This is a genomic window from Tateyamaria sp. syn59 (genome assembly GCF_007995245.1).
Classification (GTDB): domain Bacteria; phylum Pseudomonadota; class Alphaproteobacteria; order Rhodobacterales; family Rhodobacteraceae; genus Tateyamaria.
Genome location: NZ_VCBA01000011.1, coordinates 57,672 through 115,342 on the forward strand (window position 1 = coordinate 57,672; position 57,671 = coordinate 115,342).

Below are 57,671 nucleotides of genomic sequence, written 5' to 3' on the forward strand. Positions count from 1 at the left end.
CCGGCTACAATGCGGATGAGCGTCGGGAAACGGCGCGCGAATTGGCTCAAAGGCTCAAGCAGTCAGAGGCGCCCGTTCACGTGATCCTGCCAAACCAAGGGATCGAGGAGTGGGATCGCCCCGGCGGTCCTGCGCATGACGCGCCCGCTCTTGCAGCGTTTTGCGATGAGATGCGCACGCAAATGACAGACCCGATAAAATTCACTGAACTGGATTGCCATATCAACGACGCAGCCTTTGTCGAGGCGGCGCTGATCATCTTTGACAGTTGGGTATCCGATGGGACAATACGGACTGTTTGAACCTGGCACGCTGCACACGGTTCCGCGTTGTTAGTTACAAAAGCAACTGATACCCGGCTTTGAAACTCGAACGGCCGCGCGGGCAATGCCAAGCGCTGCAAGCAAGGATGAACCCATGGCCAAGGCTTTCGCGTCCCAAGGGGACATGACGGAAAAGACCATCACCTTTGACGAGATCGGCGAGGGATTGTGGGCGTTCACCGCCGAAGGGGATCCCAATTCCGGCGTCATAATCGGCGATGAAAGCGTGATGATTGTCGAGGCGCAGGCGACCCCCCGTCTGGCTGAAAAGGTGATCGAGAAGGTGCGGTCTGTCACGGACAAGCCGATTACGCATCTGGTGCTGACCCATTACCATGCGGTGCGGGTGCTGGGAGCGTCGGCCTATGGCGCGGATCAGATCATCATGTCGGACATGGCCCGAGGTATGGTGGCGGAGCGCGGACAGGAGGATTGGGACAGTGAATTCCAACGCTTCCCGCGTCTCTTCGAAGGGTATGAGAGCATTCCGGGACTGACCTGGCCGACGACGACATTTTCGGACGCGATGACCGTTTACCTGGGAAATCGCCGCGTCGATGTCAAACATCTGGGTCGCGCCCATACGGCGGGGGATGCTGTCATTCACGTGCCTGATCAGAACGTGATGTTTACCGGTGACATCGTTGAATACCACTCGGCCTGCTATTGCGGTGACGGGTACTTCGGGGATTGGGGCGGCACGCTGGACGCGATCAAAGCCTATGAGGTTGATGCCATCGCGCCAGGTCGTGGAGATGCGCTTGTCGGGTCCGAGATGGTGAACAAGGCCATCGAAAGCACACGAGACTTTGTGGATAGCACGTACCGCCCGGCAGCACGTGTTGCGGCACGGAACGGCTCGTTGAAAGAGGCTTGGGACGCGGTGCGCGCCGAGTGTGACCCCAAGTTCAGCGACTATGCCATCTACGAACACTGCCTGCCGTTCAACGTCGCCCGCGCTTACGACGAGGCCCGCGGCATTGCCCATCCACGCATCTGGACGGACAAGCGAGATATCGAAATGTGGGAGGCCTTGCAGGGATAGGTCATGGTCGATGTGCGGTATGACATAGCGTTCCAACTCTATCCATACGCTCCCGTCTCTGCGCAGACCATGCCTGCGCAGCGGCACCCGGTTATCGTTGTCGGTGGTGGGCCCATCGGGATGGCCCTTGCTTTGGATCTTGGGCGCAAGGGCACTCCGGTACTGGTTCTCGATGACCATGACGGTGTGGGGCAGGGCAGCCGCGCTATCTGTTTTGCCAAGCGGACCTTGGAGATTGCCAATCGGCTTGGCGCAGGCAAACGTATGATCGACAAGGGCGTGGTCTGGAATGTGGGCAAAGTCTTTCATGGCGACACCCGCGTGTTCCAATTCAACCTGCAACCTGAGGGCGGGCACCGCTGCCCGGCCTTCATCAACCTGCAGCAACCCTACTTCGAAAAATTCCTGGTGGATGAGATTCGGGTGGCGCAAGGCGAGGGCGCGCCGATTGAAATCCGTGGGCGCAATGCAGTCACGGCAATGGATCAGCGGGAAGACCATGTGCTCTTGGATGTCGATACACCCGACGGCCCCTATCAGATCGAGGCGGAGTGGCTGATCGCCTGTGATGGCGCGCGCAGCCCGATCCGCGACATGATGGGGCTGAGCTTTGATGGCCGCGTGTTCGAAGACAATTTCCTGATCGCCGACGTGAAGATGACTGCAGATTTCCCGACGGAGCGGTGGTTCTGGTTCGAGCCGCCGTTCAAGGACGCGGGCCAGTCCGCGCTGCTGCACAAGCAACCGGACGATATCTGGCGCATCGACTTTCAGCTAGGTTGGGACATCGACCGGGAGAAAGAGCTGAAAGAGGAAAACATCCGCGCCCGCGTCGATGCGATGTTGGGTGAGGGCGCGGACTACGAACTTGAATGGACGTCGATCTACACATTTCAATGCCGTCGGATGCGCGAATTCCGCCATGACCGCGTGATCTTTGCGGGCGACAGCGCACACCAGGTGTCGCCCTTTGGTGCGCGCGGGGCCAATTCTGGTGTCCAGGATGCCGACAATCTGGCCTGGAAGCTGGACCTCGTCCTGCGTGGCCTCGCAGCCGATGCCCTGCTCGACACCTATTCCGAGGAACGCGCTTACGGAGCGGATGAAAACATCCTGAATTCGACCCGCGCCACTGACTTCCTCACGCCAAAAAGCGAGATCAGTAAGGTTTTCCGCGATGCGATCCTTGATCTTGCCAAGGCGCACAAGTTCGCGCGGCCAATGGTCAATTCGGGGCGCCTGTCCATCCCTTGCGTCTATGACGGATTGTCATTGAACGGGCCGGATCACCTTGATGGGCCCGATCGAACACGGGTTGGCGCACCCTGCGCAGACGCGCCTTTGCAAGACGGGTTCTTGCTGGACAACCTCAGCGGCGCGTTCACCGTTCTGGCCATAGATACCGATGCGCCAGCGTTAACGGAGGTCGACGGCATCGCAATCACAACGCTCGTGCTTGCCACCGAAAAAGACGATCCAACGGGCGCATTGCGCGAACGGTATCTCGGCGATGCGCCTTCGGCCATATATCTCATTCGGCCGGACCAGCACGTCGCCGCGCGCTGGGTCACCGCGGACGCCCCAGCGATCGCAGATGCACTGCGGACAGCCATTGGACGGGGGTGCGCGCATGACACTTAACCTCGACCCCAACATTCCAGATCCGGACGGTTTTTATGATGAACTGCTGGCCGTGCACAAAGGCCTGAGCAAAGCAGAAAGTGACGCGCTCAACGCGCGTCTGCTGCTGATCCTGGCCAATCACATCGGTGATCGGTTCATCTTGTCCGAAGCGCTCGCTGCCGCACGCAGACAGTAAAGGGCTGGCGTCCTTTTGCTACTGCAATGACGTCATGCCCGTCTTGCATTTGATCTTCGCCGCTCAGTCGCGCGTGTACAGTAGTTGCGAATGAAAGTGCTGCGGCCAGCGTGACAGTATGTCCTAAACGGCAGGGAGCGAGATAACCCCGGCAGCAATGATGGCAACTAGGATCGCAAGCACAGCGATAGCGCTGTAGGCGGAGTAATCCGGTCCGGACCATTTCCAAAACGACCACTCAGGTAGCCCATCGAACCACTGTATTTGGGTGACGCGGGGTGCCGCGCGCATATGCTTGCGCGCGCCAATTCGAAAAAGCGCAAGGACCTCTCCTGCAGGAACTTCGCGGGTTTCGATCCCGAAGGTCCTAACCAGCAGCAGGATGCCCAAGGTGAGCCCAAGCGCAATCAGGATTGGCGTTGCATTGGACAGCGCGTCTACCGGAAGTTCTGGAGCTGCGAAGGGCGCCAGCCATATGCCACCCATGGCCAACCCCGTCATCGTGCCCCACGGTGCGCATACCCAGGCCGACGGACGCGCTGTGTGTCCAGTGCCTGCCGCCATGAGCCACAGGAAACGCAACATCAAAAGTGCTGTGCCGACGCTGCTGATGAAAAGCGCGGGGTCGAGCGCGCCGCCCCATAGCCCGGTGGGATCAAGCATCGCGTCCTTCAGCGCCGATTTCGCAACGGTGCCGCTGGTCCAGGGCGCGGCCGCAAGGGTCACTGCCGGAAGCGCCAGAAGCGCGATCGCGATCCCGCGTGTGACTCCTCGGCTGAGGCTTCCGATGGCTGGAACGCCCAGAAACAGCGCAGCTTTGGCAAAGGCGTGGTGCGCGGCAAACAGTGCCAATGCCGGTGCAACCGCGTCCCAGGTTTCGGGCCGCGCGAGGCCAGTTCCGAGCGCCATTGCGACGAGGCCCATCTGAGCGACTGTTGAGTAAGCCAGAACAGCCTTGGGATTGTTTTGCGTAACCCCGATCAACGCAGCAAGCACAACAGACACGCCGCCGAGGACGATGACCACGATACCGGCGTCGGGCATTTGCATCATGCCTAGTGGAAGTATGACAAGCGCACCGAACAGCCCGGCCTTTACCATGGCGCCACTCAGAACGGCACTGGCGGGCGCCGGGGCCGCCGCATGGGCAACCGGCAACCATATGTGCAGCGGCACAACCCCGAGTTTTATGCCGAACCCGATCGCGAGAAGGATCATGGAAAGGCCGCCGAGTTCCGTCTGCTGGACATCGGCCAGCAGCAACGAACCGGCGGTATAAGACGCGAGCGTCAGGCCCGAGAAAAGTGCCAACTCGCCGACAATTGCGAAGGTGATATAGCACCGTCCTGCAAAGCTGGCGAATGGGCTGCGGTCATGAGCGACGAGGCCCCAGGAGGCGAGGCTCATCATTGAAAAGAACGTGTAGAAAGACACGATGTCGCCCGCGAGGATCAACCCGAAATTGCCCGCCATTGCCAAAAGGAAAAGGACGCAGAAACGGCTGCGTTGTACATCCGAATGCAGAGAGACGGCCGCGCACCAGGCCGCCGTTGTCCAGAGCAGGCTGGTGAACAGCAGGAACCCGGCGCGCAGCGTGTCCCACTCAAGCTGGGTTCCCAGAAGCAAGGCCGGGATCTCTTGCGCATGCTCGGATGCGCCGGACAGTGCCAGAACGAGCGCGGGCAGCGGGGCCAACACCGTCGCGTAAGGCAGTGCCTGGCGCGATAGGGGAAGCATCGCAAGCAGCGCGACCAAAACTGGAATTGCGGGTGCGGACAACAGCGGAAGCGAGGTCATTGATACTCCAGTGAAACGATAAAGTGTGTCCAGCTGAGCGGACTGAACGGCGCATTGGCAAAGATGCCCGCGCAGATGACCAGCATTGCCGTCGCAGCAGGTGGCGCCAGCAGCATCCAACCAATCGGGCGCACGGGGTCAGCTGTTTGGTCACTCACCGGCAGGAACCAGGCCCGATAGAGGATTGGCAGGAAGTACGCGGCGTTGAGCGCGCTGGAGCCGAGCAGAATCAGAATGACCCAAGGCTGTCCGGCATCAAGGGCTCCGGCGCCCAGATACCATTTGCTGACAAACCCGGCCAATGGCGGTACGCCGATCATCCCGAGAGCGGCAATGGTGAAGAACGCCATACTGACCGGCATCAGCTTGCCCAGCCCGTTCATCTGGCTGATCTTTTTAATGCCGTAGCCTTCAGCGAAATTGCCTGCACACAGAAACAAGGTGATTTTCATAATCCCTTGGTGGATCAAGTGCACCAACCCGCCAGTGGCCGCGACGGGTGAGATCAGCGCCACACCCAGCGCGATGTAAGACACCTGGCTCACGGTCGAAAAGGCGAGGCGCGACTTCAGATCGTCCTGTGTTAGGGCTCGAAACGAGCCATACAGGATCGTGGCGGCAGCGGCGGCGGCAAGCGGCAGAGCCAGGTTGAGCGACTGTGTCGCTTCGACGCCGTAGACGTCGTAGACAATCCGCATGATGCCGAACGCGCCTGCCTTGACGACAGCGACTGCGTGCAAAAGTGCGCTCACCGGGGCGGGCGCCACCATCGAAACCGGTAACCAGGTATGAAACGGGACGAGTGCCGCCTTGACCCCGACGCCTGCAATCAGCAAGGCAAAGATGACCTTGAGAGTGGCCGCATGGGTCTCTGGCAGCACGCCCAAAACGCCTTGCGGTGTAAAGACAAAGGCGCCCGTCAGGGTATGAAGCCAGACAACGCCAAGTGTCAGGGCAATCCCACCCCCGAGCGTGTAGGCAAGATAAATCCGGCCCGCGCGTAGCGCATCTGCCGTGCCGCGGTGCACGACCAGAGGATAGGTGGCCAGCGTCAGAACCTCGAAGAAAATCAGGAACGTAAACAAGTTTCCGGACATGGCGATCCCAACCGTCGCGGCCACGCACAAGCTGAAAAAGCCAAAGAACCGACTGCGGTGCTGCCCGGCCTCTAGATAGCCGATGGCATAGATCGTGGTTAGCAGCCACAAAAGCGCCGACAGCGCCAGAAACAGGACCGACAGCGCATCAATGCGCAGGATGAAGTCCAGTCCAGGTAGAACGGTCAGCTGCGCCGCGAACGTCTGGCCGTTGATCACCCCGTAGGTCAGCCATACAACCAGCGCCAGCTTCACGACCGCTGCGGTCAGGTTTATCCCGGTGCGAAGTCCCACCGCGCGTTCCGGCAGCATTAGAATGAAGGGCGCGATTGCTAGAGATGTGAAGAGAATTGCCAGAGGTACAAGCTGCTCGGTCATGAGTCAGCCCCGTCTGTCAGTTCGGGAACTGCGGTTTCCGTAAGCGCGGCAGCGGGCATAGGCATGCCAATCTCGATCAGCGCCAGTGGCTGAGCAGAGCCGAGGCCGAGGAACAGCGCCCCCAAAGCAAGTCCAATCGCGACACCATCGCCCAACCGCCAATACCCGGAAGCGTCCGACTGATCGGTCGGCGTCGCCTCACGTCGCAAGAAGCGGCCCACGACCCGCATCATGTAAGCGGTACTCAGCACGGTGCTGAGCATCACGACTGCAACCAAAACCCAGATCTGTCCTGTGATCATTCCTTCGAGCAGAAGCCATTTTCCAACAAACCCTGCTGAGGGCGGCAGGCCGATCAGACTGACGGCTGCAATGCCAAAGGCGAAGGCCGCCGGTTTGGCGCTATTGGGCAGTCTCCGAAGGCCCGCGATACGGTCATGGCCAAGCTCGTCAATCAGCCGACCTGCCGCCAGAAACATCGCGGCCTTTGCGATGGCATGCGCCAGCATGAGATAGACCGCACCCCGCCAGGCGGTTTCCGCGTCGATCGTACCGGTCGTGGCAAAAACCAAGGTAATCAATCCCACCTGGGCGACAGTCGAATAGGCGACAAGCATCTTCAAACGACGCGTCCGGAAGGCCTGGAAAGACCCGAAGAGGATAGCTCCCGCGCCCATCATCCCAAAAAGAACAGGAAGCGCTTGGGTATCCGGCGCGAGGATCAACCAAAGCCGCATCGCCATGTACAGCGCAGCCTTGACCACAAGCGCCGACAGGATGGCGCTTGCAGGTGCCGTAGCGCTGGAATGGGCATCGGGCATCCAGAAGTGCAGTGGAAAGACGGCAGCTTTTATCGCGAGGCCGGCCAAGACGATCAGAAGGGCGATGGTTGCCGGTACCGGTGCTTCACCGACATGAAGGCCACTCATATCGACGCGGCCAAAGGCGCTATAGAGATAGTCCACCCCGAGTAGGATCAGCAAAGAGCCAACAAGCCCCATGATCAGATACCTGAGGGCTGCATGGAGCGATGTGCGGCTACCGGCAAGGGCGGTCAACGCGACCGCAGTCAGTCCGATGATTTCGAGCGTCACGAATAGGTTGAAGATGTCAGTTGTAAGGTAGAGCGCGTTGAGCCCGGCCAACAGCATCATCCAAAGTGGCCAAAAATAGGTCCGTCCGCTGAGGCGAGTGGCCGTGTCGTTTGCCGTCGCAAACATGCCCCACGCGCCGACAGAGAAGAGGCCGACCGCAGCGCCGATAAGTGCTGTCATCGCGATCATAAACACCGATAGCCCATCGGCATAAAGCGCGATCCCAAGGGGCGGTGTCCATCCAGCCAATTGCGTTGTGATCGGTCCGTCGTTGGCCACGGCTGCAAGCAAACCGACAGCTCCGCCGACACTCGTGATGGTGCCGAGCAGACCAACCAGCGCAGAGATGCGCGGAACCAGAAGGCACAGCGTTCCAGCCAGAAGCGGTCCCATCAGAAGTACCGTTTTGGGGTCTAGTCCGAGGAATTCAGATGTCATCGGTGTCGGCCAACTCATCAATGCGGCGAACAAGGCAAAGCGCGGCGGCGGTTGTTGCAACAAGAACGACGATGCCAGTCAGGACGAAGGCTTGCGGAACCGGGTCCGCGGCAGTGCCGCTGCCCCGATAAGCCGAAGCGATCAGGATCGAGCCGACTCCGACTGAAATCACGTTCACGGCGACGATTTGCCAAAGGGCCTGGGTGGAGACGGCGAGCCGGTAAAGGCCCATGCCGATCAAGCCAATTCCGGTGAAGGCATAAATGATATCAGGTGTCATGCCGTGGTTCCTTTCCGCAAAGCGCCGACAAAAAGTGCAGCGAGCGTGGCTGCGACAGAAACGGTGAGGGTCGCTTCGATCATCACGATCCAGGTCTTTTCCAAGCCTTCGGGATAACGCAGCATCTCGCTGGTCAGGATTTGACCGCCGATGGCCACCAGAACAAAACCGGCAAGGCCGATCCCACACACAAGGCGGATCAATGCCCCGTCCCGCGCCCGCGGGTCGTAGTGCTGCCCCAGGATCAGGACGATCCCGCCCGCGGCAAGTACGGCGGCGGCCTGAAAAGCACCGCCGGGCTGCGACGCACCGAGCCAGAGCAGATAGCCTGCGATGATGACACTGCTGGGCACGATAACTTTGGCAAAGGGTAAGAACAGCGGGCCAAGCGGTCTTGGCGATAACGGCTTGCTGCCCAGCATCAGCATGATGGCCAGCGCCGCCGACAGCACCGCGATTTCAAGCAATGTGTCGTATGACCTGAAGTTCAGCAACACCGCCGTCACCGGGTTGGTGACGCCGCTTTGGTCGAGGCGAATGGCGACAGCGCGGTCATATCCCAGGCTCGCCTCCGGTGCCATCAGGAGTGCCGCCCCAAGTGCGCCGACGATGATCAGGGACAAGACACCCGCAACCATTGCGATGGGCCAATGCGGTGCGCGTTCTTTCGGAGCGTGGCGCAAGCTGCTGAGCGTGCGCAGCAACAAGGCACCGGTTATGCCAGCGCCCACCGCGGCTTCGGCAAGCGCCACATCGGGCGCGTTCAACCGCACCCAACTGAGCGATGCAAGGATGCCGAACATCATAAACATCACGATCATTTGGAACGCGGCGCGCGAGGCCAGCGCCAGCCAGGCAACGACAAGCATACCACCCGCCAAGGTCAGGTCGAATGCGATCCACGGGTCTGTCATGATTTATCTCTCAACGCGTGGCGTGCGATCAGATGACCGCCGATGGCGCCGGAGACGGCGATCAGGATCCAGATCAGAAAGAGCTTGGCTGCAGTGAACCCATCGGCGGCCAAAATGCTGGTGCCGAGCGCGATCAAGGCCAGCCCAAGATTGTCGGCCTTGGTCACCGCGTGCAGGCGGCTGAACGCATCGGGAAACCTTAGAATGCCAACGGTGCCCGCAAGGAAGAACACTGTGCCCAGCACCATGATGCCCACGCCCATGATGTCTTGTACGCTCATGGCTGATGTCCCGACCGCGCTGTGGCGACAAAGGCTGCAAGCGAGATGGCTGCGAGGATGGCAAACACGAGCGCGACGTCGAAGAGCGCGGGTGCCTCCGTCGCCACGCCGATCACCAGGAGGATTGCGACTGTCGATGTCCCGATCAATTGCGCTGCCAGCATTCGGTCGGCGGTGGTCGGCCCGCGCATCACGCGGATCAGCCCGACCAGGGCGGTCAGCAGCAGGAACGTGGCTAAGTAGGGAAGGAGGATCATGGCGAAGGGTCCAGTGTGGTCAGTGAAAAGAGATCTCGGATACGGTTTTCAAGCTCTGGCAGGTCCGGTTCGAGATCAGGGTCAATCAGATGGATGGTCAAAGACGCCCCTTTGATGTCCGCTGTCAGACTGCCGGGCAGCAGGGTCAGTGCGTTGCAGAGTATCCAGCGGGGCGGCCCATCCGGCAGACTGGTTTCCCGCGTTACAAAGACCGGCTGCAGGATGTGCCAGGGGTTGAAGGCGCGCAAAGCGACATCAATCGCGCCGAGGACCGTTTGCGTCAGGAAATAGAATGCAAACCGCACCAGCCCCGACAATGAAACATGCTGCGGCGCCGAAGCCGGAAGCACCAAGACCGCTGCGACCGCCAAGGCAACCGTTGGTCCGCCAATAATCCAGCTGAACAGGTCGCCTGGGTTCAGCATCCACCACATCGCCGCAAGCACGATAACCGCAAAAACAATACGTCGCAGCTGGGTGCGGCGCGGTTGCGCAACCACAATGGGCAGCGCGGGCTTTTCGTTGAGCAGATCGGGGGCGGGGGCCGATTGAGCGATGTCCGAGAACTCGGTTTTGTCCTTCTGGGCCATGACATCATCCTGGACAGCGCAGACATGCCTATTCAGAATTCCGACATCACAACCTGCTGTCGAAGGTTGCCAGAGGGGCCCGGACCTGGTGTTCCCCCAGAGTTTTCTGGGTCGGCGGCGCAAGATCCTGTGACCGTGGCCGCCTTTCTCATCACATACGCGCGAGCGCTGGCGTTCATCCCCCAAAAAAATGGACTGCTCCAGAGAACAGCCCAAGTTTGGCGAAATGCAGGCCATGTCGTATGGGCGATCGTGCCGCCGGTTCAGGTGACCTCTGTACCCCCAGGTTTCATCTCGGCATCTGTCGGGGTCGCGTGCGGTACAACCGCCAGCGGCATCACGGTCACCCACCGCTTCCAGAAACCTGCGACGGTCAGAACACCGCCGATGACCACCATGAGCCATTTCACGTTTTCAATCGGCAACGCTGCCGCCGCAAAGAACGGCGCAAGGCCGAGACCGATGCCAAACAGCACAAACCCAAGCCAATCCGTGACGTGTGAGCGCATAAGGCTTTTGACAGCCAGAACCACGGTGACGACACCTAGGAAGTGGGCAGCCTGCGCGACGGGCGGCGCCAATTGCACCGCAAACGGAGCCAGGCCCACAGCAACACCAGCCACCAGCGCAAGGATGACCGGGTGATTTGCCCGGTCGTTGAAATCAATTTTGGTCTTGATCATGTCGTGTTCCTCTTTTCGTGTTTCAGGATATCGACAGACCCGGAATGGCATTTCTCCTGTTTTTCGGATCGGTCATAGGAATTACGCGCAAGCCAACCGATCCATCCCAAAAAGCTTGACTAAACAAGGATTTGTGAGTTGCCGGTGCGGTCAGAAAAAAGAGGAGCGCATGAAAATGCGCTCCTCTGTCCAACTCCAAACTTGGTTTGAAAGCAGGCTAGTTCAACAGCATCGCGATTGCACTTGTCTCGATGGAATTGGACTGAGACACGATTGCATAATCCAAATCGCTCGTTCGCCAATAAGCGACCTGGCGATCAGGATATTCGACGACTTCCAAAGCGCGCAGTGGCAAGTGTTCCGGATGATCGGCAACCACCAGAGACACGCGCGCTCCGGCATCGTCTTCGTAGAGGAACTGCGCGAGCGGACCGGCATCGCTGCCCAGAAGTTGTGCGCCAATAAGATCGAGACCAAGCGATTGCAAACCCGGCACATCAAATGCGTGGCCCGTGTTTTGCATGAACCAACTTGCTGCAAGATTTGCAGACGCAGCGTCAAACTCCACGGGATAGGGTCCGCTTTCGACAAAAACGCGGTGCGCACCAACGGCATCCGAGACATAGTCTGGAATGCGCTCCGCGCCGACGGGCGAGATATAGCCGTGACCCAACCAGCCAAAGCTGACCAGCGCCACCGCCGCTGCGACTTGCACCAAGGGCCGGAAGAACCCACGTCGGGCCGGTTCGGCCGGTGGTGTCGCGCGCTTTTCAAGCGCTGCCACAAGCTCTTGTTCCAGACGCGCGGTGCGTAGGTTGGTGGGGCTGTCATCCAGCGCATCGGCCGCCTCAGCGATCAGCGCCTTGTGACGGACCATCGCTTCGAACGCTTCCCGTTCATCGGGATCGTCGTCAAGCCTGGCTTCCATCTCGGCCGCTTCCTCCGGACCCAACTGTCCGTCGAGATAGGCATTCGGGGACATGTTGTTCTTCTCCATTATTTCCTACCTCTCAGCTTGACGACTTTAGGGTCAGCGTCGTCGGTTTCGTCGAGGATCTTGCGCAAGGCATTTCTGCCGCGGCCAAGGCGGCTATACAGGGTGCCCATGGGCACGTTGAGCGCTTCGGCGGCTTCCGCATAGCTCATCTCGTTCAGCGCGATCATAATGATCGGACGGCGTTGTGCCTCGGGCAGTTGATCAAGTGCGTCCAGCACCTGATTGACCTGCACCCGCAATGACGGATCGCTGCGGTCCACCGGCTCTGGCAGATCCGCTTTGGCGTCCTGGCGCACTTTTGCCTTTCGCAGCGCGCTGATGTGGGTGTTGTGCATGATGCGAAACAACCACACGCGCAGATTGCTGTTTGGATCCCAGCTGTCCGCAGCTGCGATGGCTTTGACAAGCGTTTCCTGCACGAGATCATCAGCTATATCGCGATTGCGGGTCAGGACAAGCGCATAGCGCTTGAGGGAGGTGACGTACTCTTGCATTTTGCTGCTGAGCTCTTTGACGACCGCCATATCTCTTCCTTTCCCTTTAGTAGAACAAACGCACCACGTCCGGAATTCATCCCGCGCATTTGCCGTTTTGTGGCAGTTGGCATTCGGGGATGAATTTCGCTGATCCCGCGTTTTTCCGGCAGCACGCGGGAGATGATCAGCATGACCACTTACGAAACTGATGCAAACGCAGGGGCTGACGGAAAAGACATCCGGTCCAACGCGCTGGTCCCTGTTCCCGCCGATGACGCAGAGGGGAACGAAAGGGTGCGCGGCATACGGCGTATCTGGTCCTGGCGTCGGCATCTGTCGCGCCGCGTCCTGCGGACCAGTGGCATCGTACTGATCACGGCTTCGGTGCTGAATTGGACGGTGGGTGCGGCCGCAGTCCATAACATCAGCACCGATGTGGATTTTGCGCCGCCCGTGCACATGACAGGTGGCAGCGCGGCAGTGTCCATCGCTGCGGCGCTCGTGGATCGTGAGATCAATCAGAACGCCTGGACACCGAACGATCCATGGTTCACCCCCGGCGGATTTCTGGACAACATGCCGAACTACCAGATGGGCATCTTGCGCGCCGTAGGGCGGTTCAGTTTTGAGCTTCTGGACGAGATTGCCCGCACGCGCGGCTCTTCCAGCAATGATCCTGACCTCGAGCGTGCCGCGGGGTTTTTGCAGTTCCCGCCCGACATCTGGATTGTGAACACGAGCAAATCCATCTTGCCCACCATCCCAAGCGAGCAGCAGTACCGCACCGGGTTGAGGTCGCTCTTACGATACAATGAACGCGTGGAACTCGGGCAGGCGGTGTTTGACCGCCGTGCGGATGCGTTTGGGCGAACGATGCAACGGATCGCCGCCGATCTTGGCGCACAAACGGCTGCCATCGAGCGGACCCGTCCGGGCGGCTGGTGGGTGTTCAACCACCAGGCTGACGACCTGTTCTACCACAACAAGGGGATGCTCTACGCTTACTACATGATCCTCGACGCCCTTGGGTCGGACTTTGAAGCGCTCATTCGCGAGCGCGGTGTGACCCTGGTCTGGACCCGCGCGTTGCAGAACCTTGAACGCGCGAGCCAACTGAGACCGATGGTCGTTCTGAACGGTAACAGCGACAGAAGCATCTTTGCCAACCATCTGATGCTGCAGGGTTTCTATCTGAAACGCGCGATTTTGCAGCTCGAAGAAGTCGCCAGTGTTCTGGCTGTCTCATAACCACGACTGTAGCGAAAGGAGACCAAGATGATGTTCAGAACTTCAAATGAAAAGGGCCCTTCCCGTGACCGCTTGAACCGTGGGGGCACTTGGCGACGGCTGGGCAGGGCACTCGGGTTTGCCGCCCGTGAATGGCACCAAGACAGAGATACGTTTGCCATCAAACGCGCTTTGTCGCGCTTGTCAGACCGGAGGCTGCACTTGATCGGATTGCGGCGTCAAACGCTTGAGACCGATGTTCGACGTATGATCTGGGACATCGAGGAAGAGCGCAACATAGGGGCCGAAGTGCTACAGATCCTGGACGACGCGCATGCCCGTAACAGGAACAGTGAGCCGCGGGATCGGTCACCATCCTACCGAAAGCCCACCACCCACATCGCGAAACTCGATCGTGCATGAGCATGCAGAGTGGTTCATTTGATGCCGAAACCTCGGTGTGACACTCTTTGACCGCAAGCCGGATCTTCTCTTGTAAGATCCGGCATCATCTGCGGCTCAGAATTGCGCAAACGCCTCGGCCTCCTGCAGCGTGATCCGTCCGAAACGCCGTTGCATGATCTTGAACGGCGCAGACTGAGGCCGAGACATCAAGACGCTGCTTCACGTTCCCTTGTGCATCCCGCAGCACACCATGGCATCGGTTCATACGCGCTGCCGTCGTTTTCAGTCAGACATCCTGTCATGCCGAGGCACGCTATGCAGCTTGGAAACATCACATATGGCGCGGCCTTGGTCATCATGATCGGTTGGATGCTGTGGATCGGCAAACCCATCCTGCTGCCGGTCATCACTGCGTTGATCTCGGTCTACATCCTGTCAACCGCCGCGACACATATGGAGCGGTATCCGATCATCCAGCATCTGCCGCTTTGGGCACGGCACATGCTGGTCCTGATCGGTTTTGCAGGCGGTGTTGCGCTCTTTTTCATGCTTGTCACCAACAACATCACGCAAGTTATCGCGGCGCTTGTCCGTTATGAGGCGAACCTCGATGCACTTGTGACGCAGTCTGCAGGTCTTTTGGGGATCGAGGACGAACCGACTTGGTCGAACCTCAGGCGCATCACCTTCGATGAGATCGACATCAGGTCCTGGATCGCGCCCGTGCTCGTGTCGCTTCAGGGTCTCGGGACATTTCTTTTTCTCGTGGTCCTGTTCGCGGTTTTCTTCATGGCTGAGCGGGGGAGCCTCGCGAAGAAACTTGTCCTTGTCTTTGACACGAAGGGAGCCGGTGAACGGGCGCTGGTCTTGCTGCAGCGCGTCAATGATCGGATCGGCGGCTACTTGTTTGTGAAGACTGTCGTGAACGTCATTTTGGGTGCGATGTCCTATGCGATCATGCTGGTCTTGGGCATCGAGTTTGCGCTTTTCTGGGCGGTGTTGATCGCCTTTTTGAACTACGTGCCGTATATCGGATCGCTGGTTGGTGTTCTCTTTCCCGTCCTGCTGAGCCTCGCTCAGTTCGGAACACTGTCGATGGCCGGTCTTGTGGCTATTTCGCTGACTGCGGCTCAGATGTTCGTGGGGGGCTATCTTGAACCGCGATTGCTGGGCCGTGCCTTCAATCTCAGCCCGTTCATGATCCTGCTGGCTCTGCTCGTGTGGAGCACGCTTTGGGGTCTTCCCGGAGCGGTCCTTGCCGTACCGTTCACCACCAGCCTTGTTCTGGTGCTGGCCGAGATCCGCTCGACGCGGCGCATTGCGATCATGTTGTCCTCAAGTGGGCGGGTTTAGAGGCGCTTTGTGTTTCGTGCGGGACGGCAGGGCATTGGCCATGGCAAGAACGCTGTGTGGTCCCGTGTTCCGGCCCAACCGTGAAACAGGGACCTGCCGGCTCTCTCATTGGCAGACAGGTGCCCGTCGAATGTGCCGCGATGCTCCCCAGTTGTGATAACCAGACAATCAGGCGGCCGACCTGTTCGAATAACTCTGTTTCTATAGTCGTGATGCTTGGGACTGTTTTGTGGTTTCAGAAGAGCCGATCTTTGGCACACAACACGCCATCAGCGTCCGCATAAAGCCAGTCACCGGGCCTGATGGTGACGCCGCCAAGATGGACTGGACACCCTACCTTACCCCAACCGTCTTTTGCACTTTTGATGGGACTGGTGGCGAGGGCGAAAACAAGCGTTTGCATCTGCGCAATCTCCGCACTGTCCCGGATGGCGGCGTTCAGTACGATCCCGGCCCACCCATTGTCGATCGCAAGCTGAGCGAGCATGTCGCCCAAAAGTGCGATCCGCGTGGACCCGCCCCCCTCTACAACAAGGATACGATCATCGCCAGCCGTCTCCAACTGCGCGCGCACGAGCGTGTTGTCCTCAAAACACTGCACGGTTTGAACCTGTCCGGCAAAATGAGGTTTCAACCCAAACCGCTGAAAGGGCAGGTGAACAAAAGAGAGCCTTTCGGCGTGATCGTCTATCAGGTCTGCGGTCTTCATAATGCCTCACATATTGGGAAAACTGCGGCGGAGATCGGCAACATCGGCGTCAGACAACAGCCGTGTCTTTTGATCCTTGGTCATCATCAACAGCTTTGCTGTCTCCTCAAGTTCTTCGGCGGCATATACTGCCGAAAAGAGGTCCTTACCGCTGACCACCGGTCCGTGATTGGCAAGCAGCACAGCGGCATATTCACCTTTCAGGTCCTTTATCAGAGCACCTGCTTTCGCGTCGCCGGGTTTGACATAGGGCACGCGTTTCACTGTTCCCACCCGCATCACGACATATGGCGTTAGTGGCGGGATGCAGTCGTCTGGATCGACCTCTTCAAGACAGGAAAGCGCGGTTGCCCAAGTGGAGTGCAAATGCACAACAGCACCGCATTGGGGTCGGGTTTCGTAGAATGCGCAGTGTAGGAAAGCTTCTTTCGTCGGCTTGTCTCCCGAGATGTGGTTGCCTTCTGCATCCAGCTTCGCGATCCGGTCAGGATCAATCGCGCCGAGTGTGGAATTTGTTGGCGTCATCAGGATGTCATTGCCGATCTTGGCCGAAACATTACCCGCTGTTCCGACACTGAAACCGCGCTGGAACAGTGATGCGCAGAGTGTCGATAATCGCAGACGGAGTTTGCGTTCCTCTCCCGTCACAGCGCTCCGTCCATTTTGCTCAATGCCTTGACGAAAAAGTCTTCGCTGCCAAAGTTCCCGGACTTCAACGCAATTGCCACGGGGTCATCGGTTCCGACCGTAAGAACGGGAATGCCGGGATCAATCTCGGGACCGATCTTCATGGCCGAGACACCGAGTTGATCAGTCACCGCCCTTGCTACCGCCCCAGAGGTCTCTCCACCGGCCACAACGATGCGGCGATATCCGTTTTTGACCAGCATCCGCGCGGTATCCGCGAACAGATCGTCAAGTTTTGCAGATACGGCTTCACGGCCAAACTGAGATTGTAGATCGTTGACTTCGTCTGGTGCGCCCGAAGAGTAGACCAAGGGTGCCAAGCCCTTGTTGGCAGCAAGAAAGGCAACAAGGTCTTCCGCTGTCAGGCTTCCCGACATGACCGCGGGCACGTCGATTGCGAGTGCCGGGTGATTGTGGCGATGTCGGGCGACTTGTCCACGAGTGGCGCCTGAACAGGACCCGGCAAGGACCGCCTCGGGCCCAGAGACGGGACTGAATTGAACGCCGTCACCTTTCGCCAGGCCTGCCCGTATGAAGTTGCGCGGCAATCCCAGAGCGATACCGGACCCTCCTGTGACAAGGGGCCTGTCGGCCAATGCCTCTCCAAGCACAAGCAGATCGCTATCAGTCACGGCGTCAGCAACGATGAACCGGTTTCCTTTCATCATCTCTGCGGACAGGATGTTTTTTGTTTCATGCGCACCGGTAAGGAATGATTTCAACGGAAGGTGTCCGATCCTGCTTGGTGTCTGATGGCTCAGCCACCGACGAAGATCGGGATCGGTCATCGGGGTGAGAGGGTGGTGCTGCATCCCGGACTCACTCAGCAGCGTGTCGAAGACGAACAAATGACCCTGGTAGACGGTTCGACCTGTCGTTGGAAATGCTGGACAAACAACCACCGCCTGCGCATCCAAAGCTTCCGCCAACGCATCTGCGACCGGGCCAATGTTACCCTCCTTGGTGGAGTCAAATGTGGAACAGTACTTGAAAACGATCTGTTTGCAGCCCTGTTCACGCAGCCATTTCAATGCCGCGAGGCTGTCCGCAGTTGCTTCGTCAATCGGTGCTGATCTGCTTTTGAGAGAGATCACGCCTGCCTCGACCGAAGGATCACAGGGGTTTTGCGGAACACCCGCAAACTGCGCCGTCTTTAGCCCGCCCTCTGGAATAACACCCTTCGCCAAGGTGTTTGCGATATCGCTCGCACCGGTGAAGTCGTCTGCAATTACGCCGATCAGCATGCCGCGGCATCCTCTTGGTTGCCTTCCACCCGGTTGCGCATTTCGTGAATGGCGGCATCAGGACTCGTCAATACGGGGATGTCAGTTGCAGTCCGCACCAAATCTGCTGCGCCCGACATTGAGAACTGGCCAAGCATAATGACGTCCGCGCCAGCAATCCGAGATGCACATTCCGCGATCAGGTGGTCATGTTTTGCATCGTCTCCGTCACGTTTGGCCGCCAACGCGCCTTCGCAAAAGTAGGAGGTGATGCTGGCCGTACTCCTTCGCGCTCTTACGGCTTCACGGAACTCTTGTTCCATTCCAGCGGTTGCCGGTTCGAACGTCGTGATCATGGCAACCCGGTCGCCCTGAGCGAATGCGGCATCGAACATGGCCTCGTTGGGCTTCATCACTGGGATGAGACTACCACATGCCGCATCCTCAATGGCTGTGCCGAAGGCCGAGCAGGTAAAGAGGATGCCCTGCGCGCCCGCGCTTTCCGCATACTTCGTAAGGGTGATGATACGGTCCCGAAGGTTCGGCGCCAGTTCTTTGTGTTTCTGCCGATCCATCGACAACCCCTCGTCAAGCAGCGTCATGGTTTCGGCTTCCGGCCAAAGCCTTTTCGCAGCTTCCTCGATTGGATCGATTGCGACGCGTGTTGCATGGACAAGAGCTATGCGGGGGCGATCGGTCATCTGCCTACACCTTTGAAAAAGAGGGGTGACACCGCCCAAGGACGGCGTCACCAGATGCGCGGAGGGAGGATCCGCGCGGGCGTGTTAGGCAGCGACCGCTTCACGGGCTACTGCATCGGCGACAAGACCGCCAAATACGTCGGTATTCACATCACCGCCCAGATCGCGCGTCCGTTTGGCCGGGTCGTCAATCACGGCATCGACAGCATCGGCAATCGCCGTGCCCGCTTCGATCAGTTTGGACTTGCCGCGCTGCTCACCCAGCCAGGTCAGCATCATGGCGGCAGACAGGATCAGTGAGGTCGGGTTGGCGACGTTCTTCCCTGCAATGTCAGGAGCAGAGCCATGCTGGGCTTGGGCACAGCACAGCCCGGTCTCGGCATTGGCGTTGATTGATCCCGCAAGCCCGAGTGAGCCGGATAGCTCAGAGGCGAGGTCAGACAGTATGTCGCCATAGAAATTGGTCGCGACGACCACATCATATTCATGAGGCTTGCGCACCAGAAGGGCGGCGAAAGCATCCACGATCAACTCTTCGGTCTCGACCTCCGGATAGTCTCTCGCCACTTCGCGGAAGCATTCCAGAAAAAGCCCATCCGTCATCAGAAACGAATTGGCTTTGTGGATCGCAGCGACCTTTTTGTTGCGCTGCATGGCGAGCTTGAAGGCCTCGCGGCAGATCCGCATTGAGCCGTGTCGCGTGATCTTTCGGACAGAGAGCGCCATGTCCGGGTCCGGCATCATCTCACCGATGCCCTTGAACATATTGCGATCCGGGTAAAAACCTTCTGTCGCCTCCCGCATGATGACCAGATCCATGCCCGGGGCTTTGTTGGGTAGAAAGTCGCGTGCGCGCGCAGGGCGAACATTGGCGTAAAGGTCGAGACCGATCCGGAAGCCGGCAGAGACATTGCGACCGCCGTCAGCCACGGGCGGATAGTCCATGTGCGACTGGGTTCCCAAAATGACGCCATCGAACTCTGTGCGCGCGCGATCAAGAACCTCTTCTCGCAGAGTGATGCCGTGCTTCTTCAGGCTGTCGAAACCCGCATCTTCTTCATGGAACTTGAGCCCCAAGCCGAAGCGTTCACTTGCTGCCTGAACAACCTCAAGTGTGGCCGCCATGATTTCCGGCCCGATCCCATCACAAGGCAATGTCATGATTTTCATTTTCTACGTCTCCTCTCGGCCGGTTCACTCTGGGTAGCTGACGCTAATATTGATCTTTTAAATTTAAATATGCAATATGCAAGCCAAAAAATGCAATCATTATGGAGGCTGCTCAGGTTGGTGCATTCTGTTGATGTCCTAAAGATAGGGTTGGGATAGTCCCTTATTCGTGTGTCCTGTGGAGAGCTATTGCATCCCGTTGTGATCAGATTTGCATTTCTTGTTGACAACATGCAATCTACCAACTTATTGCACTAAGTGTTATAAAAATGCAAAGTGATCTTAGGGAGGAAACCATGATCAAGCGCCGCACATTTACTTTGACGGCTGCTGCTGTTGCTTCAATCGCCTTCGCCATGCCAGTAGCAGCCGAAGACTACCCATCCGAGCGATTGACCTACACGATTGCCTTCGGTCCGGGCGGTGGGAACGACCGGATGTCGCGCACGGTGGTCGACGTTCTTCGGCAGTATGAGCTGTATGCAAACGATATCGTGGTCGAAAACCGTGAAGGTGGTAGTGGTGCCGTTGGCTTCAGCTATGTCAGCCGCAAGGCGGGCGATCCGTACCGTCTGACGTCCACGAGCGGCAACTTCATCGGTACTCCGCTTGTGGCTGACACAGATTGGACCTATGCGGATTTCACGCCTATCGGTCTTCTTGCCAGCGACGCCATGCTTCTTGTTGTGCGGTCCGACTCCGACTTCGGTGACGTCGATGCATTCGTCGATGCGGCAAATGCTGGCCGTGTCACCATTGCGGGTAGCGGGTCGGCCGGCCCCGAACGTGTGACGGCGGCTCTGTTCGCCAAAGCAGCCGGGATTGAGTTTGAATATGTCCCGATCGGATCAGGGGGTGAACTGGTCACTGCGCTGACCTCCGGTTCTGTGGATGCAGTTGTTGCCAACCCGTCGGAAGTCTCCGGCCAGCTCGAAGCCGGCACGCTCACCGCACTTGCCTTTTCCGACTCCGCGCGCAGCACGAACAACCCGGATGTGCCGACCTTCAAAGAGTTGGGCTACGATTTCAGCTTCTCGTTGCCACGCGGCATTGTCATGCCAAATGATCTGGATCCGGCCGTGCAGGACTGGTGGATTGCGACATTGAAAAAAGTGATCGAGACGCCTGAGTGGCAGGAGTATCTCGTCACGAACGGCATGTCCGGCAACCCGATCTGGGGCGATGAGTTCGCCGCCTACCTTGCCGAGACAAGCGCGCAGTACCGCGCGACGCTGGTCGAGATTGGTGCCATCACTGAATAATCCGTGGAGTACAGGCAGGGCGGGCGATGCGTCAGCCCTGTGACACTTTGTTTGCATTCGGAAAAGGCCAGATCTGATGAAAAAGTGGTTCGCCGCAGGTCTTCTTGCGTTGGCTATTGGCTACACGGTCTACGGGCTCCACACGCTTACGCTCGTGACATCATCCGGGCGGCCAGCCGCAGGGTTTTTCCCGCTCTTGATAGGTGTGCTTCTGATCGTTTCCTGCACTGTGAACCTTTGGGGCGACGTTCGCGAATGGCTGGAAGAAAAACGGACGGGCATCGTTCCTGTTCATCAGGCAGACCCGGAAGCAGAAGCAAAAGCTGATGCGCTCGGTGTTGATGCGCACGCAATTGACGGTGGTCCGGAATTTGGCCGCGATGTGTTGATCGTTTTCCTCTACATCTGCGGCTTTGTTGCGATCATGAATGTGGTTGGCGCGTTCCTGGCCATGTTGGCTTTCATGCTTGTCTACCTCTTCACGTTCAACCGTGCTCATCCCGTCAGCAATGCAATTTACGCTCTGGCGTTGCCAGCATCCCTTTACGGTCTCTTCAAAATTCTTCTCAACGCGTCGCTGCCTGTCGGCCCGCTGGGCCTTTAACGTCTCGCGAAAGGAACGCACCGATGCTTGCTGACATCGCATCCAATCTCTCACTTGGCCTCAGTGTAGCGGCTTCGCCCGAAGGATTTCTTTTTCTCGTCATCGGAGCGTTTCTGGGCATGATTGTCGGGCTGTTCCCAGGTTTTGGTCCAGCGGCTGGGATCGCGGTTTTGATCCCCATGACCTTCGGGCTACAGCCAACCATCGCAATCATTATGCTGGCCGGGATTTACTATGGCTCGATGTATGGCGGCACGATCACATCCATTCTGATCAACACGCCTGGGGAATCCGCGACGGTCGCCTCCACAATTGACGGCTATCCGCTGGCCCAGAAGGGCCGTGCCGGACCCGCTCTGGTGATGCAAGCCATCGCATCCTTCTTTGGGGGCACCATCGGTGTCATTCTGATCACGGCCCTTGCGCCATCCCTGGCCAACTTTGCGGCGTCCTTCGGCCCGTCCGAATACTTTCTGATCATCGCTGTGGGTCTGCTGATGCTTACCACGATGATGGGCGACAACAAATTCAAGGGGTTCATCTCCGCACTGATCGGTTTTGCAATTGGCACCATCGGTGTTGATGTAATGAGCGGACAGCAGCGCTATACGTTCGGGTCTCCGGAACTGATTGGGGGCGTCTATTTTGTCGCCGTCGCGATTGGTCTCTTTGGTATCGGTGAGCTGTTGCATTGCATTTTCAACGGGCAGCACCGCCAGCCCGCGAAGCGTCTGCGGATCAGTTTCCGTGACAAGGAGTTCTGGCCCTCCCGGAATGATTACCACGAGTCCCGTTGGACCTTCTGGCGTGGCTCCGCCATCGGATTTGTCGCAGGCGTCCTGCCTGGCTCGGGCGCAACCCTTGGCTCGATAATCGGCTATTCCGTCGAAAAGAAGGTGGCAAAGGATCCAGAGAAATTTGGCAAGGGCGAAATGCGCGGGCTCGTCGCGCCGGAAGCGGCCAACAACGCCGCGTCTGCTGGGGCCATGGTGCCGCTTCTATCTCTTGGCATTCCCGGATCAGGCGCGACGGCCGTCCTTTTGGGTGCATTTCTGATGTGGGGGCTGCAACCTGGTCCACTTCTGATCGTCAACGATCCAGAATTTGTCTGGGGTTTGATCGCCAGCATGTACCTTGGCAACATGATCCTGATCGCGATGAGCATCTTTGCCATCCCGCTTTTTGTGAAGTTTCTCGACATTCCCTACGTGAACGTCGTCCCCGTGATCGTGCTGCTGTGCGTGATCGGGGCCTTTGCGATTAACGCCAGCATTGTCGAGACCTGGATCCTCGTGCTGAGTGGTTTGGTTGGATTTGCCATGAAAAAATATGGCTATTCACCTGCAGCGACGGTGCTGGCGCTTGTTCTCGGATCAATGGCCGAAGAGACGTTCTTGCAGACCTATATCATCTCGCAAGGCACGATGAACCTGTTCTGGGAACGGCCCGTATCCCTGGTGTTGTCCATCGTCCTGTTGACAGTCATCGTCACGCCGATCGCACTTTCTATCCTGTCTCGGATCAAGGGTGGCACGTCCAAGATGAACAAAGGAACCCCCTAGTCGAAGTTGCTCAGCTTGGTTGTCGTTCTCCCCCCAAAACAAAGAGCGGACATTCTTGCATATCAAAACAGTAAAAACCGGAAGATGACTTACCTCTTGCATTTGTAAGTGCAAAAGTCGCTACCAGTAACTGGTGTCAGAAAGGCTCCAAAACACTTACAGGGTGAGGCCCAAGCATGAGAACAAGTGATCTTCCTCAACGTATCTCCCGGCGGTTGCTGCAGGACATTGCAGCCGGGAGCATTCAGGCGGGTCACCATCTTGGCGCACAGCAACTTGCGGATCGCTATGGTGTCTCGCGCACACCCATTCGGGACGCCATGATTATACTGGAAGAAGGCGGGTTTGTCGTGCGGCGCGAAAACCGCGGGTATTTCGTTGCCGATGTCGATGTCGATACGCTGACCGAAGTCCTCGAGCAGCAACCTGCGTCGATGAATGATGAATACCATCGCTTGGCCGAGGACTGGCTGACCGGTAGGTTGCCGGAAGAGGTAACAGAACAGTTTTTGCGGCAGGAGTACGGATGGTCGAAATCCTGGACCAACGACCTTCTGGTGCGGGCCGCGCGAGAAGGCTGGGCGGAACGTAAGGAGGGTTACGGATGGCGCTTTCTGCCTGTTGCCAACACGCCAGAAGCTTTTGACGAAATCTACCGCTTCCGCATGGCCATCGAACCGGCTGCGATGCTGGAGCCATCGTTCAAGCTCGACCGCAAGATCCTCACCGAACAGCGGCGCATTCAGGAAGGCATGCTCGAGATGGATTTCAGCACCGTGCCGGCGGAATCCCTCCTTGAAAACGGTGCCTTGTTACATGAGGAGCTGATCAAGTTGTCAGGCAATCCTTACTTTCTCATGGCACTGCAGCGGGTCAATCGGATGCGCCGACTGATGGAGTATCGCGCGGAGGTGAACCACGAGCGCCTCGTTGAGCAGTGCACCGAGCATTTAGAAATCTTGGCATTGCTCGAAGCGGGCAACACGGTGGACGCGTCTTACCGGATGCGCCAGCACCTCAGCGGCGCGCTAAAACGCAAATCACCCGTTGCATGGAACTGGGCGGCGGACAAAGAGGTCGCGCAGCCGATGCGATCCACTAAACGATAAAGATCGTGCTTGTCGGCGAAGGCCGAAGAAAAGTCCGGCGATTGCATAGGCGACGCGGCATGATCCTAAACCGCCCAACCCAAATCTTCTTGAAACAGAGAAAACCGCTAAACAAGCATTCGACACCAAGCCCAAGCGGCCGCGGTCACGACCAAATGGGCGTGCTATCAAGTATTTTGCAGCCACTCGGGCGTGCGTCCTATCTCGTGCAGTAAGAAGTCCATGAAGACGCGAACCTTGGCCGATAGCACGTTCGCTTGCGGGTAAAGCAACCAAAGTGCCGTGTCTGTGACGCATCTGTATTCGGGCAGGACACGGCGCAGAGCACCGGATGAGAGCTCTTTGTGGACGCTCCACAGAGAATGCAGTGCGATGCCGGCGCCCGCCAGCGTTGCCACTTTGTGGCTTAGTCCGTCATCAATGATCAGATTGCAGCGCCCGGCGTTTGGATTGAATTCGGCAATTGTGCCGTCATCTCGGGCAAGTCGTTGTGGTGTATCACTGCCGAAGGCCAAAAGACGATGGTTTTTGAGGTCATCAGTTGTGGTTGGAGAGCCTGCTTCGGTTAGGTAAGCAGGCGACGCGCATAAGACCCGGACATCATCTGCCAGTTTGCGTCCGCGCAATGTGGAATCCTCAAGGACGGCGTTGCGCAGGGCCAGGTCGAAACTGCCATCAATCAGATCGAACTGTTTGTCTGACAGTCGCAGATCGAGGCGAAGTTCAGGGTGGTCCGCCATGAAGGCAGGCAGAAGCGGAGCGATGTAGAGTTGCGCAAAGGTGCTGGGCGCTGTGAAGCGCAGGGTGCCTGAGACTGCGGCACGGCCTTGCCCCAAGGCGGCGCGCGCTGCATCTTCGCGTGCAATGATGTCTCGGGCATAAGGCAGGAACTCCAAACCTTCGGTCGACAAGGACACCTTGCGCGTAGACCGGTGGAGGAGATCAGCCCCAATGCATTTCTCCAACTTGGCCATCCAAGCGCTCGCGACGGAGGGGGCGAGACCAAGCTCTCTGCCTGCCGCGCTGATATTCGATTTGTCAGCCGCAAGCACAAACAGGCGAAGGGTATCAGTTTCCATTTTATATCCAAAACCAGAAAACTGATTTCCATATTGCCTCAGTTTTTTCGGATTTCGCAATAGTTCATATCGGTGTCATCGGATGCTTAACCAGGAGACATCGAATGACCTGCTACTCTGTTCTTGCCGTCACGCCCTCCAGCGAAGACTGGATCCCCGACTACTTGCCGACTGCCAATACGTTGGTCGCCAAACATGGCGGCAAGTACTTGGCGCGCACCGCATCCCATGAACAAGTTGAAGGACATGATCAGCCAGCGGCATTGCGCATCATTCTTGAATGGCCATCCAAAGACGCCGCCATGAATTTCATGAACGATCCCGACTACAAACCACATCTCGACGCACGAACGGCTGGCTCAGAAAGCTTCCACTTCGTGATCGAAGGAACTGATGACCTCGTCTGACGTCCAAAAATCTGGCCCGGTATGACGCATCCGCCCCTGAGCAAATGAGGATTCCAATGACACGAACCGCCACCGTCAACTATCACGTTCACAAACCCGAGCGCCAAGCCTACCATATTGACGCTGGCGGTGTTGCGGGTCAGCTCATCTCGCCCACGCTGATCGCGACAGACGTCGCGCTGAACGATACACGCGGCGGTGCCGAGGTGGGTTTTGCGCTTGATGGCGTGGGGTTTTTTCACGCCCCTTCGGATGTCACAGCCTTTGACGACAACCACCCGTGGCAGAGCATATATGACCGCGAGTTGACCGAGCTACTGACCCGCGAACTGGGTGCAAAAGATGTCCTCGTTTTCGATCACACTGTGCGCGTTGATGATCCCCATGCCACACGCAAACCGGCCCGCAATGTGCACAGTGACTATAGCCCGGAAGGCGCGCAACAAAGGCTGATTGACATCCTCGGCGCGGACGATGCAGCCCAATGGTCGAAGGGGCACTACGGTTTCATCAATGCGTGGCGTCCAATCGAAAATCCGATCAACTCAGCGCCGCTTGGCTTTGTGCGTCCGTCAAGTGTCGCAAACGAAGACTGGCTGTTGCTCGATCTGATTTACCCTGATCGGCGCGGCCATATAATGGGGCTTGTCGCCAATCCTGATCACGAATGGATTTACCGATCTCGGATGACACCGGACGAATTGGCGGTTTTCAGTATCTATGACAATCAGGGGAAGGCTTCGGTGGCACATTCCGCGTTGGATATGATTGAGGATCCGATGATCACCACGCGACGCCGCAGTATCGAGAGCCGTACCCTGGTGCGATACGGGTGAGTATGATGATGACGGAGGACCGCACCCTGCCAAACGCCCAAACCTGCCCGGTTTTCCCGGCGCTGAACCGCGCCTACAACACGGTGTTTCAACCCGGTGCATTGAGCATCGGTTTGGTGGCGCCACTGGATGCGCATCAGGCAAGCCCTGTGCCCGATATGATGCGCCATGTCGAACGTGCGCAGATGGCCGATGAACTGGGGTTTGCTGCCCTTTGGCTCCGCGATGTGCCCTTCAACGTGCCGAGTTTTGGCGATGCGGGACAAATGTTTGATCCGTTCGTTTACCTTGGTCACCTGTCTGGCGCGACGCGCGATATCGCCCTTGGAGTGGCAAGTATAATCTTACCCCTGCGCCATCCCGCCCATGTCGCCAAGGCTGCGGCCTCTGCCGATCAACTGTCAGGTGGTCGTTTGCTTTTGGGCGTCGCATCCGGTGATCGGCCGGAAGAATACCCGGCGATGGGCATGAGCTTCCCCGACCGGGGTGAGCGGTTTCGCGACAGCCTCGCTTACATCCGCGCAGCCGCTACGGACTACCCAACATACAGCGGACCACATGGAGCGTTGAGCGGCTCCATGGACATGCTGCCCAAACCTGCCGGAAAGCGGTTGCCGATCCTGATCACAGGCGGATCACAGCAAAGCCCGGATTGGGTGGCTGCCCATGGCGACGGCTGGATCACATATCCTAGGGATGTGTCCGCTCAGGCGCAAATCGTCCGCGACTACCGCGACCGTTCAACATGCGCAGGCTCCGTGACCAAGCCCGTGATGCAATCGCTCTACGTTGATGTGGTGGAAGATGATCATGCCCCGCCACAGCCCATTCACTTGGGCTTCCGCTCCGGCGTTCCATTCCTGAGGTCCTATCTTCGCCAGTTGCGCGACAACGGGATCAACCATGTCGCCCTGAACCTGCGCTTTAATCATGCCAACGTCGAAGACACGGTAAAGCGCCTCGCCCAAGAACTGCTGCCAGACTTTCCAACGCAAGGATCCGCGCAATGACCAAGACAATTCTCATCACAGGATCAACCGACGGCATCGGCCTTTTGACCGCAAAGACACTTGCTGCCCAAGGACATGAGGTCATCCTGCACGGACGCAGTACGGGAAAGCTGGAGGCCGCCGTGAAAGACGTTGGCGGTAAAGTGGCCAGCTACGAAGCAGACCTGTCGTCACTTAAAGCAACATCCGCCTTGGCGGAAAAAGTCACCGCCAATCACGACCGTATTGATGTTTTGATCAACAATGCTGGCGTCTACAAAGTCCCGGATCCGACACTGCCAAACGGGCAAGACGTCCGCTTCGTCGTGAACACGTTGGCCCCGCATGTGTTGACGACGGCACTGTTGCCGATCGTTCCTAACGACGGTCGTGTTATCAATCTGTCCTCTGCCGCGCAGGCTCCGGTCCATTTAGCAGCGCTTTCCGGAAAAAAGGCGCTGCAGGACATGGAAGCATACGCACAAAGCAAGCGCGCCATTACACTTTGGTCTGCACAGATGGCAGAGAACCACCCCGATGGCCCCGTCTTTATCGCGGTGAATCCCGGCTCCTTACTGGCCTCGAAAATGGTAAAGGAGGGCTTTGGAGTCGCAGGCAACGACCTTCAAATCGGCGCAGATATCCTCTGCCGTCTTTCTTTGGATAGCGCCTTCGCAACGGCTTCGGGCCAGTATTGGGACAATGATGCAGGCCGCTTTGGCGAAATCGATTTGTCGCAGGCCAAAGACGTCTTTCGCGTCCTGAGCGAGCTTGCGACGTGAGCGGTTGTTGCCCACTCAAAGCAGTTGTACGCAACCGGTGAAGCGATATTTGCCTTTTCCGCGAAGTGCTCGTTCGCATGCCTCCGGGCTGTGGTTTTGGGTGATTGATCCGTCTTTTTCTCTGTAGAAAAGCGAAGGTTGCTTTAAAGAAATGGCAAGCCAGATCCCATCCTCGATGGTTTCTGTCTCGTTGTTGACGATTGGGATTTCGAATGGGTCCCGTCGATGACCGCGCGAAACTCCATGGATCGGTGCTTGCCGCGTTTCTGCGAAACCCAGCTTCTGCATAAGTCAGTTCTCACGCCGTAGAAACCGACGCGACGGTCACGACTGAATTTCGTCCTGCATATCGCCACACGCGGCACTCAAGCCCGCACCCCGAATTGACGAACCCGACTACAGAGTGCTCTTCAAGTCTGGATGGCGTTTGATGAAGGCATCAAAATAGTCCGCAAAGGTTTCAACCACCGGGGGCAATTGCTCATAAGGTGGGTAATACAGCGTCAGCCACAATGCGCGTACGCTCCATGTCGGCAGAACAACTGTCAGCGATCCGTTTCTCAGTGCCTGTGCCGATATGAAATCGGGCAAGACGCAAATGCCTTCGCCCGCCACAGCCATCGCGCCTAGGAAATCACCGTTGTTGGACGTCACAAGTGTGCCTGCGCGGATCTTGCGTTGAATGCCATTGGCTTCAAATTCCCAGGTCTCGGCGCCCCCCTTGGGGTGGTAGGACATCAAGGTTTCGGTCGATAGGTCATCCGGATGTGTGGGCTTCGCGATCCGGTCAAAAAGCGAAGGGGCTGCCACCGCATGGCGCGGAACCTCGCACAGCTTGCGCCAGATGGTGGATTTGTCACTTGGCGGGCCCGAGACCCGGATGGCCAGGTCGCAGGTTTCCTCGATCACGTCGACCAGGGTATCTGTGAAGTTGATGTCGACCGAAATGCCAGGGTGGGCCAATCGAAATCCGGCAATGACCTCGGGCAAGAGCGTCACGCCCAGCGATACCGGTGCCGTCAACCGCAATTGACCGCTGTCAGGGCGAAAGGCGCGCTGCACGTCACGCGTGACTTCCTCGAACCCCTCAAGCAGCGGCCGGTACCGTGCCAGCACCGATGCACCGGCGCCGGTCAGCGCCACTTGCCGCGTGGTGCGCACCAGCAGTTGCACACCCAGGTTACTTTCGAGTTGCGCAATGATGCGCGTGACCGAGGCCGGGGCGAGGCCAAGCTCTTTCGCAGCAAGCGAAAAGCTCTTGAGGTCGGAGACAGCGCGCAACACGCGCAGGGGCTTCAGCTCGATCATCGGGCTGAGTATATTTCGTTTTCATCAATAATAAATACGCATCCTTGGCTATTCACTTCATCAACCCAAAGCGCATCTATGTCCCAACAGCATAAAACGCCAAGGAGTGGCACGATGATCAAAGACATCAAGGGATTGCACCACGTCACATCCATGGCGGCGGATGCCAACACCAACAACCAGTTCTTCACGAACACGCTTGGCCTGCGCCGGGTCAAGAAGACGGTCAACTTCGACGCGCCCGAAGTCTATCACCTCTACTACGGGGATGAGCTCGGGACGCCTGGGTCCGTCATGACTTACTTCCCCTTCGGCACGATGCCGAAAGGGCGGCGTGGCGCAGGCGAGGTCGGTGTGACAGAATTCGCGGTGCCCGAAGGCAGCTTACCCTTTTGGACCGAACGTTTGAGCTCCAAGGGCGTTGCGGGTCTGGCTCAAGACACGGCCTTTGGCGAAACGCGGCTCAGTTTTGAGGGCCCGGATGGCGACGGCTTTGCGCTGGTCGAAAGCGACGCGCAGGGGCGGACCGCCTGGACCTCGGGCAATGTCTCGGAAGACGCGGGCATCTTCGGTTTCCGCGGTGCACGGTTCCGCTTGCGGGACGCGGACGCCACGGGTGAGTTGCTCACCTACATGGGCTACCAGAAGGCCGAACACGAAGGCGACATTACCCGCTATGTGATCGAGGGCGGCAATGCCGCCGACACCATCGACCTTGAACAGGTGGGCAATGCTGCGCCCGCCGCCGATCAAGGTGCTGGATCGGTCCACCACATCGCCTTTGCCGTCGAAGACCGTGCTGCACAGCTGCGGGTGCGCGAGGCGCTGATGCAAACCGGCTATCAGGTCACGCCCGTGATCGACCGGGATTACTTCTGGGCGATTTACTTCCGCACACCCGGCGGTGTGCTGTTCGAGATTGCCACGAACGAGCCCGGCTTTGACCGTGACGAAGACACGGCACATCTGGGCGAGGCACTGAAACTGCCGACCCGGTATGAACCCCATCGTGACAAGATCGAGGCGCTGCTGCCCCCGATCGCCGCCTGACGGAGGATCACATGAGCACAGACCTGTATCAGGCGCGGACTTCTGCGCCCGACCCTGCACGTCCGCTCGTCTTTGCCTTTCACGGCACGGGTGGGGATGAAAATCAGCTCTTTGAGCTGGCAAGTCAGATTGTTCCTGGGGCGGGCGTTGTCTCGCCCCGGGGGGATGTGTCCGAAGGAGGCGCGGCCCGCTTTTTCCGTCGCACCGGTGAAGGTGTCTATGACATGGACGACCTTGCGCGGGCGACGGCGAAAATGACCGCCTTTGTCGCGGCGCACCGCGCGGCCCATCCCGGCCATCCGGTCTATGCGTTTGGGTACTCCAACGGGGCCAACATCCTGGCGTCGGTGTTCCTCAAGCGTCCGGATCTGTTTGACCGTGTGGGGCTCTTGCACCCGCTGGTGACATGGGGTCTGGCCCCCAATCCTGCACTCGAGGACCGCCCGGTTCTTGTCACGGCGGGTCGGCGCGACCCGATCACGCCTTTGCCTATGAGCGAACAGTTGATCGCCTGGCTCAAGGCGCAGGGAGCGGATGTGCAGACGGATGTCCACGATGGCGGGCACGAGTTGCGCAACACTGAACTGACCGCACTGACACGCCTATTCGGCGGGCAGCACTGATGCCTCGCGGATCGCGTTCAACGTCGTCAACACCGCCGCCTCTTGGCGCGCCCAGGACAGGAAGTCACGGATATGCTCCTCTTTTTCCCGCCCTGGGCGGCAACAGATAAAGTACTTGCGGCCAGAGGGTACCGCTGGACCGAACGGGCACACAAGGCGCCCATCGCTCAGCGCCCCATGCACCAGCAACGACCCGCACAAGCCAACCCCGATCCCCGCAATTGCGGCATCGGTGGTTTGGCCACCCGGGGGTTGCTCAAATCGCATGGCGTTGTCCAGATTGATGGCGTTTTCCAGACCGGCGTGCTGCGCCCAATATTCCCACCGCGTCACCGTGTTGCCGTAGAGCGACGATGTATCATGCAAGATCGGCACCCGTCGCAAATCCTGCGGCGCGGTCACAGCATAGCGATCCAGCAGCGTGGGGCTTGCCACAACCAGCATCAACTCGGTGTGCAACACTTCGGTGTACATGTCGCGCGGCGCCGCTTTGGCATAACGGATCTCGACATCAGCACTGTGCGCGCTGGCTTCGTCAAAGGGACGCTCGGATTCGATGTGCACCTGCAACGCCCGATGCGCGACGGTAAAGCGGTGCAAACGCGGCAGCAGCCATTTGCTGATGATCGCGTTTGTCGCGTGGATCCTCAGCCTCGGGGAGTTTTTCGGCCGCACCTCGTCAATCACCTGGCGCATCTGCAAAAACGCCTCGCTGATCGTCGGATGCAGTTGCTGACCCGCCGCCGTCAGGTGGATCGCACGGGTTTTGCGCACGAACAAGGCGACGCCAAGGTCGGCCTCCAGCGCCTTGATTTGCTGGCTGACTGCGCCGGGCGTGACCGCGAGTTCGAGGGCGGCCTCCTTGATCGACCCACGACGCGCCGCCGCCTCAAAGGCGCGCAAGCTCGACAGTTTGGGCAGGCGGGTCATCGGCATCGGACACAGGCTCATGGATTAGATCAGCTAAACCATAGCTGCAGAACTTCTGCTTTGTCGAGCGTTGGCGCGGCACCAATTCACGTAGCAGTTCAAGGATAGAGACAATGATCAAAATCCACGATAAGGCAACGCGCGGGCGCACCCGCACTGGATGGCTCAACAGCTATCACACCTTTTCGTTTGGCGCGTTCAACGATCCCTCGCGCATGGGCTTTAACGCGCTGCGTGTCATTAACGACGACACGCTGATCCCCGCGGGAGGCTTTGCCGCCCATGACCACAGCGATATGGACATCCTGACGCTGGTGCTCGACGGTGCGCTGCGGCACGAGGATGACCAGGGCAATATCGCGGTCATCCGCGCGGGCGAGGTGCAGGCGATGTCCGCTGGCAGCGGTGTGCGCCATTCAGAATTCAACGCCTCCGAGACCGACACAACGCGCTTTCTGCAGATCTGGCTGATCCCCAATGAGACGGGCGGTACGCCGACTTATGCGCAAGCCAAGGTGCCCGAGACGGGCAATGTCTTGCTGGCAGGCGAAGGGGGCTTGATGCCCGTACGCTCAGGTGCGCGGCTCTGGCTGCGCCGTTTTGAAGAAGGCGCTATTCAGCATGTATCCGTAAGCGACAATGACCACTTCGTGCATCTGATCGACGGGCTCGCTGACGCCGAAGGCGAGCGCGTCAGCGCAGGCGACGGCTTGCAAGTGCCTGCACCCGAAGCGGTGTCACTCGCTTGGCAGACCGCTGGCGCGGCGCTTGTCTTTGAGATGCCGCCCGCCCGCCTTGCCGCTCCATCACTCGCTGCAAATCAGGCCGAACTTCATCCCTAGCGCGCCCACTCCTCGGCGCAACAGTTTGACGACCCCAACCCCCGAAGACGGAGATGACCGATGTCGAAAACCCAAGTCCTCACCCCGGAAAACAGCCAGCTGATCTTTATCGATCACCAGCCGCAGATGGCTTTCGGCGTCCAGTCCATGGACCGCCAAACTCTCAAGAACAACACGGTTGCGCTTGCCAAATCGGCCAAGATCTTTGACATCCCGACGATCATCACAACCGTGGAAACAGAGGCCTTTTCGGGTCATACCTATCCCGAACTGCTCGACGTGTTCCCCGACACACCGCTCCTCGAACGGACCTCGATGAACTCCTGGGACGACCAAAAGGTGCGCGACGCGCTCGCCCAAGGGGCCGCCGAAGGCCGCAAAAAGGTCGTGGTCTCGGGCCTGTGGACCGAAGTGTGTAACGCCACCTTCGCGCTCAGCTGCATGGAGGACACGGATTACGAGATTTACATGGTCGCCGACGCCTCGGGCGGCACCAGCGTTGAGGCGCATAACTACGCCATGGACCGCATGGTGCAGGCGGGTGTCGTGCCCGTGACCTGGCAGCAAGTCCTGCTCGAATGGCAGCGAGACTGGGCGCGCCGCGACACCTATGACGCGGTGATGGACCTTGTGCGCGAGCATTCGGGTGCGTACGGAATGGGCGTCGATTACGCCTACACGATGGTGCACAAAGCGCCGTCGCGTAGCACTCACAGCGGACCCCGCCACGATGCGGTGCCCGCCACGCCCATCGCTGCCGAATAACCACGCCCCGCGTCCCCCGCACCAAGCGCGGGGGACCACACCGCCCAACCTGTCCCAGCCCCGGCACCTGCCGGGCGCTGAACCCACGCCCATACCCGGAAGGAGCCCTGCCATGACCGCCCCCGACACGATCCTTTTCAACGGCAAGATCACCACGATGGACCCGGATATGCCCGAGGCGAGTGCGGTGGCCATGGCTGGAACAACGATCGCAGCGGTTGGCAGTGACAAGGACATGCTGGCGTTGGCCGGGCCGGACACCGAAACCGTCGATCTGGGCGGTCAACGGGTCATCCCCGGCCTCATCGACAGCCACACGCATATCATACGCCAGGGCAACAACTTCGCGATGGAATTGCGCTGGGACACCGTGCCATCCCTCGCGGACGGTCTGCGTATGCTCAAGGCGCAGGCGCAACGCACCCCCGCCGGGCAATGGATCCGCGTTGTGGGCGGCTGGTCCATCGACCAGTTTGCCGAAAAACGTCTGCCCACGATTGATGAGATCAACGCCGTCGTCCCCGATGTGCCTGTCTACGTCCTCCACCTCTATGACCGCGCCTGGCTGAACAAGGCGGCCTTACGCGCCATCGGCATCGACAAACATTTCTACGAACCCTTCGTCTCCGGCCGTCTCGAGCGCGACGACCAAGGCAACCCCACGGGCCTCGTCATGGCGCGGCCCAACGCGCAGCCGCTTTATGCACTTCTCGATATGGCGCCCAAGCTCGACTTTGAACAACAGATCACCTCGACCAAGCACTATTTCCGCGCGCTGAACGGGCTGGGCTTGACCTCAGCCCTCGACTGCGCGGGCGGCTTTCTGAATTACCCGGACGATTATGGCGTCATCTCGGAACTCAACAAACGGGGCGAACAGACGGTGCGCATTGGCTACCAGCTTTTCGCGCAACGGCCCCTGTTCGAGCTTGAGGATTTCAAGCGCTGGAATGACATCGTCAAACCGGATGAGGGCGACGACTACCTCAAATGCGTCGGCGCGGGCGAGATGCTGGTGGCCTCCGCCTACGACTTCGAAGATTTCAGCTACCCCCGCCCCGACCTGCCCAAAAGGATGGAGGGCGACCTGCGCCCGGTGCTCGAATTCCTCTTCGACAAACGCTGGCCAATCCGCTTCCACTGCACCTACGAGGAAAGCGCCCACCGCCTGCTCGATCTCGTCGAAGAGGTGGGCCGCGACAAGGGGCTGGAAGAACTCAACTGGATTTTCGACCACGGTGAAACCGCGTCCGAAGCAACGATGGAGCGGGTGGCGCGCCTTGGCGGCGGCATCAGCTACCAGAACCGCATCGCCTTCCAGACGACAGCGTATCGAGACCGATATGGCGAGGATGCGCTGCGCGAGGTCATGCCGGTTAAAAAGATGATGGCTTCGGGCGTGCCGCTGGCCGCGGGCACCGATGCGACGCGCGTGTCCTCCTACAACCCGTGGCTTGCCATCCACTGGGCCGTGTCGGGCAAGGGGCGCGGTGGCGACCTGATCTGGGACTCGGCCAACCGGCTCGACCGTCATGACGCGCTGCGCCACTGGACGGCCGCGGGCGCGTGGTTCAGCCGCGAACAGGGCAAGAAGGGGCAGATCAAGGCCGGGCAACTTGCGGACATTGCCGTGCTCGACCGCGACTATTTCGCCGTGGCCGAGGATGAGATCACAGAGATTGAGGCCGATCTGACCTTCACCGGCGGCGCGGTTGTGCATGCAAAGGCGCGCTTTGCCGATCTGGCCCCCGCGCCACTGCCCACGCTGCCCGACTGGTCGCCCGTGCTGACCTACGGCGCACCGGGGGCCGCAGTACCGACCCCGCCTGGACTGGCTGCTGAATGACACGGCGCGGGCAAGGGCCGATTTCTGGCCTCCGCCCGCGCAGACCCCTTTTCGAGCATCGGAGAGACCCCATGCTGGACGACCAGAATGTCGACGTCACCTACAGCGAAAGCGACACCAAGGCGCGCTTTGGGGCCTCCGTGCGTGGCTTTGCCAGTGCCGCCGAGCTGATCCTGTCCAAGGTGACGCCAGAGCTTGTGATCGCCGATCACACCTATGTCCCGGATGAGTTACGCGGGTGCGGTCTGGCCCAGACCCTGATCCTGCACCTGATCGCTGATGCCCGTGCCAAAGGGCAGCGCATCGTGCCGCTCTGCCCCTTTGTCCGCGCCTATGCCCAAAAGCATCAAGAGGAGGTTGGCGATGTCTTCCAGTGGTGATGTCGCAACCGCGCCAGCGCCATCGGCCTGGGCCCCGTTCGGCTACCGCGCCTTTGCGCTTTTGTGGACGGCCACGCTGATCTCGAATGTTGGCACGTGGATGCACGATGTGGGCGCAGGGTGGCTGATGACCACGCTCAACTCGTCCCCCGCTGTCGTGTCGCTCGTCCAGGCGGCGACAACGCTGCCGGTTTTCCTCTTTGCGCTTTACGCGGGCACGCTCGCAGACCGGCTCGACAAGCGCAAAATGCTGATCACGGTGAACGCGATGTTGCTGGTGATCATCGCGGTTCTGGCGGGGCTGGTGCATCTGGAACTCGTTACACCGGGCCTTCTGATCCTCTTCACGCTGGCCATCGGTACCGGCACCGCCTTTATGGCCCCCGCCTGGCAGGCCATTGTGCCCGCGCTCGTCCCGCGTGAGGCTTTGCAACCTGCCATCGCGCTGAACTCTATGGGGATTAACATCAGCCGCGCCATCGGGCCTGCGCTCGCCGGTCTGCTCATCGCCTCGGTCAGCTTGTCTGCGCCCTTTGCGCTGAACGCGCTCAGCCACGTGGTGATCATCGGCGCGTTGTTGATGTGGAAGTATGACAGCACGCCCAAGAAAACTTCGCAGCCCATCGCCAACGCTATGCTCACGGGCCTGCGGCATGTGGCCCACAACGGCCCGCTCAAGGCGACGCTGATCCGGGCCTTTGCCTTCTTCATCTTCGCCTCGGCCTATTGGGCGCTGCTGCCGCTGGTCGTGCAAGGGATCGAAGGGGGCGATGCCACGCTTTACGGCCTCCTGCTGACTCTGATCGGTACGGGCGCTGTAGCGGGGGCGTTGACCCTGCCCAAGCTGCGCGCGCGCCTCGACGCCAGCGCCATGGCCGCCGCCGGTGCTGTGGGTACAGCTGTCGCGATGGCCGTCCTGGCCACGGCCGCGCAACCGCCCGTCGCTGCCGCAGCCGCATTGCTGGGGGGCTTCAACTGGATCGCCGTGCTCACCACGTTCAACGTCTCGGCCCAAACAGCGCTTCCCAACTGGGTGCGCGCCCGTGGCCTTGCCATCAACCTCATGGTGTTCTTCGGCTCCATGGCCTTTGGATCAGCAATGTGGGGACAGGTGGCCTCGCTCACCTCGACCACAACCGCTTTGCTGATCGCAGCCGCAGGCCTGCTCGCGGGCCTCGCCCTCACCCGCCACCACGTGCTGGGACAGGGCGAGGGGATCGACCTCACACCGTCCATGCACTGGCCCGCGCCAGACGTCGCGATTGAAGAGGATGGCCTGCACGCCCGCGGCCCCGTCATGGTCGAGGTCGAATACCACATCAACCCCGCAGACCAGACCGCCTTCCTCACCGCCATCAACGAGTGGTCAGGCGAACGCTGGCGCGACGGTGCCTATGACTGGCGCGTCTACCAAAGTGCTGAGGCGCCCGAGGTCTGGGTCGAAGCTTTCCTCGTCTCCTCCTGGGAAGAGCACATGGCCCAGCACGACCGGGTGACGGCCCAAGACAAAGACGTGCAGGACAAGGTCCGCGCTTTCGACACCCGCGCCGACGGCCCGACCGTCCGGCACCTCATCGCCCCCTAACGCAACCCGTTTACGAAAGGACTGACGCATGACCCAATTCACGCTCAACGGACGCCCCGTCGAGGTCGAGAACCCACCCGACGAAATGCTGCTCCTCGTCCTGCGCGACACGCTTAAGCTCAAAGGCACTAAATACGGCTGTGGTGCCGCGATGTGCGGCGCTTGCACGGTGCATGTGGACGGGGTCGCGCAGTTTGCCTGCCAGATGGCCGTGGGCGACGTGGCGGGCGCAGACGTCACCACCATCGAAGGGCTGTCCGAAGACGGCACGCACCCCTTGCAACAGGCCTGGATCGCCGAACAGGTCGCGCAATGCGGCTACTGTCAGTCGGGTCAGATCATGCGCGCCGCAGCACTCCTAGCCGACAATCCCAACCCCACCCGGCAAGAAATCGTGGACGAGATGAGCGCTAACCTCTGCCGCTGTGGCACCTACACCCGGATCTTCAAAGCGGTCGAACGCGCCGCGCAGGAGGTGTGAGATGGCGCTTGATCGACGCACATTCCTGCAAGGAGCTGGTGGCCTCTCTTTCCTTCTGGGCGCCGGTGGCCTGCAACTCGCAACAGCTTCTGCCGCTACCGCACCGCTCGACGTCAACATCTGGCTGACAATCCACCCCGATGGCCGCATCACCGTCATCCACCCGTCGACCGAGATGGGGCAGGGCAGCTACTCGACACTGCCGCAATTCCTTGCCGAGGAACTCGACGCCGATTGGGACGACATCGAGATCGAGCAGCTTAACGTCGACGACCGGCGCTTCGGCAACCAGCTCTTTGGCGGTGTGCTCTACACCGCAGGCAGCACCGGGGTGCAGTTCTACTATGAGCCGATGCGCCGCGCGGGGGCACAGGCACGCGACGTCCTTCTTCAGATCGCTGCGCGCGACTGGGCCGTCGACAAAAAAACATTGCGGACCGAACCGAGCCGCGTGATCGGACCCGACGGTCAAGGTGCCGCCTATGGTGCGCTGGCCGCCTTGGGCGCGGACGGGCTGGCGGTTCCGGACGCAGACACGATCACGCTCAAGGACCGGGCCGACTTTCGCATCATCGGCCAAGCCATTCCCCGTCGCGACATTCCAGCAAAAAGCACAGGCCAAGCCGAATACGCCATCGACGTCGATGTGCCGAACATGGCGTACGCTGCCGTCCTACGCGCGCCGGTTGAAGATGAAGTGCCTCTCAACGTCGATGACAGCGCTGCGCGCGCCATGGCAGGCGTCATTGATATCGTGACCCTGCCTGACGGTGTTGCAGTGGTGGCCGACAGTTATTGGACCGCGCTTGGCGCACGCGGACAGCTCAACGTTGACTGGTCAACACAATCGCCGTTCCGCAACTCAAACAGCGTCGATACACTGGCAGAGTACGCCGCCGCCGCGGACGCACCCGGCGCCTCCGGAGACGTCTGGGCCGAGACTGGTGACGCACCCGCCGCTATCGCGGCTGCCGATCGGACCTTTGGCCAGCTGTACCTCTCGGACTATGCGTACCACGCGCAAATCGAACCGATGGCGGCAGTTGCAGATGTGGATGCGGACAGCCAAGGGGCCGAGGTCTGGGCGGGCACCCAAACCCAGTCCTGGACCGTGCGCACGGTAACGGAAACCCTCGGCATCTCGGCAGAGAACGTCCGGCTCAATATGATGACAATGGGCGGCGGGTTCGGGCGGCGCACCGCGCTCATGCAGAACTATGTCCGCGACGCCGTACTATGTTCGCAAGCCGTGGGGCGCCCTGTCAAAGTGATCTGGCCGCGCGAGGATGACGTGAAACAGGGCACATTCCGCCCCGCCGCCGCGCAAAAGCTGGAAGCGGGTCTGACCGTGGACGGGCAGCTTGACGGCTGGTATCACAAGGTTGCCACACCCAGCGTCATTGGCTTTTTCAATCCGCTGCGCTGGGACGCGGTACGCCCCAACGACGTGATTTCGATGCGTGGGGCTGAAAGCAAGTTCTACGGGATCAAGGATTTCCGCGCCGATCACATCATCATGGACCGCCACGCGCGCCTGTCGCCCTACCGCGGCATCGGCGCCTCTTACACCGCTTTCGCGGCCGAGGCGTTCATGGATGAACTGGCGGCGGAGGCTGGGCGCGACCCGCTCGATTTCCGGCTTGATCTGGTGCAGGACAACCCGCGCGGGCGGCATCTGCTTGAGAAAGTCGCCGAGATGTCGGATTGGCGCAACCGGGAGGGGCGGGCCTTGGGCCTGTCATTCGCGGGCTACAGCTCTTCAATGGCAGCGGGTGTTGCAGAAGTGGAGGTCGATCCCGACCGGGGCGACATCCAGGTGACCCGCTTCTGGGCGGCCGTTGACGCCGGTTTTATCGTGTCACCAGACAATGCTCTCAATCAGATCGAGGGCGGGATCGTCTTTGGCATTTCCATGGCGCTCAGCGAAAAAATAGACATCGAAAATGGTGAAGTCGTGCAGGAAAACTTCTACGACTACGAGGTCACGCGCGCCTTTCAGACGCCTGAGATCGAGGTGTATATCGCTGATGTGGATGCACCGCCCCTCGGTGTCGGCGAGGTTGGCACGCCGATGGTGCCCTCGGCCATCGCGAATGCGTTCTACGCAGCGCAAGGCAGGCGGCTGCGACACATGCCATTCACCCCGGATCGCATTTCTGCGGTGTTGGAGGCTTGAATACACTCGCGCCAGTCCCTGGACTGGCGCACCTCTTTATCGAGCCTTGCGGAATGCGATGAACGATGCGGTTGGGTAGATAGAATGGTGGAGATTGCACTCACTCTGCTGCGAACGTGTCAATCTACCCGTCTCAGTCCTTCATGTGAACGCGACCTCGAACCGACATCACATCATTGCGGCTGCGCGTCTTTTTTGCTCTGCGCCAAGCTGCCGCCTTTGCATGGAACACAGCTCCGCACTGAGACTGTTTGAACCAATTCCCGTTTTACGACGACCAACTCATGACGCCTGATCCTGGCGCATAGTTACAGAAATGTCGGAGACGAAAAATGACCAAATCCAACTTGCCTGTCAGCGCCAAAGGCACATCCGCTTTGATCACATCGACCGCCATTCTAGGCCAGTACACATCAAGCCGTCCACAGCGGGTCTCGATGAAGGTCGCGCATCGCCGCAATCTGCCCAAAAACCCCCGGCAGGTTTCTTACGCGGCGCTTGCAGAAGACCCGATTTACCGGCGCATCGCCAATGAGGCGTGTCCACAAGACCTCGCTGAGGCCATCACGCGATACGGGTTTGACAGCGCCGCCGATGTCGCGGCCTGCAAATCCGTTCCGGTGATGATGGCGCGGATTGCCCGCGCCGGGACGCGCGTTCAAACCGACGATACTGAAATGCGGCGGCTGCTCAGCCGGTCCCGGCGCGAGGCCCTGCGCAGCTACCGTCGGATGCGGCATGCATTGGCGATCAATGATCCGATGAACCAGGCGCTGCGCCATACGTCATCCGGGTCGCCGCATGGTGATACCGCCCGCAGCGCAGAGGTGCAGGCCTACGCGAAACCGACAAGCCTGCAATCCAACCAGTCGCCCGCTGCCTATCTTCGGTATCTCTACCGTGTTGCAACGGGCGATGCGCGTGGCCTTGGCATCTCGATGGACAAGGACAGCCCCTTTGCGCTGATCAACCGCCGCCCGGACCTTGCAGCACTTGTGCTGAACGAGGCCAATCTGAAGCGTGAGGTGCCGACCATTGAGCTGGTCAACGAGGTCCTGCGGGCCGGAATTTCGGACTTTGACATGGGCCGACACGAACAAACCGTTGCTTTGCCTTACGATCATAGGGTGACCGCGACGCGCACGGCCATGGCAGCGTTGGGCGACGCCAGGATCAACGACATTGCGGTCCGGACAAACCGTCTGGCCCTAAGCGCTTTCGCCGGTCATCGCTGGGCGCAGGATACGGCAGGGTTGATCGGAGTGCTGGGCGCGGAGGACACGACCGCAGCGGAGGGCAATACGCTGCGGCTGGTCTCGGAAATAGCTGACGATCACACGACCACTTCGAATACGTTCGGCGGGCTTTATCCGTCGACATCGTCGCAAGACCCCGGCCTGATAGATCCGCTTATGACAGTTCTTGGGCTTGATCATGATGGGATTGCCCAGCTTTTCGGGCTTTACGCCGTCGCACAAGAAAATGGCGCACCGGTGGAACAACGCGACTTTGCGACCGCGTTTCTGGGCAATGCCGAGCCGATCAAGCTGCGCATGACGCCCGACGGCAAGGCCGTCGGGTCAAGCAGCGGGCCGGTACTGCGCACCTTCAACTACCTCGCCCGGCTCCATCACGGCACAGGGCTTGCCTTTCATGATCTCAACACGGTGTTGGCGCTGCCGGGTGCTGCTGACTATGTTGACGGGCACCTGACCAGCAATCATCTGCCCAAACGCAGGGTGACCGATACCGGCCTGCGGCTCTTGGCGAGCTATCCGCTTTACAAAGAGGCGTTCAACCTGAGCCCTGCGGGCTTTACCGCATTGTTCGGTGAGATCAGCCCCTATCGGCGGGCCGATCAGATCATCGAAGGTGATAATGCAGTGCCGGGGCTTGAACAGACAGAACAGTCTTTCATGGCGTCGCTCTTTCACGATGACGCACCGCATCTGCATCGGTTGGTGACTGAGGGCAGCACGCCGATCAATGACGACGTGCTTGCAGCGCTCGTCGCCCGAGGGTTCGGTCTGTCGGCGCTGGAGTTTGAGGCGTTGGCGGACGCGCTGGATGATGGGTTTGGCCTGTCGAAAGGCGTCGATATGCGCGGACTGGGCGCCATTTATCGGCTGGTTACGCTCTGCCGGATGCTGGGCTGGCCGATCCTGTCGGGCATCGCGCTGATGCAGCGGATCAGCGACGGGCTTGGCGACGCACCGTCGCTCTGGGCGACACTGACCCGTCGCAACGAGACCGAGGCTGACACAGATGCGCTGTGCAGTGCCATGGACTGGCTGGTTGACCTCGCCCGTTGGATGACGGAGGGCGACGTGAGTGCGGATAGCTTGCTGTCCCTGTTGACACCGCCTGCGGCAAGCGGCGTGGCGGCACCGGATGCGGATATCGCGTGGTTTGAGGGGGTGGCAACAGCCTATGCACCCGTAGCGGTCAGAGCAGACACTTTTACCGGCTTTGAAACATGGGGCGATGCGTCCGTCTCTGCCAACGCATGGTTCGCGCATGTGAGCGGTGATGGTGCGATCTGCGATGTGGACGGCGTGTTCCTTGATGAAGCGACACGAGACGGGATCGAAGCCAGTTGCCGCGCCTGCCTTGTCAGCAATGGGATTGATCCCGATGTGGACGCGAACGCCGATGTGCTGGTGACGCTTGTGGACCGTCTGGGGACTTTGCGGGACCGACAGTTACAGATGATCGAAGCGCAGGTTGCGGGGATTGATGCTCGGATCAGCGCGGTCAGCGTGGTACCTCTCCTGCGCTGGGCGCAAACAGGACCCCTTGATTTACTGCGGATGGTTCATAAGGGGGCAGACGACAGCGAAGCCCGCCACTGGCTGACCGAAATCCGGCGTCATGTCGCGGTTGTCGCAACCTTTGAGCTTGGCGATGTCGAGATCGCGATGCTTGGGCACACGCCGCACTGGATTGCGCCTGAACTGTCAGACGCAAAGGGCGCGCCGCGGCCCTTGGACCTGGCTCAGCTTGTCTGGGTGCAGCGGTTTGCGATGTTGCAAGTTACGCCCGCCACCGATGCCGCCTTGCAAGGGTATCTGGCGCTGGCAAACGCGGATGACGCCGGGACCGACATGCCAGACCAGATGCGCGCGCAATGGGTGGCTGGCAGCCGGCAAACGCTTGCGCTTTTGTTGAACTGCCCGGCAGAGGACATGGCCGTGTATGCGGATGCTCTGATCGGACCAGGCGCGGTGGCAAGCACTGTCGCGCAGATCGACCTGATTGCGCAGCATGTTCGACTGGCAGGGGAACTGAACCTGAGCGCGCAGGACCTGTTGGCGCTCAAGCGGGTCAGCAGTAGTCAGCGTAGTGAAGACTGGACCGCTGCTGCAGCGGCGGCGCAGGCGGGGCTTGCGCGGTTTGACGATGGCAGCCACGTGGCGGGCTTCCGCCACCGTCTGGCAGAGCGGGAACGCGATGCCCTGGTTCCGGCGTTCATGCAGACCCGCATTGCAAAGGACAAACTCCTCAAAGACAGCGTGACCAACAGCGAACAACTGTATTCCTACCTGCTGCTGGATGTGAATGTCACCAGCGCTGTGCCCACAAGCCGCATCGTCGAAGCGATCAGCACGCTGCAGCTTTTCATATCTCGCGCACTGGCCGGGCTGGAACCTGGGGTCAGCTTTACCAATGCCGATGGCGCCGGCAACCGCGACCAGCTGGCCGCGCAATGGGAGCTCGACAAGGACTACCGGCAGTGGGAAGCCAACCAAAAGCTGATGCTCTATCCCCAGAACTACATCGAGCCCGAGTTGCGCCAGATCACCTCGCCCGAGTTCGACACGCTGCAACAGGCCGTATCGGGGAGCGACGTCACACAGGACGGCGTCGAAGCGGCCGTGAACGCGTATATGAAGGGGCTGGCCGGTGTGTGTGACCTGAGCCTGTGCAGCCTGCATACCGAGCGTCACCGGAGCGATGGCGGCGTCGAGAACGCCACCTATCACCTGCTGGCCAAGGCCAAGTGGGAGCCGGGGCGGTTTTATTACCGCAAGCTGGATGCCGATTATCAGACAATCGCCGATCTGCCCAAAGACAGCCCATTCCTGAAAGCGATGGACTGGACCTATTGGCAAGAGGTCGATGTGCCCACCACGTTTGACCTCTTCTCCGAGGTGACGGTCTGCTTCTTCAAGAACCGCTACTTCTTCTTCTGGCTTGAGTTGGAAGAACGGCGGGTGCCCGTGGAAGGCGGCGATACCCCCGGCGCGCATAAATCGCTTTGGCGGCTACACCCGCGCTATATGCGGTGCGATCTGAATGCGCTGTCAGGTCCGATGCTGACGCCGGGGCTGTTCGTGACGCCGTCCTCGGGCACGCCAAAGGAACTGTCGGTGGATGGCGCGTTTGAATGGATGGGTGAAAAACCCGTCCTGAACGGGACGTACCACCCAACCCGCGCCGAGAACGGGTTGGAATATGGCAAACTGCAAAGGATCAATCGCGCGGCCAGCAATGAGACGCTGATGGCCTCTTTCGGGATCACGCTTGCGCGCAACGTCAGCAAGGATGACGACAAGGTTGACCTGAAAACCCATGAGACGGCGCTGCACGTCCGGCTATCGGACGAATGGTCGGACGCTATCTTGGAATGGAACGGCACGTTGGTGACGACCTTCGATAATGCCGCCCCTGACGGCTACGCGAGTGTCTATCCCCGGCCCGTCGACGAATACAACGCCATTGCGGACCAAGGAACCACTTGGAGGGACTTTCCCGACCTCTCTCATTTCGTGGCTGATTTCAGGGGCAAGTCCGTGACTGCGAAAGCGCTGAACAAGGCGGGCTCGACCATCGGTTTCTTCTCTTTCTATCCGGGCGCCAAACATTCCGGCACATTGGGCAGGATCAAGTTGTGGCTTGCCACAGGGATTGAGGAGCTTCATATCAATGTGCCGCCCGGAGGGGGTTGGTCCTCAGGGCATTCGGCTTGGAGCAAAACGACCGTCGATTTCCTAGTCACCTTCACCACGAGTGAAGGGAAGAAATTCGAACAGCCCATCGAAGGTCTTGTCACCGAACGGAACCTGACCAGCACCGAAAGTGAACCCTTGCCTGGGCACGACTACATCCACGACTACCACAATTCTGTTGAACCCATTTTTGAGATCCCGCCCGGCTGGACCTTTGACGGCGCAGCCTATGCGCGCGTGAAAGTGACGGCTAAGATCAAGCGTGAGTATAAATCCAGAACGTTCTATTATCCAAACGCGTCCGGTGACAGCACCCGAGACGACCTCCACCCCGTTAATCCGAAGGTCCACAAGGCGGAGTTCACCTTTGCCGAGTTTACCCTGCGCCCGCCGGCGGGGAAGGACAACACCGGCTGGGTCCAGACCGGACAACACGGCAATCGCACGTTTTTGCACCTGGCTGAAAACCCGACGCGTGGTCTTGGCGAAACCTTTGTGCTGATGAATTCGTCGTCGGTGATGTCGGATCTGGCGAAGTCGATGCCGCGACCAGGCGGCTCTGAGAGCCTGTTCACCTTGGACAACCAATTTGCCCGTCCTGAGGATATGGGCGGGTTCCGGGATGCGTTTGAACAGACGCTGCGCCAGCTTTATTCCAGCGAAGACGACAAAGGCGGCGTGCCCGATGCGCATTGGCCAAGCGGAACCTTCGATTTTGACAGTGCTTATGGCGCCTATGGCTGGGAGGTTTTCTACCATATCCCGTCGGCCATTGCTGCGGGCTACGCCAACAGCGGGCAGTTTGGCCTGGCCCTTCAGTGGCTGCGGCGCATTTTTGACCCGCAGCGTGTCAATCCCTGGCAGGTGGCCCCCCTTATCGACGCGGTTGAACCGACGGACGGGCTCGCGTTTGACACGGGCGATGTTATCGTCGATCCCGACCGGATCGCGCGGGATTATCCGTTCTATTACCAACAAGCAACAATCCGGAACATGCTGGAAGTGCTGCTTGATTTCGGCGACGCTGAGTACGAACAGCAAACACAGGAGAGCCTGCAAAGGGCCAAGGCGCTTTACGTTTCTGCAAAGCAACTGTTTTCGGACAACCTGCCCGACACGCTGGACAGCCTGACCAACATACCCTGGACGGACCCGACTTTGGGCGAGGTTGCAAAAGACGATTGCGAGGATTTCTTGCCACCCTATAACGGTGAGCTGCGCGGGCTTTATGAAACATTCGAGGCTCGGCTGTTCAATTTGCGCCATTGGCTCGACTTGAACGGTCACCCGCTCAATGTGCCGCTTTTGGCGCAGCCGATTAATCCGCAGGTTCTGCAACGGACGGCGAAATCCCGTCTCAGCCTTGGCAGACACAGCGCCGGGGACGGCGACGCGTTCGATAGCCCGCTTAACTTCGGCTATGTCCTGCGCTCGGCAAAGGGGTATATCGCCAATCTCAAATCCACCAGCGCACGGCTTCAATCTGCCAGCGAGAAAGAGGCGGACTCGGTGTTGGAAGAGTACCGCATGAACGCCGCGGTCAATCGGGCGGGTCGCGCGATTGATCTGCAGGATTTCACGATCGACATTGCGGATATGGATGTAACGATAAAGCGGACCGCGCTGGCGAAGTCTTCGACCGCGCTGGCCAACAATGTCGTGCGCATGCTTGCCAAACAGGCAGAGGTCGGGGTTCAAACCACGAAAACGGCCGCTTCGACTGCAAAATGGGGTCGTGAGAAGATCAAGGTCGTGGGCAAGCAAATCTCGGCTGGGCTCAAGTCCACTCTGCCAAACACGTTTGGGTTTTCCAACGGCGGGCAGAACCTCGAACAGGCGGAACATGCCATGATGCTCGGCGGTGTTCTGGAGTTCCTCTATTTCTGGAACAAAAAGGACGACGCAAAGGCGTTGAGCAGCACGTTCACTGATGCGACCAATCTTTTGCGCAAGACGGCTGAGCTGGCGGCACAAGTGACGCTGGACGGTGAAGAGCTTGCCAAAGCCCGCAAGGTCGCCGCCAAGGAAAAGGAGGTGCGCGAGGAACTTGAGTTACAGCATGAGGGTGCACAGGGCCTGCTTGATACCTGGAACCACGTTTTCGGGGGGAGCTCTTTCTACAAGCCATTCCGCGAAGACATCGAAGCGCTTTATGCCGAGGAATGGGCAACCACCCAGGATTTCTGCAAATTGCTGGTGAGCCTCTACCAAGACGAGACGGGATCGACCAACGGCCCTACGTTCGTGCGTACAACCAGTCTTGGCAATGACGTCGAAAAGTTCAACGCGCCCCATCGCCTTGCCCTGGATATTGAACGCCTCGAGATGGCTTACATCCAGGCCGGCAAAGATAGGTCGGGCCAGATGACTGAACTTCGATTTGCGCTGAGCGAGTTGCCTGCAGTCGGGGCAGAGACTTCGGCCCTCGAAGAACTGACGAAGCAGGGCGAGGTCTACTTCCAGCTGACGGATGAAATGTTCGACGTCTTTTATCCGGGACAGTACGACCGCGTCATTCAGAGCATCAACGTCTGTTTCCCGGGTTTGGCGGCGGCAGGCCTCAGCCCGCATGCACGGCTGACGCAAGTCTCGAACACCCGCTTTATGGTGCCCGGACGCGATCCGGCGCGCGGGGCCAAAGTGCGCAAGAACCGTCATGCCTTGCAGAGCATTGTGGTTGGCGCATGCGAGGTCGACACGCGGGATCTTGATGCACCTGACGGGTTGTTGAAGCGGTTCCAGAACACAGGCGTCGAGTCGTGCTGGCATCTTGTTATGCCAACGGTTCAGGAGTTGCGAAGAGGCAAAGCAGCGAACGGCCGCAATCGTGACTGGCGCGCTGTCGCCGAGAAACACCACCACGCGCTCGAGTCAAACATGACCGAAGTGGACTTCACCGTACGGTTCTCGGGACGGTGGGTCGGTGCCGAAGGGTTGCAGTACTAGGGTCGGTTCCCCTAGAGTGACGGCGAGACCAGCGGGTGGAATTCCATGGTCTCGCCGCCTTTCATTTTGGCAAATGTCGAGAAGACGGTGCCCCGTTGTTTCGCTTCTCGGCAGTTCCCCTGCGATTGCTTTCAACGTCGAAACCTAGATCCAGAGTGATGCACGGGACCGCCGCTGACTAGTGCACAACGATTGGTGAATTCGGGCCCCATGTGAAGATGGCCTCGATAGATAGAATTTCTTTGGTTTCCGCAATCGCAATAAGTTTTACCTTGGCAGCTGTGAGGCATACGCGCGTTGTTCACAGCCTATATTCGCTCGAAGCAGGGGGGCGGATGGGCTGGCAAGGGCGTATCTTCCACTGTGTAGCTTCGCCTCAACGCAGCTAGACCTCAGGAGATTTTCAATGCTCGCACATGCAGGCAAAAGGGCGGCAACCGTGTCTGTCGCCCCCATGACGGCTTCGATTGTTTTTTATGTGTTTCGGTCACCTGACAATCCACGTTTGCACTTCATGTTCATGTTCATGTTCATGTTTTGATCGCGCAGTGTCACTTTTTGGTGTTGCACATTTCGCTTAGTTGTGTGCGATCCGCAACTTGTAGGAGCCTCGTGCGTGAGACTGTTTTGAACATCCAAGCCGCGAATTGCATCTTATCGCGGCCAACTCTTTGAAACTTGACGTCTGTTGTTTCGGCCGGACCTGCAGTGGCAGAAGCACACTAGTATTAGCCGCACTGAGATCGAGGCCAGTACACTGGTCACGTCTAACGAGTCAATGGAATGGATCTGATAAGCATCTGATAATGCCGGCTTATTGAGCGTAGAGGAGACCAACGAGGTGGAGCGGTTTGCACATCATATTTTAAACGAAAGCGCCGTCGTGGGATAATCTTTTGGCATGACATACCAGTCTGCGGCCACCCAGAACGAGCTAGTTAATCTACCGAACCTGCCCGCTTGGGTCACCTCCGATCAGTCAGAAACCCCTGAAGATGTGGCGTTTTTGTCGGACGCAGCGTTCGGCCATCTGCATCTTGTGTTGAGCCAGAACGATGTCCCCCAGAGCTTGTTTCGAGCGCGGCTGGCATTGCGCGCTGCAGGGGCCTGCGTGACGCACCAGGGACGCCCCGAACGGGCTTCAGAATCACGCGATGCGGTGGCGTTCCTCCAACTCGGCGATAGTCCAGAACCGGCGGGTGACATCTATCTTTCATGGCGTCGAGCGGTTGAGCGGCCGTTCTCGGTCGAAGTCCTGCACCGCGCACTTCCGGGGTTGGAGGCGGACCAAATCGCAACTTGGCTGGTTGCAGGGCAGGGGACGCCGGTCGCGCAGGCCGCAGCCGTGTTTCAAGCCGTGATCGATGAGCCTTCGCGAGACCATACCGCGCCGCTGCTGCTCGCGGATGCGGCATTGGCGAATGCCCTCGGGTGGAGCCATGTCCTGCCGCTCATCGCGTTGGATCTAAAGAGGACCGATCTGCGCAAGACTGGCGCAGACCTGCAACTGGCCTGACATCGAGCGATCGTGGCTGCAGCCGTCGAGGTGACGCGGGAGGCCACTGACTTTGCCCGGCGCGTGTGCAGCCTGAAAGAGGTTGCGCCAAAGCTTCGGGCGAAGGGAGCTGAGGAAGCGGTGGCGCTGTTCTTGAACCGGGACGCTGTTGCCCCGACGTCGCTCACCTCGCTCCGGTCCGATCGCGCCGCGCGTCGGTTCTGCGACCGGCTTATCGAGCTCGGCGCGGTGCGCGAACTGACCGGGCGCGACACGTTCCGGCTTTACGGGATCTGAGCAATGGCGAAGGATCACGCTGACCAAGAACTCGATCGGGAGCTGGAGGAACTGCCCACCGATCTGCGCTGGCGGGAATGGACGCGCCGGATCGAGGCCGTGCTCTTTGCCACCGCCTCGCCCGTGACGCGCGAGGACCTGGCCCACGTGGTGGGGCAGGAAGCTTCGGTCAATTTGTTAATCGACGATCTGGTTGCCGATCTTGAAGGAAGGTCTTTTGAAGTCGCCAAAGTCGCGGGTGGCTGGATGATGCGCACGCGATCGGCTTATGCACCGGCCTTCAAAGCTGCGGCGGATTTGGGAAACCAAGACCTCGACCTACGCGAATACGATGTCGCGGTGCTGGCAGCTATTGCTTGCCACCAGCCAATTACGCGCGATGGGCTCAACGACATCTTCGGCAAGGAGATCAGCCGCGACCTGATCGGGCGGTTGCATGATCGCGATTTGATCGGCACTGGACCCCGATCCCCACGGCGCGAGGCCCGCTACACTTATGTGACAACCGAAAAGTTCCTTGCGGCGTTTCATCTGGAGGCTCTCCAGGACCTGCCGGACCGGGAGGAGTTGGAAGATGCAGGGGTAAAAAGTTGTGCGGAGCCTCGAGTCGAGAGGATCTAGCAACGGTTTAAATGCGAAGCACTTTCAATTGGTCGGGCGTTGAATAGCAATCGGTCGAAGTGTCAGCCGAGGAGTTTCTCCAGCTCTTCCCTCTGCTTGGCGTGTTTTCTTGGATTGTCCCTGATCAGTCGCTTCAGGTTGAGAAGCTTCCAACGCACGGCGGGAAGCTCGGAAGCCTGTGGTCGATTGATGGCAGAGAAGTCCGGGGTGCCATCCTGCAAGCTTAGCGGGAACTGTTTAGTGCTTTCGTCGAAACGGGATTGAGCGTCCGCGATCAGCTGGCTGTGTGTCATCAGGAGGCCATCAAGTTCGACAGGTGATTTGGTCATGCCTTCGAACTGACGGATGTAGGGTTGGTTGAGATATATGAAATTGGGGTTCAACAGCTCATGTGCAGGACGTGATGAACAAGCGACGTGGATCAAGAAGGTCCTGAACAGATCTTCCGTCAGGCCTTCGTGCTCGTAGAGCAGCTTCACATCGTAAAGATCGCGTGGATGCTGGCGATGGACTGCGGCATGTAGCTTGCTGCCGAACAGGTCTTCGAACGACACAATTTGAATTTCTGCATAGCCACGCCAGCCGTCGCTACGGTGCCGCCCATCAGAGCCGCTATGCGCTGTGCTCTAAGAAACGGCAAAGCGGCCAACTGACCGCGTGGACTAGGCTGCAGGTCGCTTGGTCCTCAGCAATTTCATTTTTTATGTGCTTAAACCACTACGTTCGGGTGCGCGACGCTTGATCAAAACATCTGGTACATCGCGCCGGTATGCGGTGCTTGGGCCACGAGCGCAGAGCCTGCGCAACAGCGCGATACGGCCCTCCTTTCGTTTCCCGCATCATAAACGCAGAACAACCCGTTTTAGGCCGGCTTGTGGGCCGTGTCGGGCACGGTACCCGGTGCTTCGGTGAGGCAGAGCCGCAGGAGGGGTGGCACCGTGAGCAGCGTCAGGAAAGCTGACATGCTGAGACCACCCACCACCACTGCGCCCAACCCACGGTAAAGCTCGGACCCGGCGCCAGGGAAGAGGATCAGTGGCAACATCCCCATGACGGAGGTCATGGTGGACATGAAGATCGGGCGGATACGGTTGCGGGTCGCTTCCTCAATTGCGTCGATGGGGCTCATGCGGTCGGTGCGCAGGTGAAACAGTGCTTGGTGCACAATCAGGATAGCGTTGTTCACTACGATCCCTACGAGGATGACGAAGCCCAATAGGGTCAGCATATCCATCGGCTGTGTCTGGTAGAGGTTGAGCAGCGCAAGTCCGCCAACGCCACCCGCTGCAGCTACCGGAACAGCGATCAGTATGACGAGCGGCAGCACAAAGCTCTCAAACAGGATCGCCATGACAAGAAACACGATGATCAGCGCAACCACGAGGTTGATCTGGATCGCGTTCCAGGTCTGGCTCAACTGGTCAGCAGTGCCCGTGACACTGAGGCGGATGTCGCTCGGCAGGCCCTGTGTCTCAAGCACGTCGACCACCTCGGTCTGTAAGAGTTCCACGGCGGCTTCCAGCGGCAGCGCGTCGGACGGGCGGACCTCCAGCGTGACAGTGCGCAGACGGTCGCGGTGCCTTATCTCGGTTGGACCGGCTGTGAGGAGTACTTCCGACAGGGCCGAAACGGGCACGATCTGGCCGCCGGGCGTCACCACCGGATAGTTGCCGACGTCTTGGGTGCGAAGCGCCTGTTGCACGTTACTGTCGCCCTTCAGGACCAGGTTGATGCGCTCAGCCCCCACCGTGATCTCAGCCACGCGAAGCCCGTCATTGAAGGCATCCACGGTTGCGGCAAGGGCAGAACTGTCGAGCCCGGCATCGGCCAGACGCTGGCGGTCCGGGATTAGTCGTACTTCGGGCGCGCCCAGTTCCAGGCCAGGAATGGGGCGGAACTGATGCCCTTCGGATCGGGGCAAAAGCCCGCTGACCAGGCCTGCGGCCTGGCCTGCGACGGCGAGGATTTCGTTCAGGTCCTGACCGGATACGTTCAACTCGATCGTGCGTCCCCCGCCAACGCCGCGCCCAAAGAGCGAGGGCTGCGTCATGAAGCCGAAGGTGCCGGGTTCCGCGAAAATGGGCTGCGACAGGACCGGGATGAGCTCCGCCGCGCGCTGCCCGTCGGTGGCGGCGGCTCCGACGAAGCTGTTGCCGGGTGTGGCCACGAAGAAGAAGTTGTCGATCGTAGGGGGGCCATCGAGGTCGGTTTCCGGGCGCGCTTGCCAGAGGGGCTCTGCCACCCGCTCAATGCGCTCTGCGATGGTTTGTGTCGTATCGAGGTTGTAGCCTGGCGGCGGGATGATCAGGCCAAAGACAAGGTTGCGGTTCCCCTCGGGCAGGTATTCAAGGCGCGGCAGGAAGGCGATGCTGGCCACCGCAGCACCTCCTGCGATCAAGCCGACCATCATCAGCCCCAGCACGCGACTGCGCACCGTCCAGCGGACATAGACCATGACCAGCCATTTGAACGCGCTGCCGAAATGGTCGATTCCGGGCAGGCGGATTGGGCGCTGGTCCTTTTCGCTTAGCAAGCGCGACGCCAATGCCGGGATTACGGTAACGGCGACAATGAGGCTGAGAAGAACCGAGACCGAGATCGCGACGGCGATGTCGCGGAACAGCTGGCCTGCTTCAAGCTGCATGATCAAAATGGGGATGAACACCAGCACCGTTGTCAGTGCCGAAACGAGGATTGCGCCCCAGACCTGTTTTGCGCCTTCGTAGGCTGCCTCGCGTCGGGACTTGCCCGCCTCACGAAGACGGAAGATGTTTTCCAACACCACGATGGCCGCGTCCACGATCATGCCTACAGCAAAGGCGATGCCTGCCAGGCTGATGACATTTAGTGTGCGCCCCGTGAGAGCCATGACAACAAAGGTGGCCACAATGCTCACAGGGATGGACAGCGACACCACCAGCGTCGCGCGGGGGGAGCGGAGGAAGAGCATCAGCACAAAAGCCGCAAGCAGGCCGCCGAAGTAGATGTTCTGCGTTACAAGGTCGATGGCACCGTCGATGTAGATCGTCTCGTCATAGACCTGTTCCATCACTAGGTCGGCATTTGCGACCGGCCCCGCGCTAAGTTCAGCAAGGGTCTCGCGCACATCCTCCATCGTGGAGATGACGTTGGCTCCCGCCTCCCGCACGATGTTGAAGGCAAGGCCCGGTTCTCCCCGGAAACGGAGGCGCGACGTGGGGTCGGAATATGCAAAGGCAACCTGAGCAACATCCGAGACACGTACCTGCCCGATGCCGCCGTTGGCCGCACCCGAGCGCAGAACAACGTCGCGAATGGCATCTTCGGTGTTGAGGTTGCCTTCGGTCCGCACAACGTAACGGCGCTTGCCCTCGTCGAGGTCCCCCGCGGAAATCGAGATGTTTTCCGCGCGCAAGGTCTGCACAACCTCGGGCACCGTAAGGTTGAAACGCGACAGGCGCAGGGGGTCCACTATGATCTGTAATTCGCGGGTGACGCCGCCAAAAAGGTTCACCGCCGAAACACCCTCGATCCGTTCGACGCGATCTTGCACGGTGTCCTCGATGAAGTCGCGATAGGTGGCCATGTCGCGCGTGTTGCCCTCGGCTGCGGTCAGGACGACCCAGGCGATGGGGCTGTCGTCTGAACCGGACGTGTTGAGCGTCGGTTCGTCGGCCTCATCCGGGTAGCCGCTGACCCGGTCTAGCCGGTTCGAGACCAGCAAAAGAATATCGCCCATGTCGCTGCCGACGGCGAATTCCAATGTCACTTCGGCCTCACCGGTCTGAGAGCGTGAGGTCATCACCTCTAGCCCTTCGAGCCCGCGCAGCGCCTCTTCCTGAAGGTTCACGATCTCGCGCTCGATTTCCGAGGGCGCGGCCCCTGGCCAGGTGGTTTCCACGACCACGATGGGTTTGCGCACGTCAGGCGCCAGTTGCACCGGGATGCGCGTCAGGGACAGAACACCGAAGAGAACAGCGATGAGAACGGTGGCAACGACGGCGATGGGCCGGTCAATTGCGTATCGGATCGCGTCCATCAATTCACCTCTGTCGGGCTGATGTCCTGGCCTGGGCGCAGGCGTTCGTTGCCGCGCACCACAACCTGATCACCGGGCGCAAGGCCTGTCAGCACCTCGTACCGGTCACCTGAGGGTGCGCCTATGAGCACCGTGCGGGGTTCGGCCTTGCCGTCATTTGCCACGAAAACTGTCCAGCCACCACGCGCCTGCACCAGCGCGTCTTTGGGCACGGTCAGGGCCTCGCGTTCGACGCCCACTGGCACATCCACCGTCAAAGACTGACCCACGGCGATGTTAGGCAGCGCGTCAATTCCCTCCGCCGCGAAACGTACGGCACGGGTGCGGGTGGTAGCGGATTCCACGGGCAGAATTGCCCTGAGCACGAGGGAAACGGTAGTGCCTGTTTCAAAGGTGCCCTGCATCGACTGGCCTGGCCGCAGGTCAGTAACGTAACGCGCAGGAATGCTCGCTTCGACCTCAAACGACCGGGTGTCCAGCAGGCGCACCACGGGCGTGCCTGCCTGGATGAAGGCACCGGGTATCGTTTCCACGTCAAGCACAACGCCCGCGAACGGCGCGCGAACAAGGCTTTGGGTCAATTGGTATTCAGCTTCTTCCAACCGCGCGCGCCCCGTTTCCAGCCGGGCCTGTGCTTCGGCCAGTTGAGTGCGGGACACTTGCAGATCGGCCTGTGCATCGTCAAAGCGGCCTTGCGAAAACGAAGCCGAGTTGCGCAGCGCGTCTACACGACGGAAGTTGGTCTGAGCACTGTCGACGCGGACACGACCCGTCTCCACACTTGCTTCTGCCTCGGCGATCTGGGCCTTGGCTTGTGAAACTCGGATGGCAAGCAGATCGCGGTTGAGTTCGACGAGGATGTCACCCTGTTCCACGCTGTTGCCCGCCAGAACGTTGACGGTTTCCACGCTGCCCGCGACACGGCTGGCCACGGCGCCATCCCGCGCGGTTACGATCTCGGCAAAGACGGGCACGGTTTCAGACATGAGCCGCATCGCCACCTCCTGCACGCCGACAGCAGCGGGACGGCCCTGGGCTAAGGCGATCAAGGGTGTGGCGAGGACGAGGGTGGCTGCGATGAGGAAGCGGCGCATTGCGATCTCCGGGCTGGCTGCGAAAGAAAATAGCTCCGATGCTGCAAATGCAATGTTGGCTTGCCGCAGGGCTGCTGTGCGTTGACGTAGGTGTGAACGTAATACTTGCACTGCGCGAGCCGATCTGCCGAGTTCTGCAAATCGACCCATCCACCTTTTACAAACGCCTTGCTACAAAACGCGATCCTGACCGGGCATCTGATCGCACCACGCGGGATGCGTATCTGTGAAAGAAGATGAAAGAAGCACCAATCAGTCTATGGAGCACGCAAGCTGTAGCACGTGATGAAGCGCGAAAGCATTGATGTCGCCCGCTGCACCGTGAAGCGACTGATGCGGCACATTAGCATTCAAGGCGTCACGCCAATCAAAGCGGAGGAACAATAGGAAAAAGCTTGGAAGTCAGATAAAATCGAAGGTTGAAATACGAACTCAAACTTTCTCCGGCAAGGCCGGCGCGGTTCACAGTTCAGTAGTTCTTCCGTTTCATCATCTCTGATCTTGTCTTCTTCGCAGATCAGCAGACAACAAGTCGTAGCTTGCATCAGTGCCCGAATTTTGGGGGGCAATTCACAGGTACGCTACTACATGGCGGCGGAAAGGATAGAAACACACTATGTGAATGGTGGTAAACGACGAAAGACCTCATACAGAATTAAGACTGTACGGATTTATTTTATTAAAGTGAGTTTAACGCGACGAAAACTATACATCTAAAATTTTTCACGCACTCCTAAATAACGCCAGAATCCAACCCACATTGAAATACGCTTCTCTGCAAAGATAGCGGTGACGCCAGAAACAGCCTGGCACCGGTATCCCAAAGAGGCTCAGCAGAAATGACCAAAGCGACGGTAGGCAGAGGACCACAGGACACTTCCAAGCTTGACGGTGGCGTCAAATTTTCACCAAAAGACAGGGTACACCAAGACAGCTATGGTTTGCGCAATTGTGAGCTTGAGTTTCAAGATGGATGGCCAATCATCCTATGGAATGATGTAGTCTTAAATCTTCTTGGCACCTTTGAACCGTTAAGTGTTCAATCCGTTGACCTAATTAGCTCGAACGATTTTCTTCAGGCCGGTTTTAGTGATGTTCCGGAAGCGGAATCTGTCGTTGAAATGGATATGCTCTATACCAGTATGGATTTTGCGTTCTTGACAGCCTCCGATAACTCGTTTCAATCGACAAATGAGCAAGTTTCGCAAGCCTCGTTCGAATTTGCAGATAGCCCAGGGGCCTCACGATCACTTGCCGACGAGGCTACAGACGCGCCCCAATACTTAATTGGAAACATGGCAGCCACAGACACTGCCGCTACATATGGTTCAAACCTGCACATATCGGCGACGACTACAGTAAGGTCCCTAAGTACATCGGCCGTGGATGGTACAAGTGAGCCTCAAGATATCAACGGTGGAGTCGAAAAAAGTGTTTTCGATCTTAGTCCAGCCGAGGACACTACGGTTGTTTCTAGGCGAGACATGTCCCTTCTGGAGATTAACGACTACAACCTTCACGTATCTGAAAAACACTTTGGAGGAAACGTCCTTTACACGCGCAATACAGTCGACGGTACTCCATCTGATGATTTTCTCGATGCTGTGGACTACTTGGATATTACTTATCAGCGTTATCCTGCCGGGCAACCAGATGTGGCATACATTGACGGTGTGATTGTAGACGGCTAC

Annotated in this window: 48 protein-coding genes and 2 pseudogenes (2 of these 50 cut by a window edge); 27 read left to right on the plus strand and 23 right to left on the minus strand. The window is 59.2% G+C overall.

Features of this window, described 5'->3' with window-relative positions:
- From FD715_RS18005 to FD715_RS18020, 4 genes are all read left to right on the plus strand, one after another.
- On the plus strand, positions 1–302 hold the 3' portion of the coding sequence (locus tag FD715_RS18005) for a Tm-1-like ATP-binding domain-containing protein (protein ID WP_147113142.1). Its footprint begins 934 nt before the window's first position; only the last 302 of its 1,236 coding nucleotides appear in the window; its start codon lies beyond the left edge, outside the window; the stop codon is at positions 300–302.
- Between the two features lie 115 nt (positions 303–417).
- Positions 418–1,368, plus strand: a complete 951-nt coding sequence (locus FD715_RS18010) for an MBL fold metallo-hydrolase (RefSeq protein WP_147113145.1) — start codon at positions 418–420, stop codon at positions 1,366–1,368.
- 3 nt (positions 1,369–1,371) lie between these two features.
- Positions 1,372–3,009, plus strand: coding sequence for an FAD-dependent oxidoreductase (locus FD715_RS18015; protein WP_147113148.1), 1,638 nt, complete (start codon positions 1,372–1,374; stop codon positions 3,007–3,009).
- Entirely contained in the window at positions 2,999–3,187 is a 189-nt protein-coding gene (locus tag FD715_RS18020; protein ID WP_147113150.1) for a DUF2783 domain-containing protein, read from the plus strand. Before FD715_RS18015 ends, FD715_RS18020 begins: the two co-directional genes overlap by 11 nt.
- 123 nt (positions 3,188–3,310) lie before the next feature.
- Here the strand turns inward: FD715_RS18020 and FD715_RS18025 are convergent, their stop codons facing one another.
- The 11 genes from FD715_RS18025 to FD715_RS22585 form a co-directional block, all read right to left on the minus strand.
- Positions 3,311–4,984 (minus strand): proton-conducting transporter membrane subunit, encoded by a 1,674-nt coding sequence (locus tag FD715_RS18025; RefSeq protein ID WP_147113153.1) that lies wholly within the window; start codon positions 4,982–4,984, stop codon positions 3,311–3,313.
- Positions 4,981–6,459: a proton-conducting transporter membrane subunit gene (locus FD715_RS18030; protein ID WP_147113157.1), complete on the minus strand. Its 1,479-nt coding sequence runs from the start codon at positions 6,457–6,459 to the stop codon at positions 4,981–4,983. Before FD715_RS18030 ends, FD715_RS18025 begins: the two co-directional genes overlap by 4 nt.
- Positions 6,456–7,991, minus strand: a complete 1,536-nt coding sequence (locus FD715_RS18035; protein WP_189799542.1) for a complex I subunit 5 family protein — start codon at positions 7,989–7,991, stop codon at positions 6,456–6,458. Before FD715_RS18035 ends, FD715_RS18030 begins: the two co-directional genes overlap by 4 nt.
- Positions 7,981–8,271: an NADH-quinone oxidoreductase subunit K gene (locus FD715_RS18040; protein ID WP_147113162.1), complete on the minus strand. Its 291-nt coding sequence runs from the start codon at positions 8,269–8,271 to the stop codon at positions 7,981–7,983. The genes FD715_RS18035 and FD715_RS18040 overlap by 11 nt, the downstream gene beginning before the upstream one ends.
- Positions 8,268–9,185, minus strand: coding sequence for a hydrogenase subunit MbhD domain-containing protein (locus tag FD715_RS18045; protein WP_147113166.1), 918 nt, complete (start codon positions 9,183–9,185; stop codon positions 8,268–8,270). Before FD715_RS18045 ends, FD715_RS18040 begins: the two co-directional genes overlap by 4 nt.
- Positions 9,182–9,466: a monovalent cation/H(+) antiporter subunit G gene (gene mnhG, locus FD715_RS18050; protein WP_147113169.1), complete on the minus strand. Its 285-nt coding sequence runs from the start codon at positions 9,464–9,466 to the stop codon at positions 9,182–9,184. The genes FD715_RS18045 and mnhG overlap by 4 nt, the downstream gene beginning before the upstream one ends.
- Positions 9,463–9,723 carry a monovalent cation/H+ antiporter complex subunit F gene (locus FD715_RS18055; RefSeq protein ID WP_147113172.1) on the minus strand — a complete coding sequence of 87 codons (261 nt, stop codon included), beginning with the start codon at positions 9,721–9,723 and terminating at the stop codon, positions 9,463–9,465. The genes mnhG and FD715_RS18055 overlap by 4 nt, the downstream gene beginning before the upstream one ends.
- Positions 9,720–10,313, minus strand: a complete 594-nt coding sequence (locus FD715_RS22575; RefSeq protein WP_189799543.1) for a Na+/H+ antiporter subunit E — start codon at positions 10,311–10,313, stop codon at positions 9,720–9,722. The genes FD715_RS18055 and FD715_RS22575 overlap by 4 nt, the downstream gene beginning before the upstream one ends.
- A 263-nt stretch (positions 10,314–10,576) precedes the next feature.
- A complete protein-coding gene (locus FD715_RS22580; protein WP_189799544.1) occupies positions 10,577–10,996 on the minus strand; it encodes a hypothetical protein in 420 nt (139 codons plus the stop codon).
- A gap of 217 nt (positions 10,997–11,213) precedes the next feature.
- Positions 11,214–11,978 carry an anti-sigma factor gene (locus tag FD715_RS18065; protein WP_223274970.1) on the minus strand — a complete coding sequence of 255 codons (765 nt, stop codon included), beginning with the start codon at positions 11,976–11,978 and terminating at the stop codon, positions 11,214–11,216.
- A 14-nt stretch (positions 11,979–11,992) separates the two neighbouring features.
- On the minus strand, positions 11,993–12,517 hold the full coding sequence (locus FD715_RS22585; protein WP_189799545.1) for an RNA polymerase sigma factor: 525 nt from the start codon (positions 12,515–12,517) through the stop codon (positions 11,993–11,995).
- 141 nt (positions 12,518–12,658) lie between these two features.
- Between FD715_RS22585 and FD715_RS18075 the strand changes: the two genes are divergently transcribed.
- Together FD715_RS18075 and FD715_RS18080 are read left to right on the plus strand one after the other, a co-directional pair.
- Positions 12,659–13,717 (plus strand): DUF2333 family protein, encoded by a 1,059-nt coding sequence (locus FD715_RS18075; RefSeq protein ID WP_189799546.1) that lies wholly within the window; start codon positions 12,659–12,661, stop codon positions 13,715–13,717.
- A 699-nt stretch (positions 13,718–14,416) separates the two neighbouring features.
- The gene (locus FD715_RS18080) at positions 14,417–15,454 is read left to right on the plus strand and encodes an AI-2E family transporter (protein ID WP_147113186.1); all 1,038 of its coding nucleotides are present in this window, start codon (positions 14,417–14,419) and stop codon (positions 15,452–15,454) included.
- Positions 15,455–15,689: 235 nt separating this feature from the next.
- On the opposite strand, the gene rraA is transcribed toward FD715_RS18080, so the two are convergent.
- The 5 genes from rraA to FD715_RS18105 all read right to left on the minus strand — a co-directional run bounded on the left by rraA (position 15,690) and on the right by FD715_RS18105 (position 19,944).
- Entirely contained in the window at positions 15,690–16,163 is a 474-nt protein-coding gene (rraA, locus tag FD715_RS18085) for a ribonuclease E activity regulator RraA (protein ID WP_147113189.1), read from the minus strand.
- 6 nt (positions 16,164–16,169) lie between these two features.
- Entirely contained in the window at positions 16,170–16,811 is a 642-nt protein-coding gene (gene otnC / locus FD715_RS18090) for a 3-oxo-tetronate 4-phosphate decarboxylase (protein WP_147113191.1), read from the minus strand.
- On the minus strand, positions 16,808–18,094 hold the full coding sequence (otnK, locus tag FD715_RS18095) for a 3-oxo-tetronate kinase (RefSeq protein WP_147113194.1): 1,287 nt from the start codon (positions 18,092–18,094) through the stop codon (positions 16,808–16,810). The genes otnC and otnK overlap by 4 nt, the downstream gene beginning before the upstream one ends.
- Positions 18,088–18,774 carry an aspartate/glutamate racemase family protein gene (locus tag FD715_RS18100; protein WP_147113196.1) on the minus strand — a complete coding sequence of 229 codons (687 nt, stop codon included), beginning with the start codon at positions 18,772–18,774 and terminating at the stop codon, positions 18,088–18,090. The genes otnK and FD715_RS18100 overlap by 7 nt, the downstream gene beginning before the upstream one ends.
- An 84-nt stretch (positions 18,775–18,858) precedes the next feature.
- Positions 18,859–19,944, minus strand: coding sequence for an isocitrate/isopropylmalate dehydrogenase family protein (locus tag FD715_RS18105; RefSeq protein ID WP_147113199.1), 1,086 nt, complete (start codon positions 19,942–19,944; stop codon positions 18,859–18,861).
- A 296-nt stretch (positions 19,945–20,240) separates the two neighbouring features.
- On the opposite strand from FD715_RS18105, the gene FD715_RS18110 reads away from it, so the two are divergent.
- The 4 genes from FD715_RS18110 (at position 20,241) to FD715_RS18125 (ending at position 24,481) form a co-directional block, all read left to right on the plus strand.
- Positions 20,241–21,206: a tripartite tricarboxylate transporter substrate binding protein gene (locus FD715_RS18110; RefSeq protein ID WP_189799547.1), complete on the plus strand. Its 966-nt coding sequence runs from the start codon at positions 20,241–20,243 to the stop codon at positions 21,204–21,206.
- A 76-nt stretch (positions 21,207–21,282) separates the two neighbouring features.
- Positions 21,283–21,810 carry a tripartite tricarboxylate transporter TctB family protein gene (locus FD715_RS18115; RefSeq protein ID WP_147113204.1) on the plus strand — a complete coding sequence of 176 codons (528 nt, stop codon included), beginning with the start codon at positions 21,283–21,285 and terminating at the stop codon, positions 21,808–21,810.
- 23 nt (positions 21,811–21,833) lie between these two features.
- Positions 21,834–23,372, plus strand: coding sequence for a tripartite tricarboxylate transporter permease (locus FD715_RS18120; protein ID WP_147113206.1), 1,539 nt, complete (start codon positions 21,834–21,836; stop codon positions 23,370–23,372).
- Positions 23,373–23,548: 176 nt separating this feature from the next.
- On the plus strand, positions 23,549–24,481 hold the full coding sequence (locus tag FD715_RS18125) for a GntR family transcriptional regulator (protein ID WP_147113230.1): 933 nt from the start codon (positions 23,549–23,551) through the stop codon (positions 24,479–24,481).
- A 167-nt stretch (positions 24,482–24,648) separates the two neighbouring features.
- Here the strand turns inward: FD715_RS18125 and FD715_RS18130 are convergent, their stop codons facing one another.
- Positions 24,649–25,620: a LysR substrate-binding domain-containing protein gene (locus FD715_RS18130; protein ID WP_370455421.1), complete on the minus strand. Its 972-nt coding sequence runs from the start codon at positions 25,618–25,620 to the stop codon at positions 24,649–24,651.
- A gap of 44 nt (positions 25,621–25,664) precedes the next feature.
- On the opposite strand from FD715_RS18130, the gene FD715_RS18135 reads away from it, so the two are divergent.
- The 4 genes from FD715_RS18135 to FD715_RS18150 are packed head-to-tail and all read left to right on the plus strand — an operon-like array spanning position 25,665 to position 28,574.
- A complete protein-coding gene (locus tag FD715_RS18135) occupies positions 25,665–25,967 on the plus strand; it encodes a DUF1330 domain-containing protein (protein ID WP_147113233.1) in 303 nt (100 codons plus the stop codon).
- A 56-nt stretch (positions 25,968–26,023) separates the two neighbouring features.
- On the plus strand, positions 26,024–26,803 hold the full coding sequence (locus FD715_RS18140) for a CmcJ/NvfI family oxidoreductase (RefSeq protein WP_147113236.1): 780 nt from the start codon (positions 26,024–26,026) through the stop codon (positions 26,801–26,803).
- 5 nt (positions 26,804–26,808) lie between these two features.
- Positions 26,809–27,813 carry an LLM class oxidoreductase gene (locus FD715_RS18145; protein ID WP_147113316.1) on the plus strand — a complete coding sequence of 335 codons (1,005 nt, stop codon included), beginning with the start codon at positions 26,809–26,811 and terminating at the stop codon, positions 27,811–27,813.
- The gene (locus FD715_RS18150; RefSeq protein WP_147113239.1) at positions 27,810–28,574 is read left to right on the plus strand and encodes an SDR family NAD(P)-dependent oxidoreductase; all 765 of its coding nucleotides are present in this window, start codon (positions 27,810–27,812) and stop codon (positions 28,572–28,574) included. Before FD715_RS18145 ends, FD715_RS18150 begins: the two co-directional genes overlap by 4 nt.
- Positions 28,575–28,589: 15 nt before the next feature.
- Here the strand turns inward: FD715_RS18150 and FD715_RS18155 are convergent, their stop codons facing one another.
- Positions 28,590–28,862: a hypothetical protein gene (locus tag FD715_RS18155; RefSeq protein ID WP_147113243.1), complete on the minus strand. Its 273-nt coding sequence runs from the start codon at positions 28,860–28,862 to the stop codon at positions 28,590–28,592.
- Positions 28,863–28,970: 108 nt separating this feature from the next.
- Positions 28,971–29,882: a LysR family transcriptional regulator gene (locus tag FD715_RS18160; RefSeq protein ID WP_147113246.1), complete on the minus strand. Its 912-nt coding sequence runs from the start codon at positions 29,880–29,882 to the stop codon at positions 28,971–28,973.
- Between the two features lie 114 nt (positions 29,883–29,996).
- Here FD715_RS18160 and FD715_RS18165 point away from each other — a divergent pair, with 114 nt between their 5' ends.
- A complete protein-coding gene (locus FD715_RS18165) occupies positions 29,997–30,932 on the plus strand; it encodes a ring-cleaving dioxygenase (protein WP_147113248.1) in 936 nt (311 codons plus the stop codon).
- 11 nt (positions 30,933–30,943) lie between these two features.
- The gene (locus tag FD715_RS18170; protein ID WP_147113251.1) at positions 30,944–31,555 is read left to right on the plus strand and encodes an alpha/beta hydrolase; all 612 of its coding nucleotides are present in this window, start codon (positions 30,944–30,946) and stop codon (positions 31,553–31,555) included.
- Here FD715_RS18170 and FD715_RS18175 read toward each other — a convergent pair.
- Entirely contained in the window at positions 31,535–32,506 is a 972-nt protein-coding gene (locus tag FD715_RS18175) for a LysR substrate-binding domain-containing protein (protein WP_147113254.1), read from the minus strand. The two genes, FD715_RS18170 and FD715_RS18175, sit on opposite strands and share 21 nt — an antisense overlap.
- 92 nt (positions 32,507–32,598) lie before the next feature.
- Here FD715_RS18175 and FD715_RS18180 point away from each other — a divergent pair, with 92 nt between their 5' ends.
- The 10 genes and pseudogenes from FD715_RS18180 to FD715_RS18225 all read left to right on the plus strand — a co-directional run bounded on the left by FD715_RS18180 (position 32,599) and on the right by FD715_RS18225 (position 50,868).
- Complete coding sequence (locus tag FD715_RS18180; protein ID WP_147113257.1) at positions 32,599–33,327, plus strand: pirin-like bicupin family protein; 729 nt, start codon at positions 32,599–32,601, stop codon at positions 33,325–33,327.
- 60 nt (positions 33,328–33,387) lie between these two features.
- A complete protein-coding gene (locus FD715_RS18185) occupies positions 33,388–34,092 on the plus strand; it encodes a hydrolase (RefSeq protein WP_147113260.1) in 705 nt (234 codons plus the stop codon).
- 112 nt (positions 34,093–34,204) lie between these two features.
- The gene (locus FD715_RS18190; RefSeq protein WP_147113263.1) at positions 34,205–35,938 is read left to right on the plus strand and encodes an amidohydrolase; all 1,734 of its coding nucleotides are present in this window, start codon (positions 34,205–34,207) and stop codon (positions 35,936–35,938) included.
- A gap of 71 nt (positions 35,939–36,009) precedes the next feature.
- Entirely contained in the window at positions 36,010–36,318 is a 309-nt protein-coding gene (locus FD715_RS18195; RefSeq protein WP_147113267.1) for a GNAT family N-acetyltransferase, read from the plus strand.
- On the plus strand, positions 36,302–37,903 hold the full coding sequence (locus FD715_RS18200) for an MFS transporter (protein WP_147113270.1): 1,602 nt from the start codon (positions 36,302–36,304) through the stop codon (positions 37,901–37,903). The genes FD715_RS18195 and FD715_RS18200 overlap by 17 nt, the downstream gene beginning before the upstream one ends.
- Before the next feature lie 28 nt (positions 37,904–37,931).
- Positions 37,932–38,384: a (2Fe-2S)-binding protein gene (locus FD715_RS18205; protein ID WP_147113273.1), complete on the plus strand. Its 453-nt coding sequence runs from the start codon at positions 37,932–37,934 to the stop codon at positions 38,382–38,384.
- Position 38,385: 1 nt separating this feature from the next.
- The gene (locus FD715_RS18210; RefSeq protein ID WP_147113276.1) at positions 38,386–40,560 is read left to right on the plus strand and encodes a xanthine dehydrogenase family protein molybdopterin-binding subunit; all 2,175 of its coding nucleotides are present in this window, start codon (positions 38,386–38,388) and stop codon (positions 40,558–40,560) included.
- 332 nt (positions 40,561–40,892) lie between these two features.
- On the plus strand, positions 40,893–48,455 hold the full coding sequence (locus FD715_RS18215) for a neuraminidase-like domain-containing protein (protein ID WP_147113279.1): 7,563 nt from the start codon (positions 40,893–40,895) through the stop codon (positions 48,453–48,455).
- A 901-nt stretch (positions 48,456–49,356) separates the two neighbouring features.
- Positions 49,357–50,247: pseudogene (locus FD715_RS18220) on the plus strand (DUF1403 family protein).
- 3 nt (positions 50,248–50,250) lie between these two features.
- Positions 50,251–50,868, plus strand: coding sequence for an SMC-Scp complex subunit ScpB (locus FD715_RS18225; protein WP_147113282.1), 618 nt, complete (start codon positions 50,251–50,253; stop codon positions 50,866–50,868).
- A gap of 62 nt (positions 50,869–50,930) precedes the next feature.
- Here the strand turns inward: FD715_RS18225 and FD715_RS18230 are convergent.
- The 3 genes and pseudogenes from FD715_RS18230 to FD715_RS18240 form a co-directional block, all read right to left on the minus strand.
- A pseudogene (locus FD715_RS18230) lies at positions 50,931–51,443 on the minus strand (nucleotidyl transferase AbiEii/AbiGii toxin family protein); the annotation flags it as partial.
- 287 nt (positions 51,444–51,730) lie between these two features.
- On the minus strand, positions 51,731–54,886 hold the full coding sequence (locus tag FD715_RS18235; protein ID WP_147113288.1) for an efflux RND transporter permease subunit: 3,156 nt from the start codon (positions 54,884–54,886) through the stop codon (positions 51,731–51,733).
- Positions 54,886–55,980, minus strand: coding sequence for an efflux RND transporter periplasmic adaptor subunit (locus FD715_RS18240; RefSeq protein ID WP_147113291.1), 1,095 nt, complete (start codon positions 55,978–55,980; stop codon positions 54,886–54,888). The genes FD715_RS18235 and FD715_RS18240 overlap by 1 nt, the downstream gene beginning before the upstream one ends.
- Positions 55,981–56,819: 839 nt before the next feature.
- Between FD715_RS18240 and FD715_RS18245 the strand changes: the two genes are divergently transcribed.
- On the plus strand, positions 56,820–57,671 hold the 5' end (the start) of the coding sequence (locus FD715_RS18245) for a calcium-binding protein (protein WP_147113295.1). Its footprint extends 2,280 nt past the window's final position; only the first 852 of its 3,132 coding nucleotides appear in the window; the start codon lies at positions 56,820–56,822; its stop codon lies beyond the right edge, outside the window.

Excerpts from the sequence above, each read along its gene's own strand:
- mnhG (WP_147113169.1), bottom strand. The coding sequence starts at position 9,466 with ATGAGCGTACAAGACATCATGGGCGTGGGCATCATGGTGCTGGGCACA.
- FD715_RS18215 (WP_147113279.1), top strand. The coding sequence starts at position 40,893 with ATGACCAAATCCAACTTGCCTGTCAGCGCCAAAGGCACATCCGCTTTG.
- FD715_RS18015 (WP_147113148.1), top strand. The coding sequence starts at position 1,372 with ATGGTCGATGTGCGGTATGACATAGCGTTCCAACTCTATCCATACGCT.
- FD715_RS18140 (WP_147113236.1), top strand. The coding sequence starts at position 26,024 with ATGACACGAACCGCCACCGTCAACTATCACGTTCACAAACCCGAGCGC.
- FD715_RS18045 (WP_147113166.1), bottom strand. The coding sequence starts at position 9,185 with ATGACAGACCCGTGGATCGCATTCGACCTGACCTTGGCGGGTGGTATG.
- FD715_RS18010 (WP_147113145.1), top strand. The coding sequence starts at position 418 with ATGGCCAAGGCTTTCGCGTCCCAAGGGGACATGACGGAAAAGACCATC.
- FD715_RS18020 (WP_147113150.1), top strand. The coding sequence starts at position 2,999 with ATGACACTTAACCTCGACCCCAACATTCCAGATCCGGACGGTTTTTAT.
- FD715_RS18205 (WP_147113273.1), top strand. The coding sequence starts at position 37,932 with ATGACCCAATTCACGCTCAACGGACGCCCCGTCGAGGTCGAGAACCCA.
- FD715_RS18185 (WP_147113260.1), top strand. The coding sequence starts at position 33,388 with ATGTCGAAAACCCAAGTCCTCACCCCGGAAAACAGCCAGCTGATCTTT.
- FD715_RS22585 (WP_189799545.1), bottom strand. The coding sequence starts at position 12,517 with ATGGCGGTCGTCAAAGAGCTCAGCAGCAAAATGCAAGAGTACGTCACC.
- FD715_RS18055 (WP_147113172.1), bottom strand. The coding sequence starts at position 9,723 with ATGATCCTCCTTCCCTACTTAGCCACGTTCCTGCTGCTGACCGCCCTG.
- FD715_RS18100 (WP_147113196.1), bottom strand. The coding sequence starts at position 18,774 with ATGACCGATCGCCCCCGCATAGCTCTTGTCCATGCAACACGCGTCGCA.
- FD715_RS22575 (WP_189799543.1), bottom strand. The coding sequence starts at position 10,313 with ATGGCCCAGAAGGACAAAACCGAGTTCTCGGACATCGCTCAATCGGCC.
- FD715_RS18170 (WP_147113251.1), top strand. The coding sequence starts at position 30,944 with ATGAGCACAGACCTGTATCAGGCGCGGACTTCTGCGCCCGACCCTGCA.
- FD715_RS18040 (WP_147113162.1), bottom strand. The coding sequence starts at position 8,271 with ATGACACCTGATATCATTTATGCCTTCACCGGAATTGGCTTGATCGGC.
- FD715_RS18235 (WP_147113288.1), bottom strand. The coding sequence starts at position 54,886 with ATGGACGCGATCCGATACGCAATTGACCGGCCCATCGCCGTCGTTGCC.
- FD715_RS18030 (WP_147113157.1), bottom strand. The coding sequence starts at position 6,459 with ATGACCGAGCAGCTTGTACCTCTGGCAATTCTCTTCACATCTCTAGCA.
- FD715_RS18160 (WP_147113246.1), bottom strand. The coding sequence starts at position 29,882 with ATGATCGAGCTGAAGCCCCTGCGCGTGTTGCGCGCTGTCTCCGACCTC.
- FD715_RS18135 (WP_147113233.1), top strand. The coding sequence starts at position 25,665 with ATGACCTGCTACTCTGTTCTTGCCGTCACGCCCTCCAGCGAAGACTGG.
- FD715_RS18110 (WP_189799547.1), top strand. The coding sequence starts at position 20,241 with ATGATCAAGCGCCGCACATTTACTTTGACGGCTGCTGCTGTTGCTTCA.
- FD715_RS18065 (WP_223274970.1), bottom strand. The coding sequence starts at position 11,978 with ATGTCCCCGAATGCCTATCTCGACGGACAGTTGGGTCCGGAGGAAGCG.
- FD715_RS18180 (WP_147113257.1), top strand. The coding sequence starts at position 32,599 with ATGATCAAAATCCACGATAAGGCAACGCGCGGGCGCACCCGCACTGGA.
- rraA (WP_147113189.1), bottom strand. The coding sequence starts at position 16,163 with ATGAAGACCGCAGACCTGATAGACGATCACGCCGAAAGGCTCTCTTTT.
- FD715_RS18080 (WP_147113186.1), top strand. The coding sequence starts at position 14,417 with ATGCAGCTTGGAAACATCACATATGGCGCGGCCTTGGTCATCATGATC.
- FD715_RS18115 (WP_147113204.1), top strand. The coding sequence starts at position 21,283 with ATGAAAAAGTGGTTCGCCGCAGGTCTTCTTGCGTTGGCTATTGGCTAC.
- FD715_RS18075 (WP_189799546.1), top strand. The coding sequence starts at position 12,659 with ATGACCACTTACGAAACTGATGCAAACGCAGGGGCTGACGGAAAAGAC.
- FD715_RS18155 (WP_147113243.1), bottom strand. The coding sequence starts at position 28,862 with ATGCAGAAGCTGGGTTTCGCAGAAACGCGGCAAGCACCGATCCATGGA.
- FD715_RS18195 (WP_147113267.1), top strand. The coding sequence starts at position 36,010 with ATGCTGGACGACCAGAATGTCGACGTCACCTACAGCGAAAGCGACACC.
- FD715_RS18150 (WP_147113239.1), top strand. The coding sequence starts at position 27,810 with ATGACCAAGACAATTCTCATCACAGGATCAACCGACGGCATCGGCCTT.
- FD715_RS18225 (WP_147113282.1), top strand. The coding sequence starts at position 50,251 with ATGGCGAAGGATCACGCTGACCAAGAACTCGATCGGGAGCTGGAGGAA.
- FD715_RS18145 (WP_147113316.1), top strand. The coding sequence starts at position 26,809 with ATGATGACGGAGGACCGCACCCTGCCAAACGCCCAAACCTGCCCGGTT.
- FD715_RS18175 (WP_147113254.1), bottom strand. The coding sequence starts at position 32,506 with ATGAGCCTGTGTCCGATGCCGATGACCCGCCTGCCCAAACTGTCGAGC.
- FD715_RS18240 (WP_147113291.1), bottom strand. The coding sequence starts at position 55,980 with ATGCGCCGCTTCCTCATCGCAGCCACCCTCGTCCTCGCCACACCCTTG.
- FD715_RS18125 (WP_147113230.1), top strand. The coding sequence starts at position 23,549 with ATGAGAACAAGTGATCTTCCTCAACGTATCTCCCGGCGGTTGCTGCAG.
- otnK (WP_147113194.1), bottom strand. The coding sequence starts at position 18,094 with ATGCTGATCGGCGTAATTGCAGACGACTTCACCGGTGCGAGCGATATC.
- FD715_RS18190 (WP_147113263.1), top strand. The coding sequence starts at position 34,205 with ATGACCGCCCCCGACACGATCCTTTTCAACGGCAAGATCACCACGATG.
- FD715_RS18120 (WP_147113206.1), top strand. The coding sequence starts at position 21,834 with ATGCTTGCTGACATCGCATCCAATCTCTCACTTGGCCTCAGTGTAGCG.
- FD715_RS18105 (WP_147113199.1), bottom strand. The coding sequence starts at position 19,944 with ATGAAAATCATGACATTGCCTTGTGATGGGATCGGGCCGGAAATCATG.
- FD715_RS22580 (WP_189799544.1), bottom strand. The coding sequence starts at position 10,996 with ATGATCAAGACCAAAATTGATTTCAACGACCGGGCAAATCACCCGGTC.
- FD715_RS18165 (WP_147113248.1), top strand. The coding sequence starts at position 29,997 with ATGATCAAAGACATCAAGGGATTGCACCACGTCACATCCATGGCGGCG.
- FD715_RS18025 (WP_147113153.1), bottom strand. The coding sequence starts at position 4,984 with ATGACCTCGCTTCCGCTGTTGTCCGCACCCGCAATTCCAGTTTTGGTC.
- FD715_RS18200 (WP_147113270.1), top strand. The coding sequence starts at position 36,302 with ATGTCTTCCAGTGGTGATGTCGCAACCGCGCCAGCGCCATCGGCCTGG.
- FD715_RS18035 (WP_189799542.1), bottom strand. The coding sequence starts at position 7,991 with ATGACATCTGAATTCCTCGGACTAGACCCCAAAACGGTACTTCTGATG.
- FD715_RS18210 (WP_147113276.1), top strand. The coding sequence starts at position 38,386 with ATGGCGCTTGATCGACGCACATTCCTGCAAGGAGCTGGTGGCCTCTCT.